This is a genomic window from Paraburkholderia fungorum (assembly GCF_046026025.1).
Lineage (GTDB): Bacteria > Pseudomonadota > Gammaproteobacteria > Burkholderiales > Burkholderiaceae > Paraburkholderia > Paraburkholderia fungorum_E.
Genome location: NZ_JAQQFL010000001.1, coordinates 343,251 through 400,921, shown reverse-complemented (window position 1 = coordinate 400,921; position 57,671 = coordinate 343,251). Strand labels below are relative to the sequence as shown.

52 protein-coding genes (2 of these 52 cut by a window edge) are annotated in these 57,671 nt (G+C 62.2%); 27 read left to right on the top strand and 25 right to left on the bottom strand.

The window, feature by feature from the left end:
- The 6 genes from gsiC to PQR67_RS01795 form a co-directional block, all read right to left on the bottom strand.
- Window positions 1-583: the 5' portion of a glutathione ABC transporter permease GsiC gene (gene gsiC / locus PQR67_RS01820; protein ID WP_120343555.1), read on the bottom strand. Its footprint begins 338 nt before the window's first position; 583 of the gene's 921 nt are visible here — the first part of the coding sequence; the start codon lies at window positions 581-583; its stop codon lies off the left edge, out of view.
- A gap of 101 nt (window positions 584-684) precedes the next feature.
- Window positions 685-2,247 carry a glutathione ABC transporter substrate-binding protein GsiB gene (gene gsiB / locus PQR67_RS01815; RefSeq protein ID WP_408453619.1) on the bottom strand — a complete coding sequence of 521 codons (1,563 nt, stop codon included), beginning with the start codon at window positions 2,245-2,247 and terminating at the stop codon, window positions 685-687.
- Between the two features lie 163 nt (window positions 2,248-2,410).
- Window positions 2,411-4,333, bottom strand: a complete 1,923-nt coding sequence (locus tag PQR67_RS01810; protein WP_408453617.1) for a dipeptide ABC transporter ATP-binding protein — start codon at window positions 4,331-4,333, stop codon at window positions 2,411-2,413.
- Between the two features lie 99 nt (window positions 4,334-4,432).
- Complete coding sequence (locus tag PQR67_RS01805) at window positions 4,433-5,413, bottom strand: isoaspartyl peptidase/L-asparaginase family protein (RefSeq protein ID WP_408453614.1); 981 nt, start codon at window positions 5,411-5,413, stop codon at window positions 4,433-4,435.
- Window positions 5,410-6,375: a MurR/RpiR family transcriptional regulator gene (locus tag PQR67_RS01800; RefSeq protein ID WP_408453612.1), complete on the bottom strand. Its 966-nt coding sequence runs from the start codon at window positions 6,373-6,375 to the stop codon at window positions 5,410-5,412. Before PQR67_RS01800 ends, PQR67_RS01805 begins: the two co-directional genes overlap by 4 nt.
- A 165-nt stretch (window positions 6,376-6,540) precedes the next feature.
- Complete coding sequence (locus PQR67_RS01795; protein WP_408453609.1) at window positions 6,541-7,797, bottom strand: MFS transporter; 1,257 nt, start codon at window positions 7,795-7,797, stop codon at window positions 6,541-6,543.
- Window positions 7,798-7,886: 89 nt separating this feature from the next.
- Here PQR67_RS01795 and PQR67_RS01790 point away from each other — a divergent pair, with 89 nt between their 5' ends.
- Together PQR67_RS01790 and PQR67_RS01785 are read left to right on the top strand one after the other, a co-directional pair.
- On the top strand, window positions 7,887-8,597 hold the full coding sequence (locus PQR67_RS01790) for a pseudouridine synthase (RefSeq protein WP_408453606.1): 711 nt from the start codon (window positions 7,887-7,889) through the stop codon (window positions 8,595-8,597).
- Between the two features lie 168 nt (window positions 8,598-8,765).
- A complete protein-coding gene (locus PQR67_RS01785) occupies window positions 8,766-8,954 on the top strand; it encodes a hypothetical protein (protein WP_408453603.1) in 189 nt (62 codons plus the stop codon).
- 18 nt (window positions 8,955-8,972) lie between these two features.
- Here PQR67_RS01785 and PQR67_RS01780 read toward each other — a convergent pair whose 3' ends face one another.
- Window positions 8,973-10,004, bottom strand: coding sequence for an NAD-dependent epimerase/dehydratase family protein (locus tag PQR67_RS01780; RefSeq protein ID WP_408453600.1), 1,032 nt, complete (start codon window positions 10,002-10,004; stop codon window positions 8,973-8,975).
- A 100-nt stretch (window positions 10,005-10,104) separates the two neighbouring features.
- Between PQR67_RS01780 and PQR67_RS01775 the strand changes: the two genes are divergently transcribed.
- The 3 genes from PQR67_RS01775 (at window position 10,105) to PQR67_RS01765 (ending at window position 13,182) form a co-directional block, all read left to right on the top strand.
- Window positions 10,105-11,136 carry a CDP-6-deoxy-delta-3,4-glucoseen reductase gene (locus tag PQR67_RS01775; RefSeq protein WP_408453597.1) on the top strand — a complete coding sequence of 344 codons (1,032 nt, stop codon included), beginning with the start codon at window positions 10,105-10,107 and terminating at the stop codon, window positions 11,134-11,136.
- Window positions 11,137-11,511: 375 nt separating this feature from the next.
- Window positions 11,512-12,696, top strand: a complete 1,185-nt coding sequence (locus PQR67_RS01770) for an acetylornithine transaminase (protein ID WP_408453595.1) — start codon at window positions 11,512-11,514, stop codon at window positions 12,694-12,696.
- An 18-nt stretch (window positions 12,697-12,714) separates the two neighbouring features.
- Entirely contained in the window at window positions 12,715-13,182 is a 468-nt protein-coding gene (locus PQR67_RS01765; protein WP_408453593.1) for a GNAT family acetyltransferase, read from the top strand.
- A gap of 93 nt (window positions 13,183-13,275) precedes the next feature.
- On the opposite strand, the gene PQR67_RS01760 is transcribed toward PQR67_RS01765, so the two are convergent.
- From PQR67_RS01760 to PQR67_RS01730, 7 genes are all read right to left on the bottom strand, one after another.
- Window positions 13,276-13,992, bottom strand: a complete 717-nt coding sequence (locus tag PQR67_RS01760; protein ID WP_093638918.1) for an ABC transporter ATP-binding protein — start codon at window positions 13,990-13,992, stop codon at window positions 13,276-13,278.
- Window positions 13,992-14,792: an ABC transporter ATP-binding protein gene (locus PQR67_RS01755; protein ID WP_408453591.1), complete on the bottom strand. Its 801-nt coding sequence runs from the start codon at window positions 14,790-14,792 to the stop codon at window positions 13,992-13,994. The genes PQR67_RS01760 and PQR67_RS01755 overlap by 1 nt, the downstream gene beginning before the upstream one ends.
- An 18-nt stretch (window positions 14,793-14,810) precedes the next feature.
- Entirely contained in the window at window positions 14,811-15,980 is a 1,170-nt protein-coding gene (locus PQR67_RS01750; RefSeq protein ID WP_408453588.1) for an ABC transporter permease subunit, read from the bottom strand.
- Window positions 15,981-15,993: 13 nt separating this feature from the next.
- Window positions 15,994-16,944 (bottom strand): branched-chain amino acid ABC transporter permease, encoded by a 951-nt coding sequence (locus PQR67_RS01745; protein WP_408453586.1) that lies wholly within the window; start codon window positions 16,942-16,944, stop codon window positions 15,994-15,996.
- 230 nt (window positions 16,945-17,174) lie between these two features.
- Window positions 17,175-18,374, bottom strand: a complete 1,200-nt coding sequence (locus PQR67_RS01740) for a branched-chain amino acid ABC transporter substrate-binding protein (RefSeq protein ID WP_408453585.1) — start codon at window positions 18,372-18,374, stop codon at window positions 17,175-17,177.
- Between the two features lie 542 nt (window positions 18,375-18,916).
- Window positions 18,917-19,876 carry a 4-hydroxy-3-methylbut-2-enyl diphosphate reductase gene (gene ispH / locus PQR67_RS01735; protein WP_408453582.1) on the bottom strand — a complete coding sequence of 320 codons (960 nt, stop codon included), beginning with the start codon at window positions 19,874-19,876 and terminating at the stop codon, window positions 18,917-18,919.
- 2 nt (window positions 19,877-19,878) lie between these two features.
- Window positions 19,879-20,334, bottom strand: coding sequence for an FKBP-type peptidyl-prolyl cis-trans isomerase (locus tag PQR67_RS01730; protein WP_169489088.1), 456 nt, complete (start codon window positions 20,332-20,334; stop codon window positions 19,879-19,881).
- Window positions 20,335-20,534: 200 nt separating this feature from the next.
- Here PQR67_RS01730 and radC point away from each other — a divergent pair, with 200 nt between their 5' ends.
- From radC to nadB, 4 genes are all read left to right on the top strand, one after another.
- Window positions 20,535-21,401 carry a RadC family protein gene (gene radC / locus PQR67_RS01725; protein ID WP_408453578.1) on the top strand — a complete coding sequence of 289 codons (867 nt, stop codon included), beginning with the start codon at window positions 20,535-20,537 and terminating at the stop codon, window positions 21,399-21,401.
- A 240-nt stretch (window positions 21,402-21,641) separates the two neighbouring features.
- The gene (gene rpmB / locus PQR67_RS01720) at window positions 21,642-21,875 is read left to right on the top strand and encodes a 50S ribosomal protein L28 (protein WP_064268656.1); all 234 of its coding nucleotides are present in this window, start codon (window positions 21,642-21,644) and stop codon (window positions 21,873-21,875) included.
- Between the two features lie 10 nt (window positions 21,876-21,885).
- Window positions 21,886-22,053 carry a 50S ribosomal protein L33 gene (gene rpmG / locus PQR67_RS01715; RefSeq protein WP_006050116.1) on the top strand — a complete coding sequence of 56 codons (168 nt, stop codon included), beginning with the start codon at window positions 21,886-21,888 and terminating at the stop codon, window positions 22,051-22,053.
- Between the two features lie 259 nt (window positions 22,054-22,312).
- The gene (nadB, locus tag PQR67_RS01710; protein WP_408453575.1) at window positions 22,313-23,911 is read left to right on the top strand and encodes an L-aspartate oxidase; all 1,599 of its coding nucleotides are present in this window, start codon (window positions 22,313-22,315) and stop codon (window positions 23,909-23,911) included.
- A gap of 83 nt (window positions 23,912-23,994) precedes the next feature.
- Here nadB and nadC read toward each other — a convergent pair whose 3' ends face one another.
- The 6 genes from nadC to purN form a co-directional block, all read right to left on the bottom strand.
- Window positions 23,995-24,894 carry a carboxylating nicotinate-nucleotide diphosphorylase gene (gene nadC, locus PQR67_RS01705; RefSeq protein ID WP_408453573.1) on the bottom strand — a complete coding sequence of 300 codons (900 nt, stop codon included), beginning with the start codon at window positions 24,892-24,894 and terminating at the stop codon, window positions 23,995-23,997.
- Window positions 24,894-26,033 carry a quinolinate synthase NadA gene (gene nadA / locus PQR67_RS01700; RefSeq protein WP_408453571.1) on the bottom strand — a complete coding sequence of 380 codons (1,140 nt, stop codon included), beginning with the start codon at window positions 26,031-26,033 and terminating at the stop codon, window positions 24,894-24,896. Before nadA ends, nadC begins: the two co-directional genes overlap by 1 nt.
- A 142-nt stretch (window positions 26,034-26,175) precedes the next feature.
- Window positions 26,176-27,372, bottom strand: coding sequence for a DesA family fatty acid desaturase (locus tag PQR67_RS01695; RefSeq protein ID WP_408453568.1), 1,197 nt, complete (start codon window positions 27,370-27,372; stop codon window positions 26,176-26,178).
- 203 nt (window positions 27,373-27,575) lie between these two features.
- Complete coding sequence (locus tag PQR67_RS01690; RefSeq protein ID WP_408453565.1) at window positions 27,576-28,931, bottom strand: mechanosensitive ion channel family protein; 1,356 nt, start codon at window positions 28,929-28,931, stop codon at window positions 27,576-27,578.
- Between the two features lie 66 nt (window positions 28,932-28,997).
- On the bottom strand, window positions 28,998-30,257 hold the full coding sequence (locus tag PQR67_RS01685; RefSeq protein WP_408453562.1) for an RsmB/NOP family class I SAM-dependent RNA methyltransferase: 1,260 nt from the start codon (window positions 30,255-30,257) through the stop codon (window positions 28,998-29,000).
- Window positions 30,254-30,907 carry a phosphoribosylglycinamide formyltransferase gene (gene purN, locus PQR67_RS01680; protein WP_408453559.1) on the bottom strand — a complete coding sequence of 218 codons (654 nt, stop codon included), beginning with the start codon at window positions 30,905-30,907 and terminating at the stop codon, window positions 30,254-30,256. Before purN ends, PQR67_RS01685 begins: the two co-directional genes overlap by 4 nt.
- 118 nt (window positions 30,908-31,025) lie before the next feature.
- On the opposite strand from purN, the gene PQR67_RS01675 reads away from it, so the two are divergent.
- The 6 genes from PQR67_RS01675 to dut all read left to right on the top strand — a co-directional run bounded on the left by PQR67_RS01675 (window position 31,026) and on the right by dut (window position 38,370).
- The gene (locus PQR67_RS01675) at window positions 31,026-32,021 is read left to right on the top strand and encodes a bifunctional riboflavin kinase/FAD synthetase (RefSeq protein ID WP_408453556.1); all 996 of its coding nucleotides are present in this window, start codon (window positions 31,026-31,028) and stop codon (window positions 32,019-32,021) included.
- Window positions 32,022-32,190: 169 nt separating this feature from the next.
- Window positions 32,191-35,028, top strand: a complete 2,838-nt coding sequence (gene ileS / locus PQR67_RS01670) for an isoleucine--tRNA ligase (protein ID WP_408453553.1) — start codon at window positions 32,191-32,193, stop codon at window positions 35,026-35,028.
- A complete protein-coding gene (gene lspA, locus PQR67_RS01665) occupies window positions 35,028-35,534 on the top strand; it encodes a signal peptidase II (RefSeq protein ID WP_408453550.1) in 507 nt (168 codons plus the stop codon). Before ileS ends, lspA begins: the two co-directional genes overlap by 1 nt.
- A gap of 62 nt (window positions 35,535-35,596) precedes the next feature.
- Complete coding sequence (gene coaBC, locus PQR67_RS01660) at window positions 35,597-36,811, top strand: bifunctional phosphopantothenoylcysteine decarboxylase/phosphopantothenate--cysteine ligase CoaBC (protein WP_408453547.1); 1,215 nt, start codon at window positions 35,597-35,599, stop codon at window positions 36,809-36,811.
- Between the two features lie 78 nt (window positions 36,812-36,889).
- Window positions 36,890-37,909: an LLM class flavin-dependent oxidoreductase gene (locus tag PQR67_RS01655; protein WP_408453544.1), complete on the top strand. Its 1,020-nt coding sequence runs from the start codon at window positions 36,890-36,892 to the stop codon at window positions 37,907-37,909.
- Window positions 37,910-37,923: 14 nt separating this feature from the next.
- Window positions 37,924-38,370: a dUTP diphosphatase gene (dut, locus tag PQR67_RS01650; RefSeq protein WP_074282416.1), complete on the top strand. Its 447-nt coding sequence runs from the start codon at window positions 37,924-37,926 to the stop codon at window positions 38,368-38,370.
- Between the two features lie 146 nt (window positions 38,371-38,516).
- On the opposite strand, the gene clpA is transcribed toward dut, so the two are convergent.
- Together clpA and clpS are read right to left on the bottom strand one after the other, a co-directional pair.
- Complete coding sequence (gene clpA / locus PQR67_RS01645) at window positions 38,517-40,814, bottom strand: ATP-dependent Clp protease ATP-binding subunit ClpA (RefSeq protein WP_120289911.1); 2,298 nt, start codon at window positions 40,812-40,814, stop codon at window positions 38,517-38,519.
- Complete coding sequence (gene clpS / locus PQR67_RS01640; RefSeq protein WP_028197902.1) at window positions 40,811-41,125, bottom strand: ATP-dependent Clp protease adapter ClpS; 315 nt, start codon at window positions 41,123-41,125, stop codon at window positions 40,811-40,813. Before clpS ends, clpA begins: the two co-directional genes overlap by 4 nt.
- 557 nt (window positions 41,126-41,682) lie before the next feature.
- Between clpS and PQR67_RS01635 the strand changes: the two genes are divergently transcribed.
- A complete protein-coding gene (locus PQR67_RS01635; protein ID WP_007180614.1) occupies window positions 41,683-41,889 on the top strand; it encodes a cold-shock protein in 207 nt (68 codons plus the stop codon).
- A 142-nt stretch (window positions 41,890-42,031) separates the two neighbouring features.
- On the opposite strand, the gene PQR67_RS01630 is transcribed toward PQR67_RS01635, so the two are convergent.
- Window positions 42,032-42,871, bottom strand: coding sequence for a hypothetical protein (locus tag PQR67_RS01630; protein ID WP_408453541.1), 840 nt, complete (start codon window positions 42,869-42,871; stop codon window positions 42,032-42,034).
- A gap of 301 nt (window positions 42,872-43,172) precedes the next feature.
- Complete coding sequence (gene icd / locus PQR67_RS01625; RefSeq protein ID WP_408453538.1) at window positions 43,173-44,429, bottom strand: NADP-dependent isocitrate dehydrogenase; 1,257 nt, start codon at window positions 44,427-44,429, stop codon at window positions 43,173-43,175.
- Window positions 44,430-44,769: 340 nt separating this feature from the next.
- On the opposite strand from icd, the gene PQR67_RS01620 reads away from it, so the two are divergent.
- From PQR67_RS01620 to PQR67_RS01575, 10 genes are all read left to right on the top strand, one after another.
- A complete protein-coding gene (locus PQR67_RS01620; protein ID WP_408453535.1) occupies window positions 44,770-45,339 on the top strand; it encodes a pseudouridine synthase in 570 nt (189 codons plus the stop codon).
- Between the two features lie 465 nt (window positions 45,340-45,804).
- The gene (locus PQR67_RS01615; RefSeq protein WP_408453532.1) at window positions 45,805-45,999 is read left to right on the top strand and encodes a hypothetical protein; all 195 of its coding nucleotides are present in this window, start codon (window positions 45,805-45,807) and stop codon (window positions 45,997-45,999) included.
- 145 nt (window positions 46,000-46,144) lie between these two features.
- The gene (locus PQR67_RS01610; RefSeq protein WP_028197905.1) at window positions 46,145-46,651 is read left to right on the top strand and encodes a DUF192 domain-containing protein; all 507 of its coding nucleotides are present in this window, start codon (window positions 46,145-46,147) and stop codon (window positions 46,649-46,651) included.
- 311 nt (window positions 46,652-46,962) lie between these two features.
- Window positions 46,963-49,068, top strand: coding sequence for an elongation factor G (gene fusA, locus PQR67_RS01605; protein WP_408453529.1), 2,106 nt, complete (start codon window positions 46,963-46,965; stop codon window positions 49,066-49,068).
- 205 nt (window positions 49,069-49,273) lie between these two features.
- On the top strand, window positions 49,274-49,789 hold the full coding sequence (locus PQR67_RS01600) for a cupin domain-containing protein (RefSeq protein ID WP_408453526.1): 516 nt from the start codon (window positions 49,274-49,276) through the stop codon (window positions 49,787-49,789).
- Window positions 49,790-49,807: 18 nt separating this feature from the next.
- On the top strand, window positions 49,808-50,827 hold the full coding sequence (locus tag PQR67_RS01595; protein WP_408453523.1) for a HoxN/HupN/NixA family nickel/cobalt transporter: 1,020 nt from the start codon (window positions 49,808-49,810) through the stop codon (window positions 50,825-50,827).
- Between the two features lie 343 nt (window positions 50,828-51,170).
- Window positions 51,171-52,835: an ABC transporter substrate-binding protein gene (locus tag PQR67_RS01590; RefSeq protein ID WP_408453520.1), complete on the top strand. Its 1,665-nt coding sequence runs from the start codon at window positions 51,171-51,173 to the stop codon at window positions 52,833-52,835.
- Between the two features lie 37 nt (window positions 52,836-52,872).
- A complete protein-coding gene (locus PQR67_RS01585) occupies window positions 52,873-53,883 on the top strand; it encodes an ABC transporter permease (protein WP_408453516.1) in 1,011 nt (336 codons plus the stop codon).
- Window positions 53,880-54,758 carry an ABC transporter permease gene (locus tag PQR67_RS01580; protein ID WP_408453513.1) on the top strand — a complete coding sequence of 293 codons (879 nt, stop codon included), beginning with the start codon at window positions 53,880-53,882 and terminating at the stop codon, window positions 54,756-54,758. Before PQR67_RS01585 ends, PQR67_RS01580 begins: the two co-directional genes overlap by 4 nt.
- Window positions 54,755-56,914 carry an ABC transporter ATP-binding protein gene (locus PQR67_RS01575; RefSeq protein ID WP_408453510.1) on the top strand — a complete coding sequence of 720 codons (2,160 nt, stop codon included), beginning with the start codon at window positions 54,755-54,757 and terminating at the stop codon, window positions 56,912-56,914. Before PQR67_RS01580 ends, PQR67_RS01575 begins: the two co-directional genes overlap by 4 nt.
- Before the next feature lie 618 nt (window positions 56,915-57,532).
- Here PQR67_RS01575 and PQR67_RS01570 read toward each other — a convergent pair.
- Window positions 57,533-57,661 (bottom strand): hypothetical protein, encoded by a 129-nt coding sequence (locus tag PQR67_RS01570; protein ID WP_408453507.1) that lies wholly within the window; start codon window positions 57,659-57,661, stop codon window positions 57,533-57,535.
- A gap of 5 nt (window positions 57,662-57,666) precedes the next feature.
- Here PQR67_RS01570 and PQR67_RS01565 point away from each other — a divergent pair, with 5 nt between their 5' ends.
- Window positions 57,667-57,671, top strand: partial view of a hypothetical protein gene (locus PQR67_RS01565; protein WP_408453504.1) — the 5' portion only. It continues 685 nt past the right edge of the window; 5 of the gene's 690 nt are visible here — the first part of the coding sequence; it begins with the start codon at window positions 57,667-57,669; its stop codon lies off the right edge, out of view.

The following is a 57,671-nucleotide window of genomic DNA, read 5'->3' as shown; positions in this document are numbered from 1 at the left end:
AAGCACGCGTGAAGCGCGCCATCACCGCCGCCACGGCCGCGCCGAGCGTGAGCGAGGGCAGCACGTAACTCTGCCAGGAACCGTCGCCGACGATCGGCAGCCAGCCGAGCTTCACCGAAAAGATCTCCATCAGCAGCATGCCGAGCGCGAACGCGGGGAACGAAATACCCGACACCGCGAGCGTCATGCCGAGCCGGTCCGGCCAGCGATTGCGCCACACCGCCGAAACGATGCCGATACCCATGCCGAGCACCACCGCCCACACCATGCTCGCGAGCGTGAGCAGCAGGGTCGGCATGAAGCGCTCGCCGATTTCCTGGCTGACAGGCCGCTTGCTGCGCGTGGACGTGCCGAAGTCGCCGTGCGCGATCTTCACGAAGAAGTTGGCGAATTGCTCCGGCATCGGCTTATCGAGCCCGAGATCGGCACGCACCAGCGCAACGGTCGCTTCGTCCGCTTCGGGACCGGCCGCGAGACGCGCCGGATCGCCGGGCAACAGATGCACGAACAGGAATACCAGCACGGCGACGATAAAGAGCGTCGGCAGCAGGCCAAAGATACGTTTGACGAGGAAGTTCAGCATGAAACCAATCCGGCAATGAGGCGGGCAACGAAGATTCGTCGAAAAGCGGCCGCCCGGGCCGCGTGTCCATCTGGACCACGCAGCACCGGGCGGTCAACTCATCACTTGATCGCGATCTCGTCGAAATTGAACGAGCCGTCCGGCGCGACATAAGCACCCGACAGACGCTTGCTGCGCGCGTACACGACCTTCTCCTTGACGAGGAAAATCCACGGCGCGTCGGCCCAGATGCGTTTTTGCGCGTCGGTGTAGAGCGCGGCCTTTTTGGTGCGGTCGGTGGTTTCGAGCGCCTGCTTCAGGTCGCTATCCACGGTGTCGTTCTTGTAGTACGCCGTGTTGACCATCTTCGGCGGGAACGAGACCGACCCGAGCAGCGGCGTAATCGCCCAGTCCGCCTCACCCGTCGACGACGACCAGCCCGCGTAGTACATCCGCACCGGCGCGGTCGCCGGGTCCTGTGCGCTTTCCACCTTCGCGACGCGTTGACCCGCTTCGAGGGCTTCGACCTGCGCCTTGATACCGACTTGCGCGAGTTGCTGCTGCACGAACTGGATCACCTTTTGTGCGGTCGAGTAGTTATAGGCGGACCACAACGTCGTTTCGAAACCATTCGGATAACCCGCTTCCTTCAGCAATTCGCGCGCCTTCGCCGGATCGTACGGCCAGGGGCCGAGTTTCACCGCGTAGTCCACGCCTTGCGGCACCACGCCGTCAGCCGGCGTCGCGTAACCGGCGAACGCGACCTTCGTCAACGCGTCCTTGTTGACCGCGTAGTTCAACGCTTCACGCACCTTCGGATTGTCGAACGGCTTCTGATTGACGTTCAGGCTGATATAGCGCTGGATGATCGACGGCGACGCAATCAGATCGACCTTCGGGCTCGACTGCAATTGCGCGGCCTGTTCGAACGGCACCTGAAACGCGAAATCCGCTTCGCCGGTGCGCATCAACGCCGCGCGCGTGTTGTTGTCAACCACCGGCTTCCAGTCGATCGCATCGATCTTCGGATAACCCTTCTTCCAGTAGCCGGCGAATTTCTTCACTGTCAGGTCGCCTGCCGGATCCCACTTCACCAGCTCGAACGGGCCCGTGCCGACCGGATGGAACGCAATGTCCTTGCCGTACTTCTTCAGCGCGTCAGGCGAAATCATGACCGCCGACGGATGCGCGAGCACGTTGACGAACGCCGAGAACGGCGCCTTCAGAGTGACCTTCACCGTGTACGGGTCGACCACTTCGGTCTTCTCGATCCGGTTGAACATGTTGTAACGCTTGAGCTTGTTCGCCGGATCGGTCACGCGATCGAAGTTCGCTTTGACCGCGGCTGCATTGAAATCGGTGCCGTCCTGGAACTTCACCCCATGGCGCAGCTTGAACGTGTAGACCGTGGCATCCGGACTCGCTTCGTAGCTGTCGGCCAGCACGTTGACCAGTTTCATGTCCTTGTCGAAACCGAACAGGCCTTGATAGAACGACTTGGCGACAGCCTGCGAAAGCGTGTCGTTCGCGTCATACGGATCGAGCGTCGTGAAGGTCGACGCCACAGCCATCACGGCCGTGGTTTCGGCGTGCGCCACATTGCCCGCGAGCATCGCGAACACCACCGCGCCGCCGCTGACCAGCGCGCGCAAACGAAACGGAGAAGACGGGACCAGCAGGTTCATGAGGTTGCTCCAGGCTGCGAATTGAAACAGGGTTATGTGCTGCGAGAGAAAATTGCTTGGCGTGGCTTTTGGTCTGGCACTTCGTTCGGGTCTGCGTATTGACTCAAATTCGGACTCAAATCCGGACTCCAATTCGGGCCTGCATTCAGACTTGCGCTCGCGTCTAGTACGCGCCGCCGACCCGATGCTGAGCCACGAAATGATCCGGTCCCACCGCAATCAGCGGCGCCACGAGCGGTTCGTCGTTCAGCGCGCGAATCGGGCTCGGAATCTCGTCGGCGGCGAGCATGCGTTTGGCGTGACGGCGCGCCGGATCGGCGACCGGCACCGCGCCCATCAGCTTCTTCGTATAGGGATGCTGCGGCGCTTCGAACACCGCGCGGCGCGGACCGATCTCGACGATCTGACCGAGATACATCACCGCCACGCGATGGCTGACGCGCTCCACCACGGCCATGTCATGCGAAATGAACAGATACGCAACACCCAACTCGCGCTGCAGATCAAGCATCAGGTTGACGATCTGCGCCTGCACGGAGACGTCCAGTGCGGAGACGGATTCGTCGGCGATCACGACCTTCGGGTTCAATGCTAGCGCACGCGCAATCGCGATACGCTGCCGTTGGCCACCCGAAAATTCGTGCGGATAGCGGCGCGCGGCTTCACGCGGCAAGCCAACCTTGTCGAGCAGCCACGCAACGCGCGCCTGTGCTTCTTCGCCTTGAGCAACGCCGTGCACGAGCAGCGGCTCCATGATCGAAAAGCCGACCGTCAGACGCGGATTCAGCGATGCGAACGGATCCTGGAAAATAAACTGAATATCGCGGCGCAGCGCTTGCAGCGCAGGGCCGGTGAGCGAGCTGATTTCCTTGCCGTCGAATTCGATCGAACCGCTCTGGCTTTCGACCAGGCGCAGCAATGAACGACCCGTGGTCGATTTGCCGCAACCCGATTCGCCGACCAGCGCCAGCGTCTCGCCGGGACGCAGATCGAAACTGACCTTCTCAACCGCATGCACGCGACCCGTCAGGCGTCCGAACACACCGCTCTTGACCGGAAAACGTGTGACCAGATCACGCACGCGCAAAATCGGCGGCGTGCTCTCGTGGATCAACGGTTGCGATTCTTCGGCGACCGCAGCAGCGGGACGCACGGCTTCATCGGTGCCATTCAAGGCGGCCTGTTCGACAGTCAGAATCGGAAACTTGGCGGGCTGATCGGTGCCCTCCATTGCGCCAAGACGCGGCACCGCTGCGAGCAAGGCTTTCGTATAGGGATGAGAAGGCGCGGCGAACAGCGTATCCGAAGCCCCCTCTTCCACCTTTTCGCCGCGATACATCACCAGCACGCGATCGGCCACTTCGGCGACCACACCCATGTCGTGCGTGATGAAGATCACGCCCATGTTCATCTCGTCCTGCAGGCCGCGAATCAATTGCAGGATCTGCGCCTGGATCGTGACGTCGAGCGCCGTGGTGGGCTCGTCGGCGATCAACAGTGCGGGTTTGCACGACAGCGCCATCGCGATCATCACGCGTTGGCGCATGCCGCCCGATAGCTGATGCGGAAAACGTGCCGCCACCCGGCGCGCTTCCGGAATCCGCACGAGTTCGAGCAGGCGCACCGTTTCGGCGTGCGCGGCAGAACGGCTCTTGCCCTGATGCAAGGCAATCGCTTCGCTGATCTGATCGCCGACCGTGAACACCGGATTGAGCGAGGTCATCGGCTCCTGGAAAATCATCGCGATGTCGGCGCCGCGAATCGAGCGCATCGTGCCGGACGACGCTTTCGCAAGGTCGAGCACGCTGCCGTCGCGGCGCCGGAAAGCGATGCTGCCGCCGGCAAGGCGCCCACCGCCATGCTCGACCAGCCGCATCAACGCGAGCGATGTGACCGATTTGCCCGAACCTGATTCGCCGACGATCGCCAGCGTCTCGCCCCGCTCGACCGTCAGCGAGAGATTGCGCACCGCGTTGAAGGTCTTGTCGCCGCTGCGAAACGCGACCGACAGATCGTCGACCGCGAGCACGCGTTGCGGCGGCAAGGTTTCGATAAGCGGACGGGCTGTGTGCGATGAAGTCGGCACGATGGTTCCTTTTGTTTCGGACGCGGCTAACAGTGGTTCAAGCGAAAACTCAAACGAAAATTCAAGCGGCAGTTCGTGCCGCGGCGCAACGAGACAGCCTTAGCGATAAATCGCCGTCACCGGCGTCTCGCCGATTCGCGCGAAGCCGCGATACATCCCATCGGTATTGAAAGGCAGCGTGATGTTGCCGCGCGCATCGACGGCGACCAGACCGCCACGTCCGTCGATCTTCGGCAAACGGTTCATCACCACGTCGTGCGCCGCTTCTTCCAGCGAGACGTTGCGGTATGCCATCTGCGCCGCGACGTCGTACGCGGCCACCATGCGCATGAACATCTCGCCGGAGCCGGTGGTCGAGACCGCGCAGGTTGCGTCGTCCGCATAGCAGCCCGCGCCGATCAGCGGCGTATCGCCGACCCGGCCGACCTGCTTGTTGGTGACGCCGCCCGTCGACGTGGCAGCCGCGACGTGGCCATGCTGATCGAGCGCGACCGCGCCGACGGTGCCGAACTTGCGATTCGGATCAATCGGTTCGTGCGGCGTGGGATCGTCATTCTTTGCGGCCAGCGTTGCGCCGTCGTGATCGAGCATGGCGCGTTGCTGACCGCGCGCGAGTTGCCATTGGCGATGACGCGCTTCGGTGTGGAAATACTCGGGCTCGACGAATTCCAGTCCTTGCGCGGCGGCGAACGCTTCCGCGCCTTCGCCAGTGAACAGCACGTGCTCGCTGCGTTCGAGCACGCGGCGCGCCGCCAGAATCGGATTGCGCAGGCGGGTCACGCAGCAGATCGCGCCGGCTTCGAGCGTGCTGCCGTCCATGATGGCCGCGTCGAGTTCATGCGTGCCGGCCGCCGTGTAGACCGCGCCGCGGCCCGCGTTGAAGAGCGGGCAATCTTCAAGCAGGCGCACGGCTTCGCTGACGGCGTCGAGCGCGCTGCCGCCGTCGGCGAGTACCCGCTGGCCCGCGCTCAGCACGGCATGCAAGGCGGCGTGGTACTCGGCTTCGGCGCTGGCCGACATCGACGCGCGCAGGATCGTGCCTGCCCCGCCGTGAATGGCAATGACTGCGTTGGAGTTCATTTCTTGGCTTTGGTAGTACGGGTGGTACGGATAGCGGTGCGCACGGGCAACTCGCTTGTGCCGGCGACCGCGGCTTGCGGATCGGTGAGCCACGGCAGCACGAATTCGGTGACTTCGGCGGCGGCCTTCACCGAGCGTTTCGCCCGGTAGGCAATGGCGTCGCACAGCGCTTCGATCACGGCCAGCACGGCCGCATCGGCATTGGCCGCGAGCCGCCGCTCGGAGCGGATGTAGAGCGCGAGATCGGCGAATTGCGCGAGCGGCGAATGCGGGCCGTCGGTCAGTGCAAGTACGCGTGCCCCGCGGCTTGCCGCGCGCCGCGCGAGTTCGATCGTGTCTTCGACATAACGCGGAAACGCGATCCCGATCACCAGATCGCCTTCATTCGAAGCGAACAGGCGCCGCGCGGCATGCGACGGTCCGCCGACGAACGCTAGCGACTGCACATTGTCGTGATACGGCATCAGACCGTGTTCCATCAGGCCGGCGAGGAACGCGCTCGAGCCCGCGCCGAGCACGAAGACACGACGCGCGGAGACGATCGCTTCCACGGCGGCCTCGGCAGCGGCACTGTCGATCGCGGAACGCGTGGATTGCAGATTGGTTGTGGCCTGCTCGAGCAACGCGTCGATCAGATCGTCGCCGGAAGCAAGCGATTCCTGCGCGCTGCGCAGCCGCTCGACCGGCGCGAGCGTCGCTTCGAAGCCGCGTACCAGCGCTTCACGAAACTGCGGATAACCGTCGAAGCCGAGCGCGCGAGCGAAGCGATTCGCCGTCGCCACCGATGCCCCGACCACGCTCGCCAGTTCGTCGATGCGCATGGTCGCCGCGCGGAACAGATTCGCCAGCACGTAGTCGCCCATGCGCCGATGAATCGGCGTGAGGGTCGGCATCGCTGCGGCGATGCGCGCGGCGATGGCCTGCTCGGCAGGGTTGGAAGCAAGGGACGAGTGATGAATCATGCGAGCGAGCCGGCCGCTGCAACGCCGCGGCTGTAATCAAAATGAATGAAAGTATATTTACATAGAAATCGTCCAGGAAAAAATTCATTTTCATTTTCGAGGGTTTTCACGGATAACCGCACGCATCGTCGGCACGCCACGCGATCGTTCGATGAAAACCGGTTTTCATTGCGCGACTGCCGCGCCCTCCGGAATGTTCACGAGCCGGGCCGCCGGCGACATCACGATAATCAACGCCTGCACGAGGAAGGCCGCTGCAGCCGCGACCAGGCAGGCATCCATCCCCCAGCGCGCGCTGATCGCCGCGCCGAGCAACGCGCCCAGCGGCCGCGCGCCGAAGGTCGCGGTGCTGTTGAGCGCCGAGACGCGCCCCATCATCCGTTGAGGCGTAATCGCCTGACGCAGCGTGGTCGAACCGACCACCCACAGAATCGGTCCGGCGCCGAGCAGGAAGAAGCTCAGCATCGCCAGCCAGAACGACGGCGTGACGATCGTCGCCACCATCACGAGCGAGGCGAGCAAACCGCACGACGGTCCGATGATCAGCACGCGGCCGAACACGAGGCGCCGCGCAATGGCCGGTGCGGCGAGCGCGCCGCACACCATGCCGACGCCGTACGCGCCGAGTGTCACGCCGACCATCGACGCACTCAATCCCAGGCGATGCACGGCGTACGGCACATACACCGCTTGCAGCACGAAGAAGCCAAGATTGAAGAAGATCGCGGTGGCGAACATCGGACGCAACAGCGCGTCGCGCAGCACGAAGCGTGTACCGTCGCGCAGTTCCAGCAGGAAGTGACGCTGGGGAGCGGCCGCTCGCGGCGGTTCGCGCAGCCCCGCGAGCAACGCGACGGCCAGCGCCGACAGCCCCGCCGCGCAGCCATACGCCCATCCCGCGCCGATCCAGCCGACCAGCAGCCCGCCAAGCGCCGGCCCCGCCGAATACGCGACACTGCGCGCGAGTTCGAGCCGGCCGTTCGCCTGGGCATACGCCTCGCGCGGCACGATCGCGGGCACCAGCGAAGGCGCCGCGACGTTGTACGCCACCGTGCCGGTCGCGGCAATGAAGCCGAGCGCGGCGAGCAGCGGCAAGCTCAGCGAATGCGTCATCACAAGCAGCAGCACGCACAGCATCGCGACCACGCGCACGCTTTCGGCGAGCGTCATCAAGGTGCGGCGCGAGCGGCGGTCGGCCCAGACGCCGAGCGGAATCGACAGCAACAGGAACGGCAGCGTCTGCGCCGTTTGCAACAGGCCGGTCTCGCGCGCGCCGGCGCCGAGCGCGAACACGGCGACGAGCGGTGCGGCGGCGAGACTGATCTGCTCGGCGGATTGCGCGACCAGATTCGACCAGGCGAGCCGCTGGAATGCGGCCGGCAGTCGAGTCGCGGATGAAGACGATGAGAATGTGGCGTGCATCGATGAACTCCTGCGCTGTAACGTGGGGAGACCATCGTGGCCGCTATGGCGCGGCGCTCCGCTTCTTGCGGTGTTATTCTTCGCTCGCCATGAATCTCGAAAGCATCCTCTTCACTCAAGGTTTCGGCTCGCGCCGCCAATGCCGGGCGCTGATCGGCGACGGCCGCGTGAGTATCCGCGGCTCAGTCTGCGCCGATGCCGACGCCGATTTTCCGACCCATGACGGCACGTTCTGCTTCAGTGTGGACGAGGTCGTCTGGCCGTATCGCGAGCACGCCTACCTGCTGCTGAACAAGCCCGCCGGCTACGAATGCTCGCGCGATCCGCAGCATCATCTGAGCGTGTTCGGCCTGCTGCCGCCGCAGTTCGCCGAACGTGGCGTGCAATGCGTGGGCCGCCTCGATCAGGACACCACCGGCCTTCTGCTGCTCTCCGACGACGGCAAGTTCGTTCACATGTTCACGTCGCCGAAACGCAAAGTGCCGAAGCTGTATATCGCGACCACGCGGCATCCCATCGACGACACGCAACTGAGTGCCTTGCGCAACGGTGTCCTGCTGCACGGCGAGCCCAAACCGATCGCCGCCGTCGACGCAGAGGCGCGCGGCGAGCACGCGCTCGCCCTCACCGTGATGGAAGGCAAGTATCACCAGGTCAAGCGGATGATCGCGGCAGCCGGCAACCGCTGCGAAGCGCTGCATCGCGAGCGGATCGGCGGACTCGCCTTGCCCGCGACGCTCGCTGAAGGCGCATGGCAATGGCTGGACGAAACGGACCTCGGATCTTTACGGAGCGGGTAAACCGGTAGGTCCCCTTTAAGGCCTTGATGCGTCAGAAGAATCGTATGCGAGACCGCATACGGACCTTGAAGGACACCCAATTACACGCTGCGGCGCAGCATGCTCTTCCTTACAAGTCGCCCTATACTCGTTTAAACAAAGACTACAAAGGGTTCAAGGAGGGGCGCCATGGTCACCCACGACACCATCTCGATCTCGTATGTGATGATCGCTTTCGTGTGTCTCGGTCTGGTTCTGATCGGCGGACTGCTGGTCATGATGCGGCTGCGGCACACATATCATCCGAACCTGATCGGCGCGCTGATCGGCGCCATGCTGTGTTTCCTGTTGCTGGAGGCGTTGCCGGCGCTGACGTAAGCCTGCGAAGGCGAGCGCCTACGGAGCCGGGTGCAGGAAATCCTCGACGCTCGGATATCGCAGGCGCACGTGCAGCTCCGCTTTGAGGCGCCGGTTCACCAGGCGCCTCGATTCACGCATGAAGGACAGCAAGGTCGGCTCGATCTGCTGCTCCGCCTGCGCACGCGTGATGCGCGGCGCGCGCTCGAGGCCGAACGCATCGGCCACCACATCGAAGTATTCCCCCATTTTCAGCGACGTATCGTCGGACGCGTGGATCACGCGCCCCGGCCGCCCGTGCGTGGCGAGGCGCACGAGGATCGCAGCGAGGTCGTCGGCATGGATATGGTTGGTGTAGACGTCGTCGGCGTCGATCAAAGCGGGTGTGCGCTTTTCCAGCCGCGCGAGCGGAAGACGGTTGCTCGCGTAGATGCCAGGAATTCGCGCGATGCTGGCCGCGACCACGCCTCGCGCGGTGGCGCGCCGCAATTGCCGCTCGGCCGAGACACGGCGTTTGGCACGCGCATTGGCTGGCTGAGATGCACGCGTCTCGTCGATCCACGCGCCGCCACAATCGCCGTAGACGCCTGTCGTGCTCGCATACACCAATTTCACCGGCGCCTGCTGAGCGGCGGTCCGGCGTACCCTGTCGGGTACAATATTGGCTGCTTCAGATTCAGCCCACAAGGCACTCAGGTTGCGCAACCCGCGGCGTAGCCGCCCCACCGGCGCCACCGTGCCGCGCGCGGCACGCAGTGACCGATCGCGGCGCGCGCTCAGGGTAGCGAGCAGCGCACGGGTACGGCGGTCGTCGTCGCCGGTCTTTTGCGGCGGCGCGAGATGCAGCACCGTTTGCGCCAGGCCGGCAAGCCGTTTCAGGCTGCGGCGTGCGTCGAGATCGCCGACCAGCGGCGTGACCCCGGCGGCACGCAATTCAGCACTGCGTTCGGTGTGGCTGGTGAGCGCGAAAACATGCGCGCGTGACCGCAGCAAGGGCACGCAGCGCATACCAACGTCACCGCAGCCAACTATCAATACGCGCGGCCGGCGTAAATTTCGTGTCGCTTTCATGGTGGACGCATTGTAGCCGTCAAGCATGGCAGGTACCGCACAGTTGAACCAGCGGGTCCGATAACGATTACCGACTTTTTCGATTTCGAACACTCACTCTATGGCATTTAACGTCACGCTCCGGCAAAGCGGCCGGCAGTTTCAGGTAGAACAGGACGAACCGGTCCTGATCGCGGCATTGCGGCAAGGCATCGGCCTGCCGTACGGCTGCAAGAACGGCGCCTGCGGCTCCTGCAAAGGCACCGTGATCAGCGGTCAGGTCGAACAGCGTCAGCATTCGTCCTCGGCCCTGTCGAACGACGAGAAAACCCGCGGCATGGCGCTCCTCTGCTGTGCAACGGCATGCTCCGATCTCGAAGTGGATATCCGCGAAGTGGCCGGCGTGGGCGACGTGCAGGTCAAGAAACTGCCGTGCCGCGTGAACGCCGTCGAGCGCAAGGCCGACGACGTCGTCGTGCTGAAGCTGCAACTGCCCGCCAACGAACGTCTTCAATATCTGGCCGGCCAATACCTCGAATTCATCCTGAAGGATGGCAAGCGCCGCAGCTATTCGATGGCGAGCGCGCCGCACTCGGAAGGCCCGATCGAGTTGCACATCCGCCACATGCCCGGTGGCGCGTTCACGGATCACGTCTTCTCTGCGATGAAGGAACGCGACATCCTGCGCTTCGAAGCCCCGCTCGGCACCTTCTTCCTGCGTGAAGATTCGGACAAGCCGATCGTGCTGCTCGCTTCGGGCACGGGCTTCGCGCCGCTGAAGGCGATTGTCGAACACGCGGTGTTCAAGAATCTGAACCGGCCCATGACGCTCTACTGGGGCGCACGCCGCAAGAAAGACCTGTACCTGCTCGATCTGGCCGAGCAGTGGGCTCGCGAGATTCCGAACTTCAAGTTCGTGCCGGTGCTGTCGGAACCGGACGCGGGCGACGCGTGGACGGGCCGGGTCGGCTTCGTGCATCGCGCGGTAATCGAGGATCTGCCGGACCTGTCGCCGTATCAGGTGTACGCGTGCGGCGCACCGGTGATGGTCGAGTCGGCACAACGCGATTTCACCCAGCATCACGGTCTGCCGGAAGACGAGTTCTACGCGGATTCCTTCACCAGCGCAGCGGATCTGGCGAACGCCGTTTGACGCGATGAATGGGTTTGACTGCACGCCTTTCAACCCATTCATCAAACCGAAACAGGCACGCTGGCAGACTTGCATAAATCCGCGTTGACGCGAATTTGTGCAAATTCATGGTTTACACCAGCGCTTTTCTTGTCGTATTCTTTCGCGCATGAACCGCATCCAGTCCGAACTTCGACGTCGCCGCTCGCCGCTCCCTTAGGGGTGCCGCTGGCTTCGTCACGGATTCGCGCCGAACAACGGTGCAAGCAGTTCGAATCATGAAAGCCACGGCATGCCGTGGCTTTTTTGTTTGCGTTTTTTGTTCTCACCGGCCACTGCTTCATTTGAGGCCAACCGCTCACTCACCCTTCACCCCGCTGTCTGGAGCTTGCCGTCATGAATTTCAATGAGTACCCGATCGAGTCGCTGATGTACATCACGAACCGGCCCGAAATCGTTTTCACGCACGGCAAGGGCTCGTGGCTCTACGACAATAACGGCAAGCGATATCTGGATTTCATCCAGGGTTGGGCGGTCAACAGCCTCGGCCATTGCAACGACGGCATGATCGAAGCGCTGAACAAGCAGGCGCAACTGCTGCTCAATCCGTCGCCGGCGTTCTACAACGAACCGATGGCGAAACTCGCGGGCCTGCTCACGCAGCACAGCTGTTTCGACAAGGTGTTCTTCGCGAACAGCGGCGCCGAAGCCAACGAAGGCGCGATCAAGCTCGCGCGCAAGTGGGGCAAGAAATTCAAGGACGGCGCGTTCGAAATCATCACGTTCGATCACAGCTTCCATGGCCGCACGCTCGCCACCATGTCCGCCAGCGGCAAGCCGGGCTGGGACACGATCTACGCTCCGCAGGTGCCGGGCTTCCCGAAGGCGGATCTGAACGACATCGCGTCGGTTGAAAAGCTGATCAACTCGAAGACCGTCGCGGTGATGCTCGAGCCGATTCAGGGCGAAGGCGGCGTGATTCCCGCCACCCGCGAGTTCATGCAGCAACTGCGCGCGCTGACCAAAGAGCACAACCTGCTGCTGATCGTCGACGAAGTGCAAAGCGGTTGTGGCCGTGCCGGCACGCTGTTCGCCTACGAACTGGCGGGTATCGAACCCGACATCATGACGCTCGGCAAGGGCATCGGCGGCGGTGTGCCGCTCGCGGCGCTGCTGGCGAAAGCTGAAATCGCCGTGTTCGAGGCAGGCGACCAGGGGGGGACGTACAACGGCAATCCGCTGATGACCGCGGTCGGCTACTCGGTGATCTCGCAACTGACCGCGCCGGGCTTCCTCGAAGGCGTGCGCGCGCGTGGCGAATATCTGCGCGCCAGGTTGCTCGAATTGTCGGAAGAACGCGGTTTCGAAGGCGAACGTGGTGAAGGCTTGCTGCGCGCCCTGCTGCTCGGCAAGGACATCGGCAATCAGATCGTCGAGAAGGCGCGCGTGATGCAACCCGATGGCCTGCTGCTGAACGCGGCGCGTCCGAACCTGCTGCGCTTCATGCCGGCGCTGAACGTCACGAACGAAGAAATCGACCAGATGATGGCGATGCTACGTTCGATTCTCGACACGCTGTAAGCCCCCAGGAAAGCGCGTATGACGACGACCGAAACGTTATCGATCCGCCGCTTCGAAGCGAGCGACACCGATGCCGTGGTCGCGCTATGGCTAGAAGCGTTCCCGGAGTACCGGGACGTGACAAGGCCGCAGCGCAATCCGCATCTGTCGATCGCCAACAAGCTGGCGACGCAGCCGGAACTGTTCTTTGTCGCGGTGTTCGGCGAGCGCATCGTCGGCACGGTGATGGGCGGCTACGACGGACATCGAGGCTGGCTGTATTCGCTGGCGGTGGATGAATCGCTGCGTCGTCACGGTGTCGGCACGCGACTGGTCGCGCATGTCGAAACCGCGTTGACCGAACGTGGATGCCCGAAGCTGAACTTGCAGGTACTGTCCGCCAAGGCCGACGTGCGCGCGTTTTACGAGGCACTCGGTTATCGCGCGGATGCCGTGATCAGTCTCGGCAAACGTCTCGGCGAACTGGCGGAAACGCCGGCAGCTTAAACGCCAAGGCAGGCGCCTGAATAGAGAAAGGCCGCATGCGCGATTCAAGCGCATGCGGCCTTTTTTGCAGCCTATAAGCAAACCTGGTCCAGCTTATTCACCCAGATACGCTGCCCGCACCTTCGGATCGTCGAGCATCTGCTTCGCGTCGCCGGACATCGTCACCAGGCCCGAGTCCATCACGTAGCCACGGTTTGCCGCCTGCAACGCGAGACGCGCGTTCTGCTCGACCAGCAGCACGGTCATGCCTTCGGCCGAAATCGCCCGCACCACTTCGAAGATCTTCTCGACCATGATCGGCGACAGACCCATCGACGGCTCATCCAGCAACAACAGCTTAGGCTTGCTGATAATCGCGCGCGCCATTGCCAGCATCTGCTGTTCGCCGCCCGAGAGCGTGCCCGCGTATTGCGTGGCCCGTTCTTTCAGGCGCGGGAAAAAGCCGAACATGCGATCGACGTCCGCCTTGATGGCGTCCGTATCGTTGCGCAGATACGCACCCATCTGCATGTTCTCGACGATCGACATGCGCGAGAAAATACCGCGGCCTTCCGGCACCATCGCCAGACCGCGCTTGAGCAGTTCGTGCGCCGGGATGCCCTTGATCGACTCACCCATGTACTCGATGTCGCCTGCCGAGTACGGCTTCAGACCCGTGATCGCCTTCATCGTCGTGGTCTTGCCCGCGCCGTTCGCACCGATCAGCGTGACCAGTTCGCCCTGCGCGACTTCGAGGTCGATGCCCTTGACTGCCTGGATGCCGCCGTAATTGACCTGCAGGCCCTTGATTTTCAACATTGCCGTTGCCATTAGTGGACCCCCGCACCCAGATAAGCTTCGATCACCTTCGGATCCTTCTGCACGTCTGACGGCAGACCTTGCGCAATCACCTTGCCGTAGTCGAGCACCGTCATCTGGTTGCACAGACCCATCACCAGTTTCACGTCGTGCTCGATCAGCAGGATCGTCTTGCCGTCGCTGCGGATCTTGTCGAGCAGCTTGGTCAGCTCGACCTTTTCCGTTGCGTTCATGCCGGCAGCCGGTTCGTCGAGTGCGAGCAGCTTCGGATCCGTTGCCAATGCGCGCGCGATTTCCAGACGACGCTGGTGACCGTACGACAGGTTGCGCGACGTGTAGTCCGCGTACTGTGCAATGCCGACGTATTCCAGCAATTCGATTGCGCGCTCCTTGATTTCACGCTCTTCCTTGCGCTCGGCGGGCGTCTGGAACACCGCGCCCAGCAACCCGTGCTTCGTGCGCACATGACGCCCGACCATCACGTTTTCCAGCGCGGTCATGCCGCCGAACAAACGGATGTTCTGGAACGTACGCGCAATCCCCGCCTTCGCCACCTGATAGACGGCGGTCGGCGTGTATGCCGTATCGTCGAGTTTGAACTCGCCCGAATCCGGCGTGTACAGACCGGTGATCACGTTGAAGAAGGTCGTCTTGCCGGCGCCGTTCGGGCCGATCAGGCCGTAAATCTGGCCCGATTTGATCTGCAGGCCGACATCGGACAGCGCCTGCAAGCCGCCGAAGCGCTTGTTCACGCCTTTCACCGACAGGCGGATCTGGTCGCTGCCCACGCCGTTGTTTAGTTTATCGCTCATATGATTTCTCCCCGGGCCTCAGGCGCGCACCGGCTTCTTGCCGCTACGCTTCGCCAGTTTCGCAATCTTGTCTTCGTGCTTCGGCGCCGGCCACAGGCCTTCCGAGCGGTACAGCATGATCACGACCATCGCGAGGCCGTACAGCAGCTGACGGATCACTTCCGTATCGACGATTTCGTGCCCGAAGATCGCGTTCTGCAGCGGACCCATCGTCGAACGCAGGAATTCCGGGAACACCGAAAGCAGCACCGCACCCAGAATCACACCCGGGATGTGACCCATGCCGCCGAGCACCACGCACGCCAGCACCACGACCGATTCCCAGAACGTGAACGATTCCGGCGACACGAAGCCCTGGAACGAACCGAACATCGCACCCGACAAACCGCCGAACGACGCACCCATCGCGAAAGCCAGCAGCTTCACGTTACGAGTGTTGATGCCCATCGCCTTGGCGGCGATTTCGTCTTCACGGATCGCGGCCCATGCGCGGCCAATACGGGAGTGCTGCAGGCGCGTACAGACCCAGATCACCAGCAGCGAACACAGCACAAACAGGTAGTAGTACAAGTACACCGACGGGAACTGCATACCGAACAGCGAATGCGTCTGCGCGAGGCTGAAGCCACCTACCGACACCGGATCGATCCCCGTGATCCCCTTCGGACCATTGGTGATGTTCACCGGACGGTCGAGGTTATTCATGAAGATCCGCACGATTTCCCCGAAGCCCAGGGTCACGATCGCGAGGTAGTCGCCACGCAGACGCAAGGTCGGCGCACCGAGCAGGATCCCGAAGGTCGCGGCGAGCCCCATCGCGATCGGCACGATGATCCAGATCGGCGCATGCAGGCCGCCCGGGAACAGATGCGCGATCCACTCGAACTGCGAGGTCAGGTGCGGCGAAGACAGCAAAGCCGCGACGTACGCGCCGATTGCATAGAACGCGATGTAGCCCAAGTCGAGCAGGCCGGCGAAGCCGACCACCACGTTCAGGCCCAGCGCGAGCATCACGTACAGCATCGCGAAGTCGAGCACGCGGACCCAGTAGTTGCCGCCGGCCGCGCCAATGATCATCGGCGCCGCGATCACGAAGATCGCGGTGATGATGCCGACGGTCAGCGTCTTCGTCATGTTCTTTTCGGGGATGAGCGTCGTGGACGGCTCGATCGGTTGAATTGAGGTCATGTCTGTTTACTCCTTATGCTCGATCCGCAACACGTTCGCCCAACAGGCCCGACGGACGGAACACCAGCACGATGATCAGCACGATGAATGCGAACACGTCCTGATAGTTACTGCCGAACACACCACCCGTGAGATTGCCGATATACCCCGCCCCCAACTGCTCGATCAGGCCGAGCAGCACGCCGCCCACCATCGCCCCGCCGAGATTGCCGATCCCGCCCAGCACCGCCGCGGTAAAGGCCTTCAACCCTGGGATGAAGCCCATATAGAAGTGTGCGTTGCCGTATTCGGACGCGATCATCACACCGGCGAGAGCGGCCAGCGCCGAGCCGATCATGAAGGTCGCCGAAATCACGAAGTTCGGGTTCACGCCCATCAGGCTGGCGACGCCCGGGTTCTCGGCGATCGCACGCATCGCGCGGCCCAGCTTGGTCTTGTGAACCAGCAGCAGCAGACCGCCCATCACGAGGAACGCCACCACGATGATCACGATTTCAGTCATCGAAATCACGGCGCCCGGCGTCGTGTCGGTGGCCTTGATCACGTTGATCGGGTCGGTGGGCAACAGCTGCGGGAACGGCAGCGGGTTGCGCGACCAGATCATCATCGCGAGGGTCTGCAGCAGGATCGACACGCCGATCGCGGTGATCAGCGGGGCGAGGCGCGGCGCTTTACGCAACGGCCGGTAGGCCACGCGCTCGATCGTGTAGCCGACGACAGCACACACGATCGCGGCGATGATCAGCGCGATGCATAGCGTCGGCACATTGCCGAGGCCGGGGAAGTGGTTCTGCAGCACGCCTATGGCTGAGAGCGCAACCATCGCGCCCACCATCAACACATCGCCATGCGCGAAGTTGATGATGCCCAAGATGCCGTAAACCATCGTATAGCCCAGTGCGATGATGGCGTAAACGCTGCCAAGCACCAGCCCGTTGAGGACCTGCTGGATGAAGATATCCATTTAATGCTCCTTAGCCCGTGCGACTGGATTCGCGTTCTTCATCAGCCGGTGGGCGGTGATGCGGTACGCCAATCTCAACGGCACTGCGGGTACTGATGTAAAAGACCGGTAAGGGTTATCCGCCGCCCGGTTCGTCCTACGACTGTGATGCAGCCGGGGACTCGCCAATGGCGGATGCAAAAACGGCACCGTTGGGTGGTTTCGGTGCCGTCAGGCTGTACGTCCCGTCATCACATCTTCACGACGTCGAGGACCGCTTTCTTGCCGTCCTTGAAGTCGTAAAGCGTAATGGCGCCCTCTTTCAAATCACCCTTGTCGTCGAACGCGATGTGGCCGATTACCCCGTTGTAATCGGTGGACGGCATCGCAGCCAGCACCTTGGGCGCCTCGATCGAATTGGCGCGCTTCATTGCATCGACAATCACGTACACAGCGTCATACGTGAACGGTGCGTAAATCTGCACCGGTGTGTGGAAGCGGTCCACGTACTTCTTTTCGAAGTCCGCTCCCTTGTCCATTTTCGAAAGCGCGAGTCCCGCCTCCGAACAGACCAGGTTTTGCACGGCGGTTCCCGCCAGCTCACCCACCTTGTCGGTACACACACCGTCGCCGCCAAGGATTTTTGCCCTGATACCGAGCGCCGCCGCCTGTTTGGTAAACGGCCCGCCCGTCGCGTCCATTCCGCCGAACATGATCACGTCCGGCTGAACACTTCTGATCTTTCTAAGGACGGCCTGAAACTCCGTAGCCCTGTCATTCGTGGCCTCGCGCGCAACGATCTTCGCGCCGCTCGCCTGTGCTGCTTTCGCGAACTCGTCGGCCAGTCCCTTACCGTATACGGTCGAATCGTCGACGATCGCGATGCGTTTCGCGCCGAGGACCTTCGTCGCGTAGTTGGCCAGCGCCGGCCCTTGCTGGGCATCCGTCGCGACCACCCGGTAAGTCGTCTTGAAACCTTGCTGCGTATATCCGGGGTTCGTCGACGAGGGCGAGATCTGCACGATTCCGGCGTCGCTATAGATCTTCGAGGCCGGAATCGAGACGCCCGAATTCAGGTGCCCGACCACGGCGACGACGTGATCCTCGACGAGCTTCTCAGCCACCGCCGTTCCCGTTTTCGGGTCCGCAGCATCGTCCTGCGCGTCGAGTTCCAACTGGATCTTGTGGCCGTCGATAGTCAAACCCTGCGTGTTGATTTCCTCGACCGCCAGACGCGCGCCGTTTTCATTGTCTTTGCCGAGATGTGCAATCGCGCCCGTCAATGGGGCCGCATGACCGATCTTCACGACAATCGCTTCGCTTGCCGGAGCCGCTGCCACTGTGGCAGCCGATGCACCGGATTCCGCCTCACCATCCTGTTTCTTGCCGCACGCGGTCAACATCGCAACCGCGGTCACGATGGACACGGTGTAAGCAAATTTGACTCGCATTAAGTAGGTCTCCCGCGCCTTGCAAAATCCATTGTTCGGGACCCGGAGGCCTTGAGAACGCGCGCATTGTAACTCCAATTATGCGACGCGCAATATTGTTGAAACGGTGGGGTTTTCCTGCATTGCAACCTTATTTTGAGAGAGAAATCCCACTGCAGGCGCAACCCGGTTGCGACTATTTTTCGTGCACCAGTTGCACCACCGCTGCGCCCAATGGCATCAAGTGTTGCAGCGAATTGGCCCGATCCCTGATTGCACCGTGGTTCGCGTTAAGTATTACGTTTCCATTGAGACCCATGCGGGCGCACTATTTTAGTGCGTCAAAAATCGACACAACGCACCTGGTGCGATTTAAACGGGGTCATATCGATGAAAAGACGATTAAATGCCAAATCACAATTCAAAAGAATTCGTGTGGAAACACACTTAAACAGGCGCGACGTAGTGTTCTGGCACTATATTTTCGACAGCACCATTAATCTATGGACGAAAAAAAAGCGCGCCCTCAGGCGCGCCCTTCTTTCAGAAACGTCGGCTAATTGTCAGGCGGGCAGACCCAGCCCGCGCGGCAGCGGAAACGCGATGTTTTCCTCGATGCCCTCGAGCGCGCGCACGTTGCGCACACCGAGTTCACGCAACCGGCCGATTACCGCTTGCGCCAGCGCCTCCGGCGCCGAAGCGCCCGCCGTCACGCCGATCCGGCGCTTGCCCTCAACCCAGACAGGATCGATCTGATCCGGCGAGTCCACCATATAAGAAGGCACACCAAGCTTTTCGGCCAGCTCGCGCAAGCGGTTCGAGTTCGAACTATTCGGGCTGCCGACTACGATCACGACGTCGCATTTCGGCGCCATGAACTTGACCGCGTCCTGACGGTTCTGCGTGGCATAGCAGATGTCCTGCTTCTTCGGCTCGCGGATCGACGGATACTTCGATTTCAGGGCACCGATGATCTGGGCCGCATCGTCGACCGAGAGCGTGGTTTGCGTAACGAATGCGATCCGCTCGGGGTCAGCCAACTGCAAAGCCTGCACGTCCTCGATGTCTTCCACGAGATGCATGCCCTCACCCGCCTGCCCCATCGTACCCTCGACTTCAGGGTGGCCCTTGTGACCGATCATCACGATGTCGAAGCCGTCCTGGCGCATCTTCGCGACTTCGATATGCACCTTGGTCACAAGCGGACAGGTGGCGTCGTACACGCGCAGGCCGCGCGACTCGGCTTCCGAGCGCACCGCTTTCGACACGCCATGCGCGCTGAAAATGACGGTGTTGCCGGCCGGCACTTCTTCCAGTTGCTCGATGAAAATTGCGCCCTTCTTGCGCAAATCCTCGACGACATAGGCGTTATGAACGATTTCGTGGCGCACATAGATCGGCGAGCCGTGCAGCTTGATGGCTCGCTCGACGATTTCAATGGCGCGATCGACACCGGCACAGAACCCACGCGGCTGTGCCAGCAGGATCTCGGCTTCGGCAAGAGTCGTATCCGTGATGCTCATGTTTACAGAATCCCGATGATTTTCACTTCAAACGCCAGCGCCTGGCCGGCAAGCGGATGGTTGAAATCGAACAGCGCCGACGTTTCGCCAACTTCTTTCAGGACACCGGCATAGCGGCCGCCGCCCGGCGCGTTGAATTCGACCAGATCACCCGGCGAAAAATCCTCGCCGATCATGCTGTTTTCGCGCAGCGTGGCCAGCGAGACCCGCTGGATCAGCTCCGGATTGCGCGGGCCGAACGCCTGGCCCGGCGTTAGCTGAAAGGTCGAATGGTGGCCCACCTTCAAACCCAGCAGAATATCTTCCAGCGGCGGCGCCAGTTGACCCGCACCGAGCAGCAGCGTGGCCGGCCTGTCGGTAAACGTATTGATGACTTCGGCGCCATCGGCAAGAGAAAGCCGGTAGTGAAGCGTCACGTGTGAACCGGGTTTCACTTCGGAAATGTCGATGATGCTCATGCAATGCTCGCTCAGTCGAAGCGCGCTGCACGCGTGCGCCGCTGGCGCAGCCGACGCGTGTGGCAAACCGTCGTGGTGCCGTGCGCAAAGCGCCTATTGTAAGCCACATAGCGGGCGGCGGCTTGGGTCCGTCGCAGGTATCGAGGCACGGCCGGGCACCGCGCAACGCCCCAAACCCAACTGGAGGATACGTATCTAATATGGCTGATTACGCCTGCACGACAGACGAAGCGACACGCGATAGAAGCCTGCCTGAGCCGGCCGCGCCCGCTGCGGTGGCGCCCGCCCCGGCGCCACCACGCGCTTGCGCCGCATTTGACAATGCCGAAGCGAATCCGGGCGTTCGCCTCGCCGGGACGGCCGCGAGCGCCGGCACGCCGCCGGGCCGGCCGCGCGTACGCGGTAAATGGCTTAAAAGCGACATGCCGCGCGAGCGCCTGATCGAGCAAGGGCCGAGCGTGCTGTCCGACGCCGAAATGATCGTGCTCGTGCTCGGTTCGGGCCTGCCCGGTCACGATGTGTTCAACGTCGCGCGCACCCTGCTCGACCGGTTCGGCTCGCTACGGACCATGCTCGACGCCACCTATTCGGACTTCGACGGCCTGCGCGGCATCGGTCCGGCAAAGAAGGCACAGTTGCTCGCCATCATGGAGATGGCGCGGCGCTCGCTGGTTGATAAAATGCGCGATCGTTCGCTGATGAACTCGCCCGAGGCCGTGCAGGACTATCTGCGCCTACATATAGGCGGCAAGGCGCAGGAGGTCTTCGTCTCACTTTTTCTCGACGCCCGGCATCGGCTGATCCGCTGTGAAGAAAGCGCACACGGCACGCTGACACGCATGGCGGTCTATCCGCGCGAGATTGTGCGGCGCGCGCTGAGTCTGAATGCCGCCAGCCTGATCGTCGCGCATAATCACCCCTCCGGCGCCGTCCAGCCGAGCGCGAGCGACTGCCGGTTGACTCATACGCTGCGCGACGCACTTGCGCTAATCGACGTAAAGCTAATCGATCATCTGGTGATCGGCGCCAACAATACCTACTCGTTTGCCCGTGCCGGCTGGCCGTGAAACGGTCTGAACCTGGGGCCCGATAACATCGCGCCGAGTTCGGCATCGCAAATAAGGTTTGATTTTGCGGCTTTTTTTCTGCTAGAATTCCGGTTTGCCTATTTCCAACCCCCCTGTTCCGAAGCCACCAAGGCGTTCCGGAAAGGAAACGTGCCTCGAGTTTCAAACTCTCAAGCGCGGCTCTTTTCGGGAAACTTTCACGGCGTTCGAACTCAGAATTAGCGTATTAGGAGTGCTCTCATGGCACGCGTATGCCAAGTAACTGGGAAAGCGCCGATGAGCGGCAACAACGTTTCCCACGCGAACAACAAAACCAAGCGCCGGTTCCTGCCGAACCTGCAAAGCCGCCGTATTTGGGTGGAAAGCGAAAACCGTTTCGTGCGTCTGCGCATTTCGAACGCCGGTCTGCGCTTGATCGACAAGAACGGCATCGACGCTGTGCTCGCAGATCTGCGCGCACGCGGTGAAGCCTAAGGAGTAAATCATGGCGAAAGGCGCACGCGACAAGATCAAGTTGGAATCGACCGCAGGCACGGGTCACTTCTACACGACGACGAAGAACAAACGCAACATGCCGGAAAAGATGCTGATCAAGAAATTTGATCCGGTCGTCCGTAAGCACGTTGACTACAAGGAAACCAAGATTAAATAAATCTTGGCTCCTGCCTGACGAAGGCAAAAAGATCTGCAAAAAAGCCTCGCATTCGTGCGGGGCTTTTTTGTTTTCCGAGCTCCTCCATCGCACTATTTAGCTGTCCTTTAGCGGCCCTTTAGCTGCACTTTTCCTATCAGGACAGTCTTATCCTGTTCGGCCAGCTTTCCCTCATGCGTTGTGGCGCGTATCCTTTCTCGTTTTAGCGGCGTGCTGACGGCTCGCCGCCATGGCAAAACGAAAGACGGAGATGCGGGCGATGGAATTCGATGTAGCGATTGTCGGTAGCGGTCTGGCAGGGTTGAGCGTCGCGCTCAACCTCGCAGAGTCCCGGCGGGTGGCAGTGGTCGCCAAGCGATCGATGACCGAAGGTGCAAGCGATTGGGCGCAAGGCGGGATCGCTGCCGTACTGGATTCGTCCGATAGCATCGAAAACCATGTGCGCGACACATTGATCGCGGGCGGAGGCCTGTGCGACGAGACGGCAACACGTTTCATCGTCGAGCATGGGCGCGCCGCGATCGAATGGCTGATTGAGCAAGGCGTGCCATTCACCAAAGACGACGCAGCCGAACTCGGCTTTCATCTGACACGCGAAGGCGGTCATAGCCATCGCCGGATCATTCATGCCGCGGATGCAACTGGCCATGCCGTGGTCGCCACGCTCAGCGAACGTGTGCGACGTCATCCCAACATTACCCTGCTCGAAGACCACTACGCGATCGATCTGATCACGTCGGACCGTCTCGGTCTGCCCGGCCGTCGCTGCCACGGTTTGTACGCACTCGATCTGCAAAGCGGCCGCACCGTGACAATCGAAGCGCCGCATACCGTGCTCGCAACCGGCGGCGCCGGCAAAGTCTATCTGTACACCACCAACCCCGATACGGCGACCGGCGACGGTATCGCGATGGCCTGGCGCGCGGGTTGCCGCGTGTCGAACATGGAATTCATCCAGTTCCATCCAACCTGCCTGTTCCATCCTTATGCGAAGTCCTTCCTGATCTCGGAAGCGGTGCGCGGCGAAGGCGGCATTCTGAAGCTGCCCGACGGCACGCGTTTCATGCCGAACCACGACGAACGCGCCGAACTCGCGCCGCGCGACATCGTCGCGCGCGCAATCGACTTCGAGATCAAAAAGCGCGGCATTGATTGCGTATATCTCGACATTAGCCACCAGTCGCCGGAATTCCTGCGCGAACACTTCCCGACGATTCTGGCCCGCTGCCTCGAATTCGGTATCGACATCACCAAGGAGCCCATTCCGGTTGTGCCTGCCGCGCACTACACGTGCGGCGGCGTCGTGACGGATCTGGCCGGCCGGACCGATCTCGCGGGTCTCTATGCGGTCGGGGAAACGTCATGCACCGGCCTGCACGGCGCAAACCGGCTTGCCAGCAATTCCTTGCTCGAGTGCCTCGTGATCGGACGCTCCGCAGCGCAGGCTATTGAGGAAGAAGGTTTCAGCGCCGCCGTTCATGCCCCGCTGCCGGACTGGGACGAAAGCCGCGTGTCCGATCCAGACGAAGAAGTGGTCGTCGCGCACAATTGGGATGAGTTGCGCCGCCTCATGTGGAACTACGTGGGCATTGTGCGCACGGACAAGCGGCTCATGCGAGCCAAGCATCGACTCGCGCTGCTGCGCGATGAGATCCATGAGTACTACGCGAATTTCAAGGTCAGCCGCGATTTGCTCGAACTGCGCAATCTGGTCGACGTAGCGTCGCTGATTGTCGAAGGCGCTCGCTCACGGCGTGAGAGCCGCGGCTTGCACTTCAGCCGCGATTGGCCGGCCACGTTGCCGAAAGCGCTGCCAACGGTACTGTCACCAGAGCACGTGCGTAACCGCAACGTGTGATTTTCAAAGCCGCAGTGAAAAAGCCATCGCCGGTTTCCCAGCGATGGCTTTTTCATGACTTGCGAACGGCGTGGGTGCGCGGCCTAGACGATCCGCATCGAGTAATCCGTCGCGCGCACATCTTTGGTCAGCGCGCCGATAGACACGCGGTCGACCCCCGTTTCCGCAATGGTCCGCACCGTCTCGAAGTTCACGCCGCCCGACACCTCCAGCACCGCCCGTCCGGCGGTGATACGCACTGCGTCGCGCATCGCCTCGAACGAAAAGTTATCCAGCAAAATGGATTTCGCGCGATGCGTCAACGCGATTTCCAATTGAGCCAGCGTTTCGACTTCGATCTGGATCGACACGCCCGCATTCAGCGCAAGTGCCGCATCCATTGCGGCACCAACGCCGCCCGCTGCGGCGATGTGGTTTTCCTTGATCAGAATGCCGTCGTACAACGCAAGGCGCTGATTCGCACCGCCGCCCACGCGCACCGCGTATTTCTGCGCGAGCCGCAAGCCGGGCAAGGTCTTACGCGTATCGAGGACACGCGTCTGAGTGTGGGCAATTGCGTCGACATAGCGGCGCGTCGCGCTCGCCACGCCAGATAGCATTTGCAGGAAATTCAGCGCATTGCGTTCAGCGGTCAACAGCGCGCGGACAGGACCGTGCAGCTCGCAAACCGGTGTATCCGCTGTCATCCGATCGCCCTCGCGATAACGCCACCGGACGTCGATGCGCGGATCGACCTGGCGCATCACCGCGTTGAACCAGGGCACACCGCACAGCACGGCATCTTCGCGCACAATGATGCGCGCATCGCGCACATCGTCCACGGGAACGAGGCGCCCGGTCTGATCGCCTGCGCCAACATCTTCGGCGAGCGCGTCAGCAACGTTGCGTGCTAACGCGGCATCGAATGCGGCGCCGTACTGCGCCTGAATCTCCGCGAACAGCGGCGACACCGCCTCGGTCTGATTGTGCTCCACCGCCCCCATTACGCCGCTCCCACATTCGAATACAGTTGCGCGTCGCGCGCGAGGTCGCCGCTGGCTTGCACGCGCTTCTTGTGACGCGCCGCGAAGTCGAGCATCCGGTCGATCGGCAGACGTGCGCGCTCGCCAATCGCCCGGTCGACGAAGATTTCGTTGTGACCGCGATCGAGCACGTCGGCCAGATTGGCGAGGCCGTTCATCGCCATCCATGGGCAATGCGCGCAGCTCTTGCAGGTCGCGCTGTTGCCGGCCGTGGGCGCGGCGATCAAGGTCTTGCCGGGCGCGGCAAGCTGCATCTTGTGCAGAATGCCGAGATCGGTTGCCACGATGAAATGCGTCGCGTCGAGTTTTTGCGCGGCATCGATCAACTGCGTTGTCGAGCCCACCACATCCGCTTGCGCCACCACGTTAGCCGGCGACTCCGGATGTACCAGCACTTTTGCGCCCGGATATTCGGCGCGCAACAGATCGAGCTCGATGCCCTTGAATTCGTCGTGCACAAGACACGATCCTTGCCACAACAGCATGTCCGCGCCGGTCTTGGTCTGGATATAGCTGCCGAGATGCCGATCCGGCGCCCAGATGATCTTTTCGCCCCGTGCGTGCAGATCGGCAACGATCTCCAGCCCGATCGACGACGTCACCATCCAGTCCGCACGCGCCTTAACGGCCGCGCTGGTGTTCGCGTACACGACTACCGTGCGATCCGGATGAGCGTCACAGAAGGCCGAGAATTCATCGACCGGACAGCCGAGGTCGAGCGAACAGGTTGCGTCGAGATCGGGCATCAGAATGCGCTTGTCCGAACTCAGGATTTTCGCAGTCTCGCCCATGAAGCGCACGCCCGCCACCACCAGCGTTTGCGCTTCATGATCGCGACCGAAACGCGCCATCTCCAGCGAGTCTGCCACGCAGCCGCCGGTTTCGTCGGCGAGTTCCTGCAGCTCTGCGTCGACGTAGTAGTGTGCGACGAGCACAGCTTTTTCGCGCTTAAGCAATGCGCGGATGCGCTCCTTCAGCGCCACCTTCTGCTCCGCCGACGGCACGTCGGGCACCTTCGCCCACGCCTGCCCGATCCCGCAGGTCGTGCCCTGCGCCTGCGGGCGGTCGTATTCGACGGCCCTGATCGTCTGCTGATCCATGATCTCCTCTGCCTTCGCTCTGCCGCCGCGGACTCTCAATCGCGTATCGTTGAAATTACCGCGGCCCAAAAAGCAAAACCCCGCCAACGCGGGGTTTTGTGACGTAACGAAATTTTAATAGATTTCGCGATCAGGCATACGATCAAGCATAACGGCGCAGGCGCATCGCGAAGTCTTGCAGCGCTTTGATACCGCTCTGTTCCGCGCGATGACACCAGTCTTGCAGCTGAACCAGTAGTTGATCGCGCGACGCATTCGAGCGCTCCCACATCGCCGCCAGTTCATTGCGCATGTCGATGTAGGTCTTCAGCTTCTGGCTGTTCGCAAAGATTTGCGGCAACTGGCGCTTCTGCGGCTCGTCAAGACCTGCTTCTTCCTTGTGGAACCAGCTACGCGCGCCACGCATGACCTGATACTTCTCGCGCGCGCCCACTTCTTTCAGATGCGCCAGTTCCTGGCGATATGCACGCTTGAGCGCCTTGCCGTAACGCGCCATCACTTCGTAGCGGTTTGCCAGCACGGCTTGCAACGTGTCCTGATCGAGTACCAGCTTGCCGGTAGTCAGACGCGGCGTAGGCGCGACCTTCTTCACCTTGGCCAGACGAAACGCCGACATGATGCGGATGTACATCCAGCCGATGTCGAATTCGTACCACTTGTTCGACAGCTTGGCCGACGTCGCGTAAGTGTGGTGATTGTTATGCAGTTCTTCACCGCCGATGATGATGCCCCACGGGAAGATGTTGGTGCTCGCATCCGACGAATTGAAGTTGCGGTAACCCCAGAAGTGCGCGAGGCCGTTGACCACACCGGCGGCCCAGAACGGAATCCACACCATCTGCACAGCCCAGATAGTCAGGCCGACGACGCCGAACAGCGCGACGTTCAGCACCATCATCAGGCTCACGCCGAGGATCGGGTACTTGGTGTAGACGTTGCGCTCCATCCAGTCATTCGGCGTGCCGTGACTGAATTTGCGCATGGTTTCTTCATTCTTGGCTTCGGTACGATACAGTTCCGCGCCTTCGAGCAGCACCTTCCAGATACCGCGCGTTTGCGGGCTGTGCGGATCTTCTTCGGTCTCGCACTTGGCGTGGTGCTTACGGTGAATCGCGGCCCATTGGCCGGTCAACATGCCCGTGGTCATCCACAGCCAGAAACGGAAAAAATGACTGACGACCGGATGCAAGTCCAGCGCGCGGTGCGCCTGGCACCGATGCAGATAGACCGTCACGCCAATGATCGTGATATGCGTCGCGATCAGCGTGTACAGCACAAGTTGCCACCACGAGAAGTGCAGCAGGCCGTGGGCAAGAAAATCGAGCAAGGAATTCAACAAGGCAATTTACCTGTGGAACAAGAGACGCCAGACACACGCAAAATACGTGTGTCAAGAAAGTGAAAGCATACAGCGGGATTGGACGATATTCTACTTGAAGCGTTCCAAGTGTTTGTAACAAATAGGGATTTTTTGTGCGGCATCAACCGGATAGAACGCGCCGAAGGTGGTTTTTCCACCTGCCGGCGGGTTTGAAGTGCCCGTCAGCGGGCGCTGTCGGCCTGATTTGCCGCCGGAGCAGTCATTGTTACCGCTTGCGGCATTGCGTCGCTCACGTTGCCCACGATTCGAACTTCGCGTTGCGCGAAAGGAATCGAGATGTCGTGTTCAGAGAACAAGCGCCAGATGTTGCGATTCACGGCCGAGCGCACGCCTGAAGTGCCTGTCGCCGCGTCTTCGATCCAGAAGCCCAATTCCAGATTGATACCGTCGGCGCCAAAGCTCACCAGATAGGGCGTAGGCGCCGGTTCCTGCAACACGCGCGCGACACCCTGCGCGGCCTCGGCGAGCAGCGCCATCGCCTGCTCGACGTCGCCGGAGTAAGCGACCTGCACGGCCACCTTGGCATAGCCGCGCGTCAGATAGGAGGACTGGTTCTGCACCACGTCCGTAATCAGCTTTTCGTTCGGGATCAGCGTTTCGATGCCGTCCAGGCCGCGCACTACGGTATAACGCGTGCGGATCTGCGTGACCATGCCCTGCAGGCCGCTGACGTTGATCGTGTCGCCGATGCGCAGCGAGCGGTCGATCAGAATGATGAAGCCCGAGACGTAATTGCTGGCGATCTTCTGCAGCCCGAACCCAAGCCCCACGCCCAGCGCGCCGCCAAACACCCCCAGTACGGTGATGTCGATGCCGACCAGTGACAGGCTGATCAGTATGGCCGCCAGCACGAACGCGGCACGGCCGACTCGCGCCACCACCACCTTGAGGTTGGCGTCGAGTGTCCTGGAGCGCATCAGGCGGTCTTCGAAGGTCGCGCCGAGCCACATCGCGACGACCATCGTCACGCACACCCACAGGAGGCCCGTGGTGAGCGAGAGCAGCGTCATGTGGGCATTCGCGACCCGGAAGCGCACGCTTCCCATCCAGGCGATCACGTCGTCCTGAATGCCCATCACGGTAAGGATCATGCCGGCCCAGACGACCAGCGAGACGATCTTCTCGACCAGGAACAGCCACGGATGATTCGCGCCGTCCTGGCTGAAAACCCGCCGCGCGAAGAAAAACACGATGTAAATCAGTCCGATGCCGAACAGGGGCACCAGCGCCAGGTCGAGCAGCGCAGTGTGCATGAACTGGCCGGTGATCGCCTGCGCGAGCCAGACGAGCGCGGCGCCGATCAGCGGAAAGAATGCACGGTTCAGGCTTTCCGCGCCGAAGCGCAGGGTCTGGTAACGCGTCTGACGGCGCAGATCGAGCGACCGGCGTACGAGACGCGCGAGCAGCCACGCGACGGCAAGCGTCCCAAGCAGTACGCCGACCTGCCACAGCATGACCGGTTGTCCGAAGTCACGCGCGAGGTCGCCGAACATGTGAGGAAAAATGCGGTTTAGCATGATGTCGCCGAAATCGCCGGTGCGCCGGGTTCAGAACAAGAACCGCGGCGCACCGGCAAATAGCGTTTAGCTCTGGCGTTCCAGAACGGCTGCGAAGAAACCGTCAGTGGCGTGCAGGTGCGGCCACAGCGACAGGTAATCGCCCATTTCCAGATCGATGCGCTGCTCGGCCAGCACGTCGCGCGCCGGCACCAGGGCGAAGTCCGGATGGTCGGCAAGGAACTTCTGCACGACGACTTCGTTTTCCGCTTCCAGAATCGAGCAGGTTGCGTAGACGAGACGGCCGCCCTTTTTCACCAGACGCGAGGCGCTGGCCAGAATCGACAACTGCTTCGGCGCCAGTTCGGCCACCGATTCCGGCGACTGGCGCCACTTCAGGTCCGGGTTGCGGCGCAACGTGCCCAGGCCGCTGCACGGTGCGTCGACCAGCACGCGGTCGATCTTGCCGGCCAGACGCTTGATCTTGGCGTCGTGTTCACTGTCGATCAGCACCGGATTCACGTTCGACAGCCCGCTGCGCGCGAGGCGCGGCTTGAGTTTGGCCAAGCGCCGCTCGGAGATGTCGAAGGCGTACAGACGCCCGGTAGAGCGCATCGCCGCGCCCAGCGCCAGCGTCTTGCCGCCCGCGCCCGCACAGAAATCCACGATCATTTCGCCGCGCTTGGGCGCGACCAGCGAACACAGCAACTGGCTGCCTTCGTCCTGGACCTCAACCCAGCCGTGCTGGAACGCGTCGAGCTTGGTGAGCGGCGGCTTGCCGACCACCCGCACGCCGAACGGCGCGAAGGGTGTCGCGCCACCTTCGATACCCGCTTTCGACAGCGCGTCCAGTACCTCGTCGCGGCTTGCCTTGATCGGGTTCGCGCGCAAATCGAGCGGTGCCGGATAGTTCAGCGCGGCGGCCAGTTGCGCCAGTTCCGCGGGCTCGAAACGCTTGGACAGCGCCTGGTAGATCCAGTCGGGCAGATTCAGGCGAATCCGCAACGGCAGGCTTTCAGGGTCGATCTTCGCGACGTGCTCGAGCCAATGCGATTCGGTTTCCGACAGGAACGGCTTGAGGGCCGTGCGGCCCGCCGTTTGCATCAGGCCGAGCAAGGCCATGCGGCGCGCCGGGCTGCCCGCGCCACCTTCGGCGAGGTGGGCGAATTCCATCCGGCGACGTAGCACCGCGAAGACCGCCTCGGCGATCACGCCGCGCTCGCCATGCCCGAGCTTCGGATGCGCGCGGAAAAAGCGGCTCGTGGTGGCGTCGGCCGGGCCGGTAAGTTTCAGGACTTCAGCCAGCAAAGTCTCGGTTTGTCCAATCAAAAAACCATGTAATCTCATGCGCCCTCTCCGGCGGTGTGACCGGCAAAGAGCCATTGCGGCTCCGGCGGCGTAAGCGTGACACGCAAGCCGTCGAGAGCAAGACGCCCTTCGACGAACCAGCGCACCGCGCGTGGATAGATAATGTGTTCGGTTGCCAGCACGCGTTCCGCGAGCATGGCGGGGGTGTCGCCAGCCTCAACGGGGACAGCCGCCTGCGCGACGATCGGCCCGTGATCAAGCTGCGACGTGACAAAATGCACCGACGCGCCGTGCAGCCGCACGCCGGCGTCAAGTGCCTGTTGATGGGTTTTCAGGCCTGGAAAGCTCGGCAGCAGCGACGGGTGCACGTTCAGCATGCGCCCGGCGTAATGGTCGACGAAACCGGGCGTGAGCACCCGCATGAAGCCGGCGAGCGCGACCAGGTCGGGCGCGAAGCTGTCGATTTCGCGCGCCAGCGCGGTGTCGAAGCTGTCGCGGTCGGGAAACTGGCGATGGTCGACCACCGCCGTGGCAATGCCGTGCGACGCCGCGAACGCAAGGCCCGCAGCGTCAGGACGGTTGGCAATCACGGCGGCGACTTGCGCCGCCCAACCCTCGCCCGCGCAAGCGCGAACGATAGCTTCCATGTTGCTTCCCCGCCCCGAAATCAGGATGACGAGTTTTTTCATCCGCGGATTTTATCATTCGGGGGACACTGAAACGGCGACACGCCGCCGTCTCGTGCGCCGAGCGTTTATAATCGTTTATTTTGCGGCACATTGCCCGCCCTACCTCAAACCCGCTATCGTGAGAGTCTTCCGCGGTCTTCCCAATGCTGAAAGCCGTGCGCCCTGCGCACTGACCATCGGCAACTTCGACGGTGTCCACCGCGGCCATCAGGCTTTGCTCGCCCACGTCCGGGCCGCAGCCGATGCACGCGGCCTGCCCGTCTGCGTGATGACCTTCGAGCCGCACCCGCGCGAGTTCTTCAACCCGGCCGGCGCGCCGCCCCGTATCGCCATGCTGCGCGACAAGCTAGAGGCACTGCGCACCAACGGCGTCGACCGGGTCGTGGTCGAGCATTTCAATCACACCTTCGCGAGCCAGTCGCCAGATACGTTTGTCGAACGGATCATCGTCAACGGGTTGCATGCCCGCTGGGTCATGATCGGCGACGACTTCCGTTACGGCGCCAGGCGCGCGGGCGATTTCGCGTCCCTCAAGACTGCGGGTGAGCAGCACGGTTTCGAAGTCGAGCAGATGGCCACTGTCGCCGACCCGTCGGGCGCGCGCATTTCCAGCTCGGGCGTGCGCACGGCGCTGGTGGCGGGCGACCTCGACTCGGCGCGTGCCGCGCTGGGCCGCGACTACCTGATCAGCGGCCACGTCGTCCACGGCATGAAACTCGGCCGCGACCTCGGTTTCCCCACGCTCAATCTGCCGATCGCACACAAGCGCCCGGCGCTCGCCGGTATTTTCGTGGTGCGCGTGCATGGTGTGGCGGACGAACCGTTGCCGGGCGTCGCCAGCCTCGGCCTGCGTCCCACCGTCGACGATTCCGGCCGTGTGCTGCTCGAAGTGCACCTGCTCGACTGGCACGGCGATGCGTATGGCAAACTCGTGCGCGTCGAATTCCTGAAAAAGCTGCGCGACGAGGAAAAGTACGTCGACCTCGAAACGCTGACCGCCGCCATCGCGCGCGACGTCGCCAATGCACGCGCGTGGTTCGCGGCGGCTGGCGCCGGCACGCCGGGCAGCCGTTCCACCGGTTTCGCCACTTCGGCCACTGACCGAATTAGATAGCCGCCGCGGTACATGCCAGCGCGCTGAGCGCTGCATGTACCCACTGCCGCGCGCATCGAAGGGCGTCCGTGGATCACGCGACATGCCTGCCGGGCGCGCCCCACGCCCTGCGCTTCGTGCGCATACCGCAGCCTCGCTGCGCTTAGAAAGAATTCACCGCGACCTCATCATGAGCAACAAGAAAGCCGATTCGAAACCGCAGTCACGCTATCCGGTCAACCTGCTCGACACGCCGTTCCCGATGCGTGGCGACCTGCCCAAGCGCGAGCCGCAATGGGTCAAGGAATGGCAGGAACGCAAGGTCTACGAGACAATCCGCGCCGCCAGCAAAGGCCGCAAGAAGTTCATCCTGCACGACGGCCCGCCGTATGCAAATGGTGACATCCACCTCGGCCACGCGGTGAACAAGATCCTCAAGGACATGGTCGTCAAGGCGCGCAATCTGGCGGGCTTCGACGCGGCCTACGTGCCGGGCTGGGATTGTCACGGCATGCCGATCGAAATCCAGATCGAAAAGCAGTTCGGCAAGTCGCTGCCGGCCGCCGAAGTGATGCAGAAGGCGCGTGCCTACGCGAGCGAACAGATCGAGAAGCAGAAGGTCGGCTTCCGCCGTCTGGGTGTGCTCGGCGACTGGGACAATCCGTACAAGACCATGAACTTCACGAACGAAGCCGGTGAAATCCGCGCGCTCGCGAAGATCATCGAAAAGGGCTATGTGTATCGCGGTCTGAAGCCGGTCAACTGGTGTTTCGACTGCGGCTCGGCGTTGGCCGAAGCAGAAGTTGAATACGCGGACAAAACCGATCCGACCATCGACGTGCTGTTCAGCTTCGCGGAGCCGGAAAAGACCGCGCAAGCTTTTGGCCTGACGGCACTGCCGCGCAACGAAGGCGGCATCGTGATCTGGACCACCACGCCGTGGACCATCCCCGCCAACCAGGCGCTGAACCTGCATCCGGAAATCGTCTACGCGCTGGTCGACACGCCGCGCGGCTTGCTGATCCTCGCCGAAGAACGTGTTGAAGCGTGCCTGAAACAGTACGAACTGGAAGGCGCAATCATCGCAACCGCGCCGGGCGCGAAGCTCGTCAACCTGCGCTTCAATCATCCGCTCGCCGCCGCGCATCCGGCCTACAAGCGTACGGCGCCGGTTTATCTCGGCGACTACGTGACGACCGAATCGGGTACGGGGGTAGTCCACTCGTCACCGGCATACGGCGTGGAAGACTTCGTGTCGTGCAAGGCGCATGGCATGGCTGATTCGGACATCATCAGCCCCGTGATGGGCGACGGCCGTTACATCGAATCGCTCGCGCTGTTCGGCGGCCTGTCGATCTGGGCGGCCAATCCGCAGATCGTCGAAGCCCTGCGGGCAGCCGGCTCGCTGCTGCGGACCGAGAACTATCGGCACAGCTACATGCACTGCTGGCGCCACAAAACGCCGATCATCTACCGCGCGACTTCGCAGTGGTTCGCCGGCATGGACGTGAAGCCGAACGACTCCGGCAAAACGCTGCGCGAAACCGCGCTCGAAGGCATCGAGAACACCGCCTTCTATCCGTCGTGGGGCAAGCAGCGCCTGTTCAGCATGATCGCGAATCGCCCGGACTGGACGCTGTCGCGCCAGCGTCAATGGGGCGTGCCGATGGCGTTCTTCGTGCACAAGGAAACCGGCGAGCTGCATCCGCGCACGCTTGAGTTGCTCGAAGAAGTCGCGCAACGCGTCGAGAAGGCCGGCATCGAAGCGTGGCAAACGCTCGACCCGCGCGAACTGCTCGGCGACGACGCCAACATGTACGAAAAGAACCGCGACACGCTCGACGTCTGGTTCGATTCGGGCACCACGCATTGGCACGTGCTGCGCGGCTCGCATAAAGACGAACTGCAATTCCCGGCCGACCTGTATCTGGAAGGCTCGGACCAGCACCGCGGCTGGTTCCACTCGTCGCTCCTGACCGCTTCGATGCTCGACGGCCGCCCGCCGTACAACGCGCTGCTCACGCACGGCTTCACCGTCGACGGCGAAGGCCGCAAGATGAGCAAGTCGCTCGGCAACGGTATCGACCCGCACGAAGTGGCCAACCGCCTCGGCGCGGAAATCATTCGCCTGTGGATCGCCTCGACCGATTACTCGGGCGAACTGGCCATCTCCGAAGAAATCCTGAAGCGCGTGACGGAAAGCTATCGCCGCATCCGCAACACGCTGCGCTTCCTGCTCGCGAACCTGTCGGACTTCGACTTCGCGCAACACGCGCGTCCGGTCGAAGACTGGCTCGAGATCGATCGTTACGCAGTGGCGCTGTCGGCGAATCTGCAGAACGACATCCTCTCGCACTACGACAAGTACGAATTCCACCCGGTGGTCGCCAAGCTCCAGACGTTCTGCTCGGAAGACCTGGGCGGTTTCTACCTGGACGTGCTGAAAGACCGCCTGTACACCACGGCGGCCGACTCCGTCGCGCGCCGCTCGGCGCAGACCGCGCTGTATCACATCGCGCACGGCCTGCTGCGTCTGATGGCGCCGTTCATGTCGTTCACCGCGGAAGAAGCGTGGAAGGTGTTCCAGCCGAACAGCGAAACTATCTTCGTCGAGACGTATCACGCGTTCCCGGCAGTGCCGCAGGCCGGCGACCTGCTCGACAAATGGACCCTGCTGCGCGCGGCGCGTAGCGACGTGACCAAGGCACTGGAAGAAGCACGCGTGGCGAACCTGATCGGCTCGTCGCTGCAGGCGGAAATCGAAATCCGCGCGAGCGGCGCGCGTTACGACGCGCTCGCGAGCCTCGGCGACGACCTCAAGTTCGTGCTGATCACCTCGGCGGCGAACATCGTGAAGGTCGACAGCGAAGCGCAAGAAGGTGTCGACGTGATCGCCTCGAAGTATCTGAAATGCGAGCGCTGCTGGCACTACCGCGCGGACGTCGGCGCCAACGCCGAGCACCCCACCCTGTGCGGCCGCTGCTTCAGCAATCTGTTCGGCAACGGCGAAACGAGGAGCGCGGCATAATGGCAAGAACCGTGTCGAAAACGTCGTCCGGAAATAGTTCGCTGGCGCCCTGGCTTGGCGTTGCGCTGATCGTGATTCTGTTCGATCAGCTCACCAAGATCGCGATCCAGAAGGTGTTTGCCTACGGTGTTCCGCATGAGGTCACGCCGTTTTTCAACCTGATCCTCGTGTACAACCGGGGCGCCGCCTTCAGCTTCCTCGCGATGGCGGGCGGCTGGCAGCGCTGGGCGTTCACTGCGCTCGGCGTGGTCGCGGCACTCGTGATCTGCTATCTGCTCAAGCGTCACGGCGGACAGAAGATGTTCTGCACGGCGCTCTCGCTGATTCTCGGCGGTGCGCTCGGCAACGTGATTGACCGGCTTGCGTACGGCCATGTGATCGACTTTCTCGACTTCCACGTCCGCACGTGGCACTGGCCAGCGTTCAATCTCGCCGACAGCGCGATCACGATCGGCGCGATCCTGCTCGTGCTCGACGAGTTGCGGCGCGTACGCGGCTCACGCTAACGGCGTCTAACGGTGCGGCAACCGCACCGTTGCCCGCCACTACGCTTTGTCGGAGGCTTTCGTTGGCAACCGCAGAACTCGCAGGAAAACACCTCGTCCTCGGCATGACGGGCGGCATTGCCTGCTACAAGATCGCCGAGCTCACGCGTCTCCTGACCAAGGCCGGCGCGACCGTCCAGGTCGTCATGACCGAAGCGGCCACGCAGTTCATCACCCCCGTCACGATGCAGGCGCTGTCCGGCCGGCCGGTCTACACGAGCCAGTGGGACGCTCGCGTGCCGAACAACATGGCGCATATCGATCTGTCGCGCGAAGCCGACGCGATTGTGATTGCGCCCGCCTCCACCGACTTCCTCGCCAAACTCGCACACGGCATGGCCGACGATCTGCTCTCGACGCTGTGTGTCGCGCGCGATTGTCCGCTGCTCGTCGTACCGGCGATGAACCGGCAGATGTGGCAAAACCCAGCCACCCAACGCAACGTCACGCAGTTGCGCGCGGACGGCATTGAAGTGCTCGGCCCCGATTCGGGTCCGCAAGCGTGCGGCGAAGTCGGCGACGGGCGCATGCTCGAAGCAGCCGCGACTTACGAAGCGATCGCGTCATTCTTCTCACCGAAGATCCTGTCCGGTCGTCGCGTGTTGCTGACCGCTGGGCCGACGTTCGAGCCGCTCGATCCGGTGCGCGGCATCACCAATCGTTCGAGCGGCAAAATGGGTTTTGCGCTGGCGCGCGCCGCGCAACAAGCCGGCGCCGAGGTACATCTGATCGCCGGCCCCGTTGCGCTGGAAACGCCGTGGGGCGTGTTCCGCCAGGACGTGCAAACCGCGCAGCAAATGCACGACGCGGTGATGCGCTCGGTCGCGGACGCCGACATCTTTATCGGCGTGGCCGCAGTGGCCGATTGGCGCGTCGATCACGCCAGCGAACACAAGATCAAGAAGACCGCCGAGCGCGCGCTGCCTACCTTCACCTTCGTCGAAAATCCGGACATTCTGGCTTCGGTGGCCAAGCTGCCGCATCCGCCTTTCGCGGTCGGCTTTGCAGCGGAAAGCGGCGACCTCGAAGTGCATGGTGAAGAAAAACGCGTGCGCAAGAACGTGCCGCTTCTGATCGGCAATCTCGGCCCGCTCACTTTTGGACTCGACGACAACGAGGTCATCCTGTTCGAAGCGGGCGGTGCAACCAAACTGCCGCGCGCCGACAAGCAGACGCTCGCGCGCGCCTTGATCGTCGAAATTGCGAAGCGTCTGCCCGACACAAGTCTGATCCGCTAAAGGCGCTCGCGGCGGCGCATGCGTTCACCGCGAGCGCCTCCAGCGCACCGAGTTATCTGTATCTGGAGCAGTACTGACATGACGCTACTTTCCGTGCTCGATCAAACGCCCGTGATCGACGGGCACTCGGTGGCGGACGCAATCGCCGCCACCCTCGAACTCGCGCAACTGGCCGACGACCTCGGCTACACGCGCTACTGGTGCGCCGAGCATCACGGCTTGCGCGGCGTGTCGAACCCGTGCCCCGAGGTGATGCTGGCGCGCCTCGGCAGCGTGACCAAACGCATTCGCCTGGGCTCCGGCGGCGTCATGCTGCCGTACTACAGCCCGTTCAAGGTCGCCGAGCAATTCATGATGCTCGAGGCGCTGTTTCCCAATCGCATTGATCTCGGCGTAGGACGCGCGCCCGGTGGCGACATGCGCACGGCGCAAGCGGTCGCGGCCGGCGCCTACAATCGCGGCGACATTTTCACTCAGCAGGTTGCCGATCTGGTCGGCCTGATGCACGGCACCTTGCCTGAAGATCACCTTGCGCATGGCGTGTTGCTGCAACCGCAGATCGCCACGCGTCCGCAACTGTGGATGCTTGGCTCGAGTGAATTCGGCGGCCTGCTGGCGGCACAACTCGGCATCCGCTTTGCGTTCGCGCATTTCATCAATGCGCATTTCGGGCATCAGGTGGCGCATGCCTATCGCGATCGCTTCAACGCGAGCCTGGAAACGCAGCAGCCCTATCTGGCCGCCGCCGTATTCGTGATCTGCGCGGACACCGAGCAGGAAGCCGCCGAGCTGGAAAAAGCCGTCGACCTGCGGCGCGTGCAAATGGCCTATGGTCTGAACGCGCCGATTCCAACCGTCGAACAAGGCCTCGCTCAGGAATACGGTGAGCGCGAGCGTCTGGTGATCGACCGCGAGAAGCCGCGCAGTATCATTGGCACGCCGGAAACCGTCACTGAGCGCCTGCATGCGTTGCAGGAACAGTTCCAGGCCGACGAACTGATTGTGCTCACCGTAGCGGGCAGCTACCGTGCCCGGCTGCGCTCCTATGAACTTCTCGCCGACGCGTTCCAACCCGGACGCCCGGCCTCCACGCCTTAACCCTTCGAACCTGCATGAAACTCGACCTGAAGATTCTCGATGCGCGCATGCGCGACCAACTCCCGGCCTACGCCACCACCGGCAGCGCGGGCCTCGACCTGCGGGCCTGCCTCGACGAACCGTTGACGCTGAAACCCGGTGAAACCGCGCTGGTACCGACGGGTCTGGCGATTCACGTCGCCGATCCGGGTTATGCGGCGTTGATTCTGCCTCGTTCGGGTCTCGGCCATAAGCATGGAATCGTGCTGGGCAATCTGGTCGGCCTGATCGATTCGGATTACCAAGGTCAACTGATGATCTCGACGTGGAACCGCGGCGAGACTACGTTCGTGCTGAATCCGATGGAGCGCCTCGCGCAACTCGTGATCGTGCCGGTGGTTCAGGCCGAATTCAATATCGTCGACGATTTCGAAACCAGCGAACGTGGTGCGGGCGGGTTCGGGAGCACAGGCAAGCACTGAGCAGGACCTGACTGATGCCTGGCTCAGACCGATAGGCGTTGAGGCTTCCAGCAAGCGCTTCGCACAACGCAAAAAGCAGAACGGCGCGGGGTTCAACCCGCGCCGTTCTGCTTTCAGAGATACGCTTGAAGCGTCCCTCGACTGACTTACTCGACCTCGACCGCTTCCGGATTCGGATTGCGCGGCGCCGGATGCTCGTCGAAGGTCAATTGCACCTTGTCTTCCGCATCCACGTCGACCGTCACGCGCCCGCCATTCATCAGCTTGCCGAACAAAAGTTCGTCCGCCAGTGCACGACGGATCGTATCCTGGATCAGACGCTGCATCGGCCGTGCGCCCATCAACGGATCGAAACCGTGCTTCGCGAGGTGAGCACGCAGTGCGTCGGTGAAGAGCGCGTCGACCTTCTTCTCATGCAGCTGATCTTCCAGTTGCATCAGGAACTTGTCGACCACACGCATGATGATTTCCTCATCAAGCGAGCGGAAGCTGATCGTTGCGTCCAGACGGTTACGGAACTCCGGCGTGAACATGCGCTTGATGTCGACCATTTCGTCGCCGGTTTCCCGACGATTCGTGAAGCCGATCACCGACTTGCCCATTGCCTCGGCGCCCGCGTTCGTCGTCATGATAATGATGACGTTACGGAAATCCGCCTTGCGGCCGTTGTTATCCGTCAGCGTGCCGTGGTCCATCACCTGCAGCAGCACGTTGTAGATGTCCGGATGCGCTTTCTCGATTTCGTCGAGCAGCAGTACGCAATGCGGTTTCTTCGTCACGGCTTCAGTCAACAGACCGCCCTGATCGAAACCGACATAGCCCGGCGGCGCACCGATCAAACGGCTCACCGCATGGCGCTCCATGTATTCCGACATGTCGAAGCGGATCAGCTCGATCCCCAGCGTGAACGCCAGTTGCTTCGCTACTTCCGTCTTGCCGACGCCCGTGGGGCCGGAGAACAGGAACGCACCGATCGGCTTGTCCAGCTTGCCGAGGCCCGCACGCGCCATCTTGATCGCGGCCGACAGCGCGTCGATAGCCGGGTCTTGCCCGAACACCACGCTCTTCAGATCGCGATCCAGCGTTTGCAGCTTGCTGCGATCGTCTTGCGACACGCTTTGCGGCGGGACGCGCGCAATCTTCGAGATGATTTCTTCGATCTCGTTCTTGCCGATGGTCTTCTTCTGCTTCGACTTCGGCAGGATGCGTTGCGCCGCGCCCGCTTCGTCGATCACGTCGATCGCCTTGTCCGGCAAATGACGATCCGTAATGAAGCGTGCCGACAACTCCGCCGCTGCCGACAGCGCGCCCGACGAATACTTCACGCCGTGGTGCTCTTCGAAGCGCGACTTCAGGCCACGCAGGATCGCCACCGTCTGCTCGACGGTCGGCTCGGTTACGTCGACCTTCTGGAAACGGCGCGACAACGCCGCGTCTTTTTCGAAGATGCCGCGATATTCCGTGAACGTGGTCGCGCCGATGCACTTCAGCGTGCCCGACGACAACGCCGGCTTCAGCAGATTCGACGCGTCCAGCGTGCCGCCCGATGCGGCGCCCGCGCCGATCAGCGTATGAATTTCGTCGATGAACAGAATGGCGTGCGGACGTTCCTTCAATTCCTTGAGGACCGTCTTCAGGCGTTGTTCGAAGTCGCCGCGATACTTGGTGCCGGCCAGCAGCGCGCCCATGTCGAGCGAATACACCTGGGCATCGGCCAGAATATCCGGCACTTCGCCGCGCGTAATGCGCCAGGCGAGCCCTTCGGCGATCGCGGTCTTGCCGACGCCGGCCTCACCGACCAGTAGCGGATTGTTCTTGCGCCTGCGGCACAGCACCTGCACCACGCGCTCGACCTCCGACTCGCGCCCGATCAAAGGATCGATGCGGCCGTCTTTCGCCATCTGGTTCAGGTTCTGCGTGAACTGGGCGAGCGGCGTTTCCTTCTGCGCGGCGGCTTCGTCGGACTCGGCATTCGCGTCGCTCGCTTTCGCGGCGTCGGTGCTGCTGGTCTTCGCGATGCCATGCGAGATGAAATTCACCACGTCGAGACGCGTCACGCCCTGCTGTTGCAGGTAGTACACCGCATGCGAATCCTTCTCGCCGAAGATCGCCACCAGCACATTCGCGCCGGTCACTTCCTTCTTGCCATTCGAGGTGGACTGCACATGCATGATCGCGCGCTGAATCACACGCTGGAAGCCCAGCGTGGGCTGCGTGTCGACGTCGTCCGTGCCAGGCACGGTAGGCGTGTTGTCATGAATGAAATTGCGCAGGTTCTGGCGCAGATCCTCGATATTGGCCGCGCATGCACGCAACACCTCCGCCGCCGTTGGATTGTCCAACAGTGCCAGCAAAAGGTGTTCGACCGTTATGAACTCGTGCCGCGCCTGGCGTGCTTCCATGAACGCCATGTGCAGGCTGACTTCCAGTTCCTGGGCAATCATGCTTCCTCCATCACACACTGCAGCGGATGCCCGGCCTGCCGTGCGTGGGTAACGACTTGCTCGACTTTGGTCGACGCGATGTCCCGCGTATAGACCCCACAAACTCCCCTGCCCTCGCGATGCACCTTCAACATCACCTGCGTTGCGGTTTCACGATCTTTATTGAAATATTCCTGCACGATCATCACGACAAATTCCATTGGCGTGAAGTCGTCATTCAGCAGCACCACCTTGTACATGGATGGCGGCTTGAGCTTCTTCTCCTGCCGCTCCAGTACGGTGCTGTCCTGCTTGTCCGGGATAATCGCCATACACCCATTCTAAACAACTAGGACAGGCCCGCAATCCTGTCAAAACCCGGCCGACCGGCCGGTGAGCCCGTTCGCCACCGCCTTATGGGTAATTACCCCCACGGCGTTGCGTCATTCGACGAGCCGATTGCAGAGCCGGCCCCTATCCTGTGAAGCGTCGCAGTCTTGCTGCGCCGCAGTCGGATCGAGTATCGCACAACCTGCCAGTACTGGCTGAAGGTGCTCGCCCCGCCTGCACCGGTAGTTTGTGCAACCCGCAGAACAGCATGTGAGTCGATTATGCGACTTTTCAAGACACCCCGCTCGGGCAACCGCACATAACAAAACAAAAGCCGGAAAAACCCTGGAAACGCCTGTTTGCAACACGACAACGACGTCTCAAAATTTTCTTGACACTCGAATTAAGAGCCTCAACAATCAAGCTGGCACTTTTTTCACTGAGCCATAAATCGAAAAAATGCCGATGGTGAGCTTGTGAGGAGGGAGCGGCTGCATCACGCGGTCGTCGAGCTTTTCGAGGGCTCGTGGTAGTGACATGAGTTACAGGGGAAGTTGGAATGGCAACTGGTACGGTCAAATGGTTCAATGACGCAAAAGGTTTCGGATTCATCACGCCTGACGAAGGCGGCGAGGATCTGTTTGCACACTTCTCGGCCATCCAGATGAATGGGTTCAAGACCCTCAAGGAAGGTCAAAAAGTAACCTTCGAGGTCGTGCAAGGCCCGAAAGGCAAACAGGCATCGAACATCCAGGCACCTGCCTGAAACTGTTCGATACCCGTCCTTTGAAACCCGGCTTCGTGCCGGGTTTCTTTTTTTGGGGGCAAGCCTCTAAACCTGCCTCTGGTCGACGTCGCGTGGCGGATAGACGCTAACGCCGGGTGCGCGACGTTGCCGGCCCCGAATCTTACATTTCGGAAGACTCGGGGGCACGACCGGCCGCAGCGTCGGCCGGCCGCCGACTGCGTTGTACCGTCAGGCTGCGGGCGAGATCGCCTTCGTACACCGCAATGCCCTGGTGGCGCAGATTCGAGCGGGTATCCACCGCGGGCGTGATGCCAATACTTTCGATCAGCCGGCAAAATGCATAGTCCTCCGACAGATACAGGCCCGACTCGGGGTCGATCGTCGTGTCAAAGAACGCGTAAAGGAATGCCGCCGCGGCGCCCGTATCGAACTCCGGCCGCCCCGCGAGCTTTGAGCGGCATTTCAACTCGGGAAACCGCTGCATCAGCGCGAGAAACACCTCTCGCTTGATCAGCATGAAGCCGGTCGGCGCATAAAGGACATCGAGAAAACCGTCCGCGTCTGATTCGAGTGCATCGTTGCGTACCACGGCGGGATACATGGCGTAACGCGCCCGGAAGTCGGCTTTCGTCGAACCGGCGGGGATCGGCTCGTCCAGACCGGCGGCGGGCCACCCGTCGATCTTCAAGGGATAGACCCCCGCCACCACCGGCCGATCCGCCTGCAGAAGGCGAACGACGTCGTCCCCCTTGAAGCCGATATCGCCATCGATCCACATCAGATGCGTGAATCGATCGTCCGCGAGAAACTCAGCGACCATCGTGTTACGCGCGCGGGTAATCAGACTGTCGAAGCTATTGAAGTTGATTTGCATGCCAAAGCCGTGTCGAGCCGCCGCGTCGTAGAGGTCGAGCAATCCGAGCGCATAGTCGGTCGTTACGACAGCGCCATAGCTGGGTGTGGCGACATACACTTTGGCAAAGACATTCTTGTAGGTCATTGTTTTGTCACTCGCGTGGAGGGAAAGTGGTTTGGCTGACAGGCAGGTGGGCGCGCCGCGCTGACAGGCAGGCGCGATTTCCAGCCCGGCCTACCGTACCCGACCGAATGCGCGAAGCATCTCAATATCGGTCGGAGTCGACCTCTCGAAACGTCGCAATGGGAAGTTGAATTTTGAGTGAACGCTGTAGGAATGCGCGATGCGGGCACAGACGCGCTTGAGCGCTGCAAAACGAAAAACCCCCGGTCGCCTCTGGGCGCCGGGGGTTTGAATTCAAGCCGGACGAGCCGGCGCGAATCGCTTACATATTCTCGATCAACACCTGACCGAAGCCCGAACAGGACACTTGCGTCGCGCCTTCCATCAAACGCGCGAAGTCATAGGTGACCCGTTTTTGCAGAATCGACTTTTCCATCGACTTGATAATCAGATCGGCAGCTTCAGTCCAGCCCAGATGACGCAGCATCATCTCGGCCGAGAGAATTTCCGAACCCGGATTCACGTAGTCTTTACCGGCATACTTCGGCGCGGTGCCGTGCGTGGCTTCGAACATGGCGACCGAATCCGACATGTTCGCACCCGGCGCAATCCCGATCCCGCCGACTTGCGCGGCCAGTGCGTCCGACACATAGTCGCCGTTCAGATTCAGCGTGGCGATCACGTCATATTCCGCCGGACGCAGCAGGATCTGCTGGAGGAACGCATCGGCGATCACGTCCTTCACCACGACATCGCCACCCGTTTTCGGATTCTTGATCTTCATCCACGGGCCACCGTCGATCAGTTCCGCGGCGAATTCCTTCTGCGCCAGCGCATAACCGTAGTCGCGGAAAGCGCCTTCCGTGAACTTCATGATGTTGCCCTTGTGCACGAGCGTGACCGAGCGGCGATCGTTGTCGAGCGCATACTGGATCGCCTTGCGCACAAGGCGCTCCGTGCCTTCACGCGACACCGGCTTGACACCGATCCCCGAGGTTTCCGGAAAGCGGATCTTCTTTACGCCCATTTCTTCGCGCAGGAACTTGATGACCTTCTTCGCGTCTTCCGACCCGGCGGGCCACTCGATGCCCGCATAGATGTCTTCCGAGTTCTCGCGGAAGATCACCATGTCGATCTTCTCAGGCTCACGCACCGGTGAAGGCACGCCCTTGAAGTACTGCACCGGGCGCAGGCAAACATACAGATCGAGTTCCTGACGCAGCGCGACGTTCAGCGAACGGATGCCCCCGCCGACCGGCGTGGTGAGCGGCCCCTTGATCGAGACGACGTATTCCTTCAGCACCTGCAATGTTTCTTCCGGCAGCCACACGTCCGGGCCGTACACCTTGGTCGATTTCTCGCCGGCATAGATTTCCATCCAGTGGATTTTCTTCTTGCCCGCGTAGGCTTTTTCTACCGCCGCATCCACCACTTTCAACATCACCGGCGTGATGTCGAAGCCCGTTCCGTCGCCTTCGATATACGGAATGATCGGCTGGTCGGAAACGTTGAGCGAGAAATCTGCGTTGACAGTGATCTTGTCACCGCCGGTCGGAACCTTGATGTGCTGATACGGCATGATCGGACTCCAGTGAAGGCTGTGCTGAAAGCTGATGGGAGACTGCGGAAACTGGGTGCTCCTCGCTACGCGCAATGCCGGACGCCCGCGAGCGGCCTGGTCGCCTATTCTAGCCCACGCCGACGCGGCAACGAGGCCGGAACGGCTCGGGGTTTTCCAACATTGTCGAGAATCAAAATCAGCGAGGCGTCTTACTCTTATGTCTTATATAAGACATAAGATTTATAGAAACCGATTATGCATTATTATTCCGCGATTTACTATCGGTCCAGCGTCCCTCCCGGCTTGTGCGGCATGCCACCGCAGCAGGCAGCGCCGCCCGGCCTTCATCGACTCCCTTATGCGACTTCTCGCCCTGAACAAACCGTTCGGCACCATCTGTCAGTTTTCGCCGCACGAAACACGGGCGTCGCTGGCCGACTGGGTGAAAGTGCCCGGCGTCTATCCGGCGGGCCGGCTCGACTCCGATAGCGAAGGCTTGCTGCTCCTCACCGACGACGGCGCGCTGCAAGCCCGCATCGCCGAACCGCGTCACAAACTGGTCAAACGTTATTGGGCGCAAGTAGAAGGCGCGGTCGACGACGCCACGTTGAAGAAGCTCGCGCGCGGCGTCGATCTCGGCGATTACGTGACCCAGCCCTGCCGCGCCGGGTACGTCGAGCCTGCGGACTCGCTCTGGACCCGCACGCCGCCGATCCGCTATCGCGCCGCGATTCCGACCACGTGGATCGAATTGTCGATTACCGAGGGCAAGAACCGTCAGGTGCGGCGTATGACCGCTGCGGTCGGTTTTCCGACGTTGCGTCTCGTACGCGCCGGTATCGGCGCACTCGATATTTTTTCGCTGGGACTGCAGCCAGGAGAGAGTGTTGAGTTATCGCTAAAGGCGCCATGGGATGGCATCGTTTGACGTTGTTCGTCTGCGCGCCATGTCCGCATCGAACTCGCATCGAACTCATCTCAAGCTTGTATCTGGAATCGCGGCGAAAAGGCTAACTCGTTGTATCCACAAACAAAAATAGCGCGTGAAACCAACGTAAAAACGCGTGAAACAATTGCGTTCGCGATCGCCGCTCAGCCATTCATTTCCACCAGCACGTCGGCATATAAATTTTCCACAAAAAACACGTCAACCAGCGCGCGCGCTCACGCGTTATTCGACGCAGATGCCGCCCGAAGCTATCCGGCATTCAGCCTTAAGGGCCTTTGCACAAGCCGTTCGCGCGGTGAGTACTGGGAGTCTGAGCGCTAAGCAGACGCGTCGAAAAAAATGTCGATGCGGCTGTCAACCGAAAGGTGGATGGCACGTTTACCGACATGACTCTACATATAACCGGGTCATTTGGTTAATTAACTCAAGCTGAGGATTTACAAAATGAACAAACTGATCGCCGCTCTGGTCGCTGGCCTCTTCGCAACGGCAGCATTCGCACAAGCTTCGGCACCGGTGGCAGCATCGGCAGCTCCGGCAGCAGCAGCTTCGTCGGCAAAGAAGGCTGAACACAAGAAGTCGCACAAGAAGTCGCACAAGAAGGCAGCAGCAGCTGCAGCTTCGGGCGCATCGGAGTAAGTTTGTCGTAAAAACGCAGTCAAGAACACGCTTCATTGCCGTTCTTACGACGTTGAAAGGCAGATCACCGCAAGGCGATCTGCCTTTTTGTTTTTGACGCGCTCGCGTAACATTCGCGGGTTAATTTCCAGCAAGGAGTCATGCCGTGCGATTTCCCATGCGCTCGTTGATTGCGCGTTTCGCTGTTGCCGTTGCACTGCCGCTCGCCGCGATATCGTTCGCCGCGACCACTGCTGCCCCCGCTCATGCGCAACAGATGCCGGCCGGCGCGAAGCAGCCCGGCGACTTTCCGCGCGCGAAGCTGACAGCGGGCATGTTCGTGATCGACGCAGCCGTCGCCGCCAACGACGCGGACCGCGAACAAGGCCTGATGTATCGCACGACGCTTGCGCCGAATGAAGGCATGTTGTTCGTCTTCAATGAGAACGCCGTGCATTGCTTCTGGATGAAGAACACGTTGATCCCACTGTCGATCGCTTTCATGCGCGCCGACGGCACGGTCACCGACATCGACGAAATGCAGGCCGAAACCACCAACAATCACTGCCCGAAGAACAACGGCGTGTATGCGCTGGAAATGAGCAAGGGGTGGTTCTCGTCGAAAGGCATCAAACCGGGGATGAAAATCCAGGGGTTGCCGGCCGCGCAATAAACGCGCGCCGCCACGGCGACATCCTGCCGCTTCTTCTGCGGCCTCTTTCCGGAAAAGCCGGTGCCTTTCGCGAGGCGCCGGCTTTTTTGCGTTCCAAGCGGAACGAGGCAACGCCGGGCACCGCGCGATGGCGCCCCGGGCCGCGCCGGGAGCCTTACCAGCAGGCCGTCACGCGCGGCTGGCAAGATTCCTGCAAAAGACAGGCCGACGCGCTATCCTAGTATTCTTAGCAAAGCAGCAAAGAGGCTCCCCGGACGGCACAGACTGTTGTCCGGCAAGCGTTTCAGGCGCGCCATTTCAAGGAGGTTCACGTGCCCCGCAAGACTCCCATCGAGCGCTACCGGAATATTGGCATCAGCGCTCACATCGACGCCGGCAAAACCACCACTACTGAACGCATCCTGTTCTACACAGGCGTGACCCACAAGATCGGCGAGGTTCACGACGGTGCTGCGACGATGGACTGGATGGAACAGGAGCAGGAGCGCGGCATCACCATCACGTCGGCGGCTACCACCGCCTTCTGGAAGGGCATGGCCGGCAACTATCCCGAACATCGGATCAACATCATCGACACCCCGGGCCACGTCGACTTCACGATTGAAGTGGAACGCTCGATGCGCGTGCTCGACGGCGCGTGCATGGTGTACGACTCGGTCGGCGGCGTGCAGCCGCAGTCCGAAACCGTGTGGCGTCAGGCGAACAAGTACAAGGTGCCGCGCATTGCGTTCGTCAACAAAATGGACCGTGTGGGCGCGGACTTCTTCCGCGTGCAGCGGCAGATCGGCGATCGCCTGAAGGGTGTCGCCGTGCCGATCCAGATTCCGGTCGGTGCGGAAGATCATTTCCAGGGCGTGGTCGACCTCGTCAAGATGAAGGCGATCTACTGGGAGGAAGAAAACCAGGGGATCAAGTTCGAGTACCGTGACATCCCGGCTGAACTCGCGGATACCGCGAAGGAATGGCACGACAAGATGGTCGAGGCGGCCGCTGAAGCGAGCGAGGAACTGCTCGACAAGTACCTCCACGGCGGTGTGCTGACGGAAGAGGAAATCAAGCACGGCATTCGTGTGCGCACCATCGCCAACGAGATCGTGCCGATGCTGTGCGGCAGCGCATTCAAGAACAAGGGCGTGCAGGCCATGCTCGACGCGGTGATCGACTATCTGCCGTCGCCGGTCGACATTCCCGCCATCACGGGCCACGACGAATACGACAAGGAAATCGAGCGTCATCCGCGCGACGACGATCCGTTCTCGGCGCTCGCCTTCAAGATCATGACCGACCCGTTCGTCGGCCAACTGATCTTTTTCCGCGTCTATTCGGGCGTGGTGAATTCGGGCGACACCGTCTACAACGCGGTCAAGGAGAAGAAGGAACGTCTCGGCCGGATCCTGCAGATGCATGCCAACGAGCGCAAGGAAATCAAGGAAGTCTACGCGGGCGACATCGCCGCCGCAGTCGGCCTGAAGGAAGCGACCACGGGCGATACGCTGTGCGATCCGCAGCACGTGATCGTTCTCGAACGGATGATTTTCCCGGAACCGGTGATTTCGCAGGCCGTCGAGCCGAAGACCAAGGTCGACCAGGAAAAGATGGGCATCGCGCTCAATCGTCTGGCGCAGGAGGACCCGTCGTTCCGCGTGCAGACGGACGAAGAATCCGGTCAGACGATCATCTCCGGGATGGGCGAGTTGCACCTGGAAATTCTGGTCGACCGGATGAAGCGCGAGTTCGGCGTCGAGGCGACCGTCGGCAAGCCGCAGGTGGCTTACCGCGAAACGGTGCGCAACAAGATCGAGGATGTCGAAGGCAAGTTCGTCAAACAGTCGGGCGGCCGTGGCCAGTACGGCCACGCGGTGATCACGCTCGAACCGGCGCCGCAAGGCAAAGGCTACGAGTTTGTCGATGCGATCAAGGGCGGCGTGATTCCGCGTGAGTACATTCCGGCGGTCGACAAGGGCATTCAGGAAACGCTGAAAGCGGGCGTGCTGGCGGGCTATCCGGTGGTCGACGTGAAAGTGACGCTGACCTTCGGTTCGTACCACGACGTCGACTCGAACGAAAACGCATTCCGTATGGCCGGTTCGATGGCCTTCAAGGACGCGATGCGCAAGGCCAGGCCGGTACTGCTCGAACCGATGATGGCCGTCGAAGTGGAAACGCCGGAAGACTTCATGGGCAACGTGATGGGCGATCTGTCGAGCCGTCGCGGCATGGTGCAGGGCATGGAAGATATCGCCGGGGGCGGCGGCAAGCTGGTGCGTGCCGAAGTGCCGCTCGCGGAGATGTTCGGTTATTCGACATCGCTGCGTTCGGCCACACAAGGCCGCGCGACCTACACGATGGAGTTCAAGCACTACGCTGAAACGCCGAACAACGTCGCGGAAGCCGTGATCAACGCGAAGCAGAAGTAAGGCGCCGAAGGCTGCTGCATGCCAGGTGCAGCAGCCCGCGACGCGATGAAGGCAGACAGCAAAAGGCCCGTCCTCTGTGGATGGGCTTTTTTTTCGTCCCCGAAACCACCCGCGGCCGCAGGCAACACACACGTTTTTGAACGTGCAAAAATGCCGCAAGGCGCCGCGCCCGGCATCCGGACGCCCGTCCACGAGGAGACACACCATGAGCCAGGATCACGAACACCCGCATTACAAGGAAGAGCAGCCGCCGGCGCCGATCGACTGGCGCGAACACGGCGTCAAGGTCATCAAGGCCGACCAGCTCGACAGCAATACCGCGCAAACACCCGGCATGAATCGCGCCGCGGCGATCAACGCGGCGCGCGTCGGCGCGCAGAAAATCTGGGCCGGCACCGTGACAATCCATCCGAATGCGAAGACCGGGGCGCATCATCACGGCGCGCTCGAAAGCGTGATCTACGTGGTGCGCGGGCAGGCGCGCATGCGCTGGGGCGAGCATCTGGAGTTCACGGCCGAGGCCGGCCCGGGCGACTTCATCTTCGTGCCGCCGTATGTGCCGCATCAGGAGATCAACGCGCGCACCGACGAGCCGCTCGAATGCGTGCTGGTGCGCAGCGACAATGAAGCGGTGGTGGTGAATCTGAACATCGACGCGGTGGAAGCGCCGGAAACGGTCTTCTGGGTCGATCCGATTCACAAGCATCCGCACGACCACTAAACCTTTTTCACGCCACTCATGACGCCGACTGCCTCGCTGCGCCCTCGCCTCATCACGCTATATGCCGTCCTGATCGCCGCCAATCTCGGTGCATGGGCGTGGGCGCTGATCGCGTTTCGCCACTATCCGCTACTGCTCGGCACGGCGCTGCTCGCGTATGGCTTCGGTCTGCGTCACGCGGTTGACGCGGACCACATCGCCGCGATCGACGCCGTCACGCGCAAGCTGATGCAGGCGGGCAAGCGGCCGCTCGGCGTGGGCCTGTCGTTTTCGCTGGGCCATTCGACGATCGTCATCCTGGCGACGGCCGGCATTGCATGGACCGCGCATTCGCTGCACGGCCGCTTCGAGAGCTTCAAGGCGGTGGGCGGAACGATCGGCACCGTCGTATCCGCGGTGTTTCTGCTGGTGCTGGCGTGCGTGAACCTCGTGATTCTGCGCGACGTGTGGCGCCGCTATCGTCATGTCCAACGCGGCGGCGAACTCGCTGCTGAAACTGCGGCCAGCATCGCGCCCGCCGGTCTGCTGTCGCGCGCGCTGCGGCCGATGTTCCGGCTCGTGACGAAAAGCTGGCACATGTACCCGGTCGGCGTGCTGTTCGGCCTCGGCTTCGACACCGCGACCGAGATCGGCCTGCTGGCGATTGCCGCGTCCGAAGCCGGCAAAGGTCTGCCGCTGTACTCGATCCTCGTGTTCCCGGCGCTCTTCACCGCCGGCATGACGCTGGTCGATTCGACCGACAACGTGCTGATGGTCCACGCCTACGGCTGGGCCATGGACGATCCGAAGCGCAAGCTCTACTACAACGCGAGCATCACGTTCGTCTCGGCGGTGGTGGCGATTGTCATAGGCGGCGTTGAAGCGTTGGGACTGCTATCGGACAAACTCGGTCTGAACGGCGGCGTATGGGACGCGGTGGCGAGCCTCAACGAGCGCTTCGGCGAACTGGGCTATGGCATCGTCGCCACCTTCGTGGTGTGCTGGATCGGCTCGGTGCTGGTCCATCGCTGGCGCCGTCCTCGCGCCGTTGCACGGTAAATCCAACTTGCTTTCGCAAAACGATCGGTAACGTTTCCACGGCGACGACGGCGGCGGCGGCGCAGCAGCGATTCCCGCGCTGCGACATCCTGCGCTTTCGTGGGCGTCTGATGAGACAGGCCGCCGAGCGTTGTGACGACGACACACACCGGCCCTTTTATCCGCCATCCGGAGACCGGACCGCGCGGCAGGCGCTCCGAACCGCAGGGCAATCGCTTACACTGAACCCGCATTCCAGCATGGCGGCACAGTGCAGTTTTTCGTCATGGCAATCAGCCGCCCGTCGCGCGCATCCGGCGCGGCCCTTCAGAACCGACAGCAGAACGGACTGGACACTCCACCAATGAAGACTCCCGCGGATCGACTTCCCGAACTCGAGCTGGCCCGCCGCACCGCCGACGCTTACGGCAATCACGCCATCGACGAATTCATTGCCGGCCGTATCACGCGCCGCGATCTGCTGCGCTATGCCGGCGTGATCGGTTTGTCGCTGGCCGGCGGCGGCGTACTGAATGCACCGCTGGCGCGTGCGCAAGGCGCACCGAGCCCCTCTAACCAGACGATCCGAGTGGCTCACCTGACGCCGGCCGGCGCGGTCGATCCGCTCACCGTGACGGATGCCGCGAGTCTCGCGCTACTGGACCAGACCGGTGAATTCCTGATCGACGACGACGGCGAAAAGCTCGTGCTGAAGCCGGCGCTTGCCTTGTCGTGGAAGCCGAACGACAAGGGCGATGTGTGGACCTTCACGCTACGGCCGAACGTCAAATTCCACGATGGCCAGACATTCGGTGCCAAGGACGTCGTCGCCACCTTCGATCGTCTCGCCGATCCGGCGAGCGGTTCGGCGGCGCTCTCGGTGCTCAAGGGCGTGCTCTCGAAAGGCGGCGCGAAGGTGGTCGACGAACACACGGTCGCCTTCCATCTCGACGCCCCGAACGGCAACTTCCCGTACTACGTTTCGTCGGACAATTACAACGCTGTGATCCTGCCCGCGAACTATGCGGGCGGTTATGAAAAGAGCTTCATCGGCACCGGTCCGTTCAAGCTCGAAAAGTATCAGGCGAAGGTCGGCGCATCGTTCGTGCGCAATCCCGATTACTGGGGCGACAAAGCGTTACCGCAACGCGTACAGTTCTCTTTTTACGCCGACGAACAGGCGCAATTGCTCGCACTGCAAGGTCATCAGGCCGACGTGATGGGCACCTTTACCGTGCAGGGCGGCGCCGGCATCCTGAACAATCCGGACTACAAAGCGGTCGGCGTGAAGTCGAGCGCGCATCGCCAGATTCACATGCGCAACGACAGTCCGCTGTTCAAGGACAAGCGCGTACGCCAGGCACTGGCGTTGTCGCTCGATCGCGACGTGCTCGTGCGAGGTCTGTTCAAGGGCCGCGCACAACTCGGCAACGACAGCCCGTTCGCGCCGGTGTTTCCGTCTTCCGATGCCGGCGTGGCGCAACGCAGGATCGACATCGCGAAAGCGAAGCAACTGCTCGCGCAAGCGGGCGTGCCGAACGGCTTCGACGTCACGCTGACCACCGAAAAGTACATGGAGATTCCCGATCTCGCGGTGGTCGTGCAGAACGCGGCGAAGGCAATCGGCGTGCGCATCAATCTGAAAGTGGAAAGCCAGTCGCTGTACTACGGCGCGGGCACGCCGGGTAAATCGGACTGGCTCGACTCGCCGCTCGGCATCACCGATTACGGTCACCGCGGTGTGCCGAACGTGTTCCTGAATGCGCCGCTCACCAGCACCGGCACGTGGAACGCCGCGCACTTCAAGAACCCGCAATACGATCAACTGGTCGCGCAGTTCGTCGCGGCGATCGACCTGGGTACGCAGCGGAAGATCTCCGGACAGATCCAGACGCTGTTGCTCGACGAAACGCCCGTCATCATCCCGTTCTTCTACGATCAACTGATTGCCATGCGCAAGGGTGTAAATGGCGTGCGCTTCACCGCGCTCGCGCAGCTCTATTTCGATCGCGCGGTGCTGAGCGCGTAATGTCGAACGCAGGGCAATTCTCCGGCAGGAGTTCACGATGTCGACCACGGTGACCCCTTCCGCTTCCCCGGTCTCGAGCGGCAGCACCGGCCGCGTCGTGCGATTTCTGGCGACGCGACTCGGTTTGTCGCTGATCACGCTGTGGCTGCTGTCGGTGATCGTGTTCGCGGGCGGCCAGTTACTGCCTGGCGATATCGGCCGCGCGGTGCTCGGGCCGCTCGCCGATGCGCGCGCGGTCGCCGCGCTCAATCACCAGCTCGGCGCGGACCGTCCGCTCCTGACGCAATACGTGGAGTGGATCTCGCATTTCGTGCGCGGCGACATGGGGCTCTCCTACGCATACCGCGAACCGGTCGGCCCGTTTATCGCCGAGGCGCTCGCGCATTCGGCCAGGCTCGGCCTGCTCGCGTTTATCGTCGTCGTGCCGCTCGGCATTGCGGGCGGTGTGTGGTCGGCGATGCATGCGGGGCGCTGGCTCGATCGCACCATCAGCATCGCCGGTTTGTCGGCCACCGTAGTACCGGAGTTCGTTTCGTCGATCGTGCTGATTCTGGTGTTCGGCGTGTGGCTGCGCTGGCTGCCGACCGAAGCGTCGTATCCGCCCGAAGCGGGCGCGCTCGAACAATTGCGGCATCTGATTCTGCCGGTGTTGCCGCTGGTGCTGGTGTTTTTCGGCTACATCGCGCGGATGGCCCGCGCGGGCACCGTGGAAGCACTCGACGCGGATTACACCCGCACCGCGATCCTCAAAGGCTTGCCGCGCCGCACCGTGATCTGGCGGCACGTCTTGCGCAATGCGTTGCTGCCGACCATCACCGTCGCCGCGACGCAACTCGGCTACATGATCGGCGGTCTCGTGGTAGTCGAGACGCTGTTCCACTATCAAGGCATCGGCTCGCTGATCTACAACGCCGCCAAGGCCAAAGACTTCCCGATGCTCGAAGCGGGCGTGCTGACGATCGGCGTGGTCTACACCGTCGCCAATCTCGTCGCCGATGCGCTGCACGTCCTGCTCAATCCGCGGTTGCGAGTGAGGAGCGCCGAATGAGCACCATCGTTCCGCCGGCCGCACCACCCGCGCCACGTCCGGCTGCCGAACCGCGCTTCGACCAGTTGCGTGTGCTGCTGCGCTCGCCCACGTTCGTGATCGGCGTGTTGATCGTCGGATGGTGGATCGCCTGCGCGATCGCCGGGCAATGGCTCGTGCGGATCGACCCGTATGCCTCCGATCCGCTCAACTCGCTGACGCCGCCCGACGGCACGCATTGGTTCGGCACCGATCAGCTCGGCCGCGACGTGTTCTCGCGCGTGATCGTCGGCGCGCGCGACATTCTGACCATCGCACCGCTGGCGACCCTGCTCGGCACGGTCGCCGGAACGGCCCTCGGCTTGATCGTCGGCTACTTCGAGGGCTGGGTCGACAACGTCGTGGGCCGCGCGATCGACGCCGTGCTCGCGCTGCCGCTCGTGATCGTCGCGTTGCTCGCGCTGGCCGCGGTCGGCGCGTCGAACTTCACCGTGATCCTCGTGATCGGCATCACCTTCACGCCGATCACCGCGCGTACGGTACGCGCCGCCGTGTTCGCCGAACGGCATCTGGACTACGTGGCCGCCGCGCAACTACGCGGCGAGCGAGCGCCGTACATCATGTTCGCGGAGATTCTGCCGAACGTGTTGCCGCCGATCATCGTGGAGGCGACCGTGCGGCTCGGCTATGCCATTTTCGCGGTCGCCACGCTGTCGTTCCTCGGCTTCGGCATTCAGCCGCCTTCCGCCGACTGGGGACTCGCGCTGTCCGAGTCGTACACGCTGATGGCAGGCGGTGCATGGTGGACGGTGGTGTTCGCGGCCGGCGCCATCGCCTCGCTCGTGGTCGGCGTGAATCTGATCGCCGATAGCGTGCAAGGAGTGCTCGACCGATGAACGGCCCGCCGCCCGCCTCGTTCCCGGCCTTCGACGTGTCGAAGAGCGATCGCAGTGATGCGCTGACCGTAGTAGGTCTGACGGTCACGTACCGGATGCGCGGACGCGATCGCGAAGTGCTGCAGGACGTTTCGTTTCGCGTGCGACGGGGCGAAGCCTATGGTCTCGTCGGCGAATCGGGTTGCGGTAAATCGACGGTCGCGATGGCGGCGCTGCGCTATCTCCCGCGCAACGGCAAGGTGAAGGCCGGCAAGATCATCATCGCCGGCCAGGACGTGCAGAAGCTCGACGCCGACGCATTGCGCACGATGCGCGCGAACGCGATTTCGATGGTCTATCAGGACCCGGGGCGCGCATTGAATCCGTCACTGACGATCGCGCGCCAGGTCACGGAAGCATTCGAGGCTGCCGGGGTCTCACGTGACGAAGCGCTGCAACGCACGGTCGAGATACTGCAGCGTGTGCGCATCGCTTCGCCCGAACGCGTGATGGACAGTTATCCGCATCAGTTGTCGGGCGGCATGCAGCAGCGCGTGGTCATCGCGATGGCGCTCGCCTCGAACCCGGCCTTGCTGATTCTCGACGAACCGACTACCGGGCTCGACGCCACCGTCGAGGCCGAGGTGCTCGATCTGGTGGCGCAGTTGCGCAAAGAACTCGGCACCGCCGTGCTGTTCATCAGCCACAACCTCGCGGTGATCGGACGGATGTGCGAGCGCGTCGGCGTGCTGTATGCCGGCAAGCTGGTCGAGGAAGGCGCGACCCAGGACGTGTTCGCGCGGCCACGTCATCCCTATACGGTTGGACTGCTGCGCTGTTTGCCGGGCGCGGGCCGCAGCAAGGACACTGAGCGGCTCGATACCATTGCGGGCAATCTGCCCTTACCAGGCTCGGTCACGCAAGGCTGCATCTACGCGGACCGTTGCCGCCTCGCCGACGAACGCTGCCGCCGCGAAGCGCCGCCGCCGTATCGGGTGAGCGCCGCGCATGGCGATCAGATGTCGCGCTGCCATTATCACGAACGCGCAATCGAACTGCCGCGTGCGTCCGCGGAAGCATTGCCGCTGCTCGACGGCGCATTGCGCGACAGCGAGCGCCCTGCTCTCGTGCTGCGTGCGGACAAACTCTCGAAGACCTTCCACGTATCGGGCGCCCCGCTGCGCGCGGTCGACGGCGTCTCGATCGATCTCGCCAGTGGCGAAACGCTCGGCCTGGTGGGCGAGTCCGGCAGCGGCAAGACGACGCTCGCGAAACTGATGCTCGGCCTGCTCACACCGGACGCGGGCAGCGTACTCGAACTCGACGGTTCACCGCTCGCCGCGCGTGTTACGCGACGCAACGACGAACAGGTCAAGTCCCTGCAGATCGTGTTCCAGAATCCGGACTCGGCACTCAATCGCGCACATTCGGTAAAGCGGCTGATCGGCCGCGCGTTATCGCGCCTCACCGCCTTGCGTGGCGCCGCGATCGACGAACGGCTTGCCACCTTGACGGCGGCGGTGCGCTTGCCCGAGCGCTATCTCGGCTCGCGCACGCGCCAATTGTCCGGTGGACTCAAGCAGCGCGTGGCGATCGCCCGCGCGTTTGCTGGTGAGCCGCGCGTGGTGGTCTGCGATGAACCCACATCCGCGCTCGACGTCTCCGTGCAAGCTGCGATTCTCAATCTGCTCGCCGATCTGCAACGCGAGCGCGGCGTGAGCTACGTATTCATTTCGCACGATCTGCACGTGGTGCGCTATCTGTCGGATCGCATCGCGGTGCTATACCTCGGCCGGCTGCTGGAAATCGGACCGGCAAGCGCGGTCTTCGGCGGCCCGCATCATCCTTATACGGAAGCGCTTCTGTCTTCGGTGCCGACGCTCGACGCCCACGACAGCCGTGCCCGCATCCGCCTGTCCGGCAATCTCCCGAGCGCGGCATCGCCGCCGTCAGGGTGCGTGTTCCATACGCGCTGCCCGCGCAAGCTGGGAGCAATTTGCGAGCAGCAAGACCCGCCCTTCCTCGAAGCCGGTAGCGGCGAGTCTGCCCAGCCGTCCGCGCATCGCATCCGCTGCCACATCCCCGTCGACGAACTGCGTGTGCTGCAAGCCGCCTCGCGCGACGACACCGGCCAAGCCTCCATTAATGGGTCGGAAAACGCCGCGCGCAACGAATAACGCGGCTTTCCGGGGGTGCGTTTCATCGCCGAAACGTTTTCATGCGTTTTTTCCGCCCCGCCATCGCAGCCCCCTATTCGACACCCGTCGCCGCAAGGCTTTGCGGCCAATGGCATGGATATCGCTAAGTACTGACCAGACATTCGGGACCAAAGAGATCGGGAAATCGTCTGAAGCGCCGCTTTTGGAAATCGCCATAACAAGAAGCGATACGTGACAAAAAGCGCGCCGGGACGGTATCGGCTGACGCGCATGCAAGCGCTTGTCAGCGCACCGGCTACGGAGCCGGGAAGGCAGTGATGGTGCTTGACTTGCATCCGCAAGCCAGAGTCCGGGGGGACGGTGTGGCCCGCGTTCAGACAGGCCCGCCGTCGAGGAATCAGCGTGGGAAATGACGGCAGCGAGGTGTCGGCGTTCCCTCGGGAGAGACGTGATGAAAACCAGAAAATTCAATCAGTACTACTGCGGGGTTCTGCGAAGTGCGGCGATCGTGGCAGGTGTGGCTTTACTCGTCACCCAGGTCGCGTATTCAGCGTCGACGGATGTGATCCCCAAGTGGATGCCGACTGCCGGTGCGCCGCAGCCGGCAAGCAGCGCGCACGGCGCGACGCAACTCGCTCAGGACGACAGCGCGGCGGCGGGCGCAGCGGCCGCCGGCACCGCGCCCGACGAACCGACCGCCGCCGACGATGCGGCCGTAGTGTTCAGTCCGCGCAACTGCATCACCACCAGTGTCGGCGGCTGCACGCGTTATGCC

Excerpts from the sequence above, each read along its gene's own strand:
- gsiB (WP_408453619.1), bottom strand. The coding sequence starts at position 2,247 with ATGAACCTGCTGGTCCCGTCTTCTCCGTTTCGTTTGCGCGCGCTGGTC.
- PQR67_RS01805 (WP_408453614.1), bottom strand. The coding sequence starts at position 5,413 with ATGAACTCCAACGCAGTCATTGCCATTCACGGCGGGGCAGGCACGATC.
- PQR67_RS01800 (WP_408453612.1), bottom strand. The coding sequence starts at position 6,375 with ATGATTCATCACTCGTCCCTTGCTTCCAACCCTGCCGAGCAGGCCATC.
- PQR67_RS01795 (WP_408453609.1), bottom strand. The coding sequence starts at position 7,797 with ATGCACGCCACATTCTCATCGTCTTCATCCGCGACTCGACTGCCGGCC.
- PQR67_RS01790 (WP_408453606.1), top strand. The coding sequence starts at position 7,887 with ATGAATCTCGAAAGCATCCTCTTCACTCAAGGTTTCGGCTCGCGCCGC.
- PQR67_RS01785 (WP_408453603.1), top strand. The coding sequence starts at position 8,766 with ATGGTCACCCACGACACCATCTCGATCTCGTATGTGATGATCGCTTTC.
- PQR67_RS01780 (WP_408453600.1), bottom strand. The coding sequence starts at position 10,004 with ATGAAAGCGACACGAAATTTACGCCGGCCGCGCGTATTGATAGTTGGC.
- PQR67_RS01775 (WP_408453597.1), top strand. The coding sequence starts at position 10,105 with ATGGCATTTAACGTCACGCTCCGGCAAAGCGGCCGGCAGTTTCAGGTA.
- PQR67_RS01770 (WP_408453595.1), top strand. The coding sequence starts at position 11,512 with ATGAATTTCAATGAGTACCCGATCGAGTCGCTGATGTACATCACGAAC.
- PQR67_RS01765 (WP_408453593.1), top strand. The coding sequence starts at position 12,715 with ATGACGACGACCGAAACGTTATCGATCCGCCGCTTCGAAGCGAGCGAC.
- PQR67_RS01760 (WP_093638918.1), bottom strand. The coding sequence starts at position 13,992 with ATGGCAACGGCAATGTTGAAAATCAAGGGCCTGCAGGTCAATTACGGC.
- PQR67_RS01755 (WP_408453591.1), bottom strand. The coding sequence starts at position 14,792 with ATGAGCGATAAACTAAACAACGGCGTGGGCAGCGACCAGATCCGCCTG.
- PQR67_RS01750 (WP_408453588.1), bottom strand. The coding sequence starts at position 15,980 with ATGACCTCAATTCAACCGATCGAGCCGTCCACGACGCTCATCCCCGAA.
- PQR67_RS01745 (WP_408453586.1), bottom strand. The coding sequence starts at position 16,944 with ATGGATATCTTCATCCAGCAGGTCCTCAACGGGCTGGTGCTTGGCAGC.
- PQR67_RS01740 (WP_408453585.1), bottom strand. The coding sequence starts at position 18,374 with ATGCGAGTCAAATTTGCTTACACCGTGTCCATCGTGACCGCGGTTGCG.
- ispH (WP_408453582.1), bottom strand. The coding sequence starts at position 19,876 with ATGAGCATCACGGATACGACTCTTGCCGAAGCCGAGATCCTGCTGGCA.
- PQR67_RS01730 (WP_169489088.1), bottom strand. The coding sequence starts at position 20,334 with ATGAGCATCATCGACATTTCCGAAGTGAAACCCGGTTCACACGTGACG.
- radC (WP_408453578.1), top strand. The coding sequence starts at position 20,535 with ATGGCTGATTACGCCTGCACGACAGACGAAGCGACACGCGATAGAAGC.
- rpmB (WP_064268656.1), top strand. The coding sequence starts at position 21,642 with ATGGCACGCGTATGCCAAGTAACTGGGAAAGCGCCGATGAGCGGCAAC.
- rpmG (WP_006050116.1), top strand. The coding sequence starts at position 21,886 with ATGGCGAAAGGCGCACGCGACAAGATCAAGTTGGAATCGACCGCAGGC.
- nadB (WP_408453575.1), top strand. The coding sequence starts at position 22,313 with ATGGAATTCGATGTAGCGATTGTCGGTAGCGGTCTGGCAGGGTTGAGC.
- nadC (WP_408453573.1), bottom strand. The coding sequence starts at position 24,894 with ATGGGGGCGGTGGAGCACAATCAGACCGAGGCGGTGTCGCCGCTGTTC.
- nadA (WP_408453571.1), bottom strand. The coding sequence starts at position 26,033 with ATGGATCAGCAGACGATCAGGGCCGTCGAATACGACCGCCCGCAGGCG.
- PQR67_RS01690 (WP_408453565.1), bottom strand. The coding sequence starts at position 28,931 with ATGCTAAACCGCATTTTTCCTCACATGTTCGGCGACCTCGCGCGTGAC.
- PQR67_RS01685 (WP_408453562.1), bottom strand. The coding sequence starts at position 30,257 with ATGAGATTACATGGTTTTTTGATTGGACAAACCGAGACTTTGCTGGCT.
- purN (WP_408453559.1), bottom strand. The coding sequence starts at position 30,907 with ATGAAAAAACTCGTCATCCTGATTTCGGGGCGGGGAAGCAACATGGAA.
- ileS (WP_408453553.1), top strand. The coding sequence starts at position 32,191 with ATGAGCAACAAGAAAGCCGATTCGAAACCGCAGTCACGCTATCCGGTC.
- lspA (WP_408453550.1), top strand. The coding sequence starts at position 35,028 with ATGGCAAGAACCGTGTCGAAAACGTCGTCCGGAAATAGTTCGCTGGCG.
- PQR67_RS01655 (WP_408453544.1), top strand. The coding sequence starts at position 36,890 with ATGACGCTACTTTCCGTGCTCGATCAAACGCCCGTGATCGACGGGCAC.
- dut (WP_074282416.1), top strand. The coding sequence starts at position 37,924 with ATGAAACTCGACCTGAAGATTCTCGATGCGCGCATGCGCGACCAACTC.
- clpA (WP_120289911.1), bottom strand. The coding sequence starts at position 40,814 with ATGATTGCCCAGGAACTGGAAGTCAGCCTGCACATGGCGTTCATGGAA.
- clpS (WP_028197902.1), bottom strand. The coding sequence starts at position 41,125 with ATGGCGATTATCCCGGACAAGCAGGACAGCACCGTACTGGAGCGGCAG.
- PQR67_RS01635 (WP_007180614.1), top strand. The coding sequence starts at position 41,683 with ATGGCAACTGGTACGGTCAAATGGTTCAATGACGCAAAAGGTTTCGGA.
- PQR67_RS01630 (WP_408453541.1), bottom strand. The coding sequence starts at position 42,871 with ATGACCTACAAGAATGTCTTTGCCAAAGTGTATGTCGCCACACCCAGC.
- icd (WP_408453538.1), bottom strand. The coding sequence starts at position 44,429 with ATGCCGTATCAGCACATCAAGGTTCCGACCGGCGGTGACAAGATCACT.
- PQR67_RS01620 (WP_408453535.1), top strand. The coding sequence starts at position 44,770 with ATGCGACTTCTCGCCCTGAACAAACCGTTCGGCACCATCTGTCAGTTT.
- PQR67_RS01615 (WP_408453532.1), top strand. The coding sequence starts at position 45,805 with ATGAACAAACTGATCGCCGCTCTGGTCGCTGGCCTCTTCGCAACGGCA.
- PQR67_RS01600 (WP_408453526.1), top strand. The coding sequence starts at position 49,274 with ATGAGCCAGGATCACGAACACCCGCATTACAAGGAAGAGCAGCCGCCG.
- PQR67_RS01595 (WP_408453523.1), top strand. The coding sequence starts at position 49,808 with ATGACGCCGACTGCCTCGCTGCGCCCTCGCCTCATCACGCTATATGCC.
- PQR67_RS01590 (WP_408453520.1), top strand. The coding sequence starts at position 51,171 with ATGAAGACTCCCGCGGATCGACTTCCCGAACTCGAGCTGGCCCGCCGC.
- PQR67_RS01585 (WP_408453516.1), top strand. The coding sequence starts at position 52,873 with ATGTCGACCACGGTGACCCCTTCCGCTTCCCCGGTCTCGAGCGGCAGC.
- PQR67_RS01580 (WP_408453513.1), top strand. The coding sequence starts at position 53,880 with ATGAGCACCATCGTTCCGCCGGCCGCACCACCCGCGCCACGTCCGGCT.
- PQR67_RS01575 (WP_408453510.1), top strand. The coding sequence starts at position 54,755 with ATGAACGGCCCGCCGCCCGCCTCGTTCCCGGCCTTCGACGTGTCGAAG.